Raw genomic sequence first — 50,266 nt, 5'->3', positions numbered from 1 at the left:
TGCTCGTCAGTAAAACGTTTCTTCACGTCCAATCTCCTTCGGGGTAGGGAATTGGACTCCAAACTGGCGTGCTACTCAAAATCGGGGGGACGTCGATTGGACCCCAGGCCTGGCTGCTGCTAGCGAATTGCGTGTACGTCGGAACCTTGCGCGGACGTACCGCTGCTGGCTGCTTTTTCGTCACGATTCCAGGCAGTCAGAAGCGGGTGCCGACCTGCAGTCTAGCGACATCGCCTGCCACACATGGGCGCTAGCCCACGTGCGTGGCAGGCGGCGTCTGTCACGCGCTGAGCCTGTGCGCGTGCCCGGGCTGCGTGTCGGCAGCCTGCCTGGCGGCCGCGTGCTCGGCCGGTGACGTGCGGGCACGCGGCCTTGCGTCTTCCGATGCCAAGCGGAACACCGCGATCGCACGGGTCAGGTCCGCCGCCTGATCTTCCATGCTGCGCGCCGCGGCCGTGGCTTCCTCCACCAGCGCCGCGTTTTGCTGGGTCATTTCGTCCAGCTGCATCACCGTGTTGCTGACCTGCTCGATGCCGGCACTCTGCTCGGTGCTGGCGGCGGTGATCTCGGCCATGATGTCGGTCACGCGCTTCACCGAACTGACCACTTCGGTCATCGTGCTGCCCGCCTGTTGCACCAGGCCCGAACCCTGCGCGACCTTTTCCACCGAGTCGGAAATCAGTTGCTTGATTTCCTTGGCCGCACCGGCCGAGCGCTGCGCCAGGGCGCGCACTTCGGTGGCGACCACCGCAAAGCCGCGACCTTGTTCGCCCGCGCGCGCGGCTTCCACGGCGGCGTTCAACGCCAGGATATTGGTCTGGAACGCAATGCCGTCGATCACTCCGATGATGTCGGAAATACGCGCTGACGATTGCGTGATCGCCTCCATGGTGGTGACCACCTCCTGCACCACGCGGCCGCCGCTCTCGGCCACTTCGCCGGTGCCCTTGACCAACTGGTTGGCCTGGCGCGCGTTGTCGGCGTTCTGGCGCACGGTGGAGGTCAGTTCCTCCATCGATGCGGCGGTTTCTTCCAGATTCGCCGCCTGATGTTCGGTCCGTGTGGACAGGTCGGCGTTGCCGCTGGCGATTTCGCCGGCGGCGGTGTTGATCATTTCGGCCGAATGCTGGATGCCCTGCACGATGGAGGTCAGCTGGATCGCGGTGCGGTTGGCCGCATTGGCCAGGCGTCCGAAGGCACCTTCGTAATGCGAATCCACCCGCTGCGACAGGTCGCCGTCGGCGATGGCGGCCATGATGCGGCCCACATCGTCCAGGCCCGCATCGGCCTGCTGCATCAGGCGGTTCAAGGCCTGCACCATTTCCGCAAAGGCGAACTGATAACGCGATTGCTCGCCACGTGCGGAAAAATCGCCGCGCGCGGCCGCATCGGCCAGGCGGGCGATGTCGCCGTTGATCGCCGACAGGTTGCTCTTCACCGTATCCAGGGCTTCATGCAACGCCGCGCGCTGGCCGGGCAGGCGGCGCATGTCGCGGCGCAGATCGCCGCGGCCGTACTCGCTCATCACGTCCATCGCTTCGTTGATGGCGTCCAGATGCTCGAACACCACCGTGTTCACGCCGTGCGCCAGCGTGCCGTAGTCGCCGGGGAAATCTTCCGGAATACGGTGCGCGATGTTCTCGCCCTGCTGCAGGCGGATCATGGTCTGCATCTCGCCATTGAAGCGCTGTAGCTGGTTCTGCATCTGCTGCATGCTGTGCATCAACTGGCCGGTTTCATCGCGCGATTCGACCCGGATATCGTTGTCGAAGCGGCCCGAGGCAATCGCCTCGGCGGTCCGCGATGCCGCCCGCAACGGAGCCGACATGGCCGAGGCGATCAACCAGCACAGGCCGATCACCAGCGCCACCAGCGCGCCGCCGATCAGCGTCAGGGTGCGGGTGAAGCCCCAGGCCTGGACCTGGATATCTTCGGCATACACGCCCATCACCAAGACCCAGTTCCAGGCCGGAAAGGTCTGGGCGTAACTGATCTTGGGAAGCTGTTCCTTCTTGCCCGGCTTGGGCGCGACGTAGTAGCTGAAGCCGTCGCCGCGCTCGATGGCGGTCTTGATGTCGCGGTACACGTATTGCCCGGCATCGCTCTTGTAATCGGTCATGTCGGTGCCGACCGGGCGCTTGGGGTGCATCAGGATGCGCATCTGCGGGTCGACGATGAAGAAGTAATCCACGCCATCGTTGGTGCGCATGTCGGCCAGCGTGGTACGTGCTGCTTCCTTGGCCTGTTCGACGCTCATTTCGCCGGCTTTGGCCTTGTCGGCGTAATGCTGCATCACGGTCAGGCCCATCTCGACTTCGGTCTTGACGCTGAGCTTGCGCGCTTCCACCAGATCCAGGTATTGCAGGCGCGCGGCAGCCACCGCCAGCAGGATCACGCCGGCCGTCAGCAAGGCGCACAGCAGCACGAATTTGCGCGTAAGCGGGAGATTGGCGACATGGCGCCGGAGCAGGGAAACAACAGGCATAGCAACGACATCCAAAGGCGCGCCGAAGCGCTACCTAACGGATATCGGCTGGTGTACGGGCAGATTGAACACTTTCTGCGGCCGCGCCTGCTTGAAAATACCGCTGCGTCGGTGCGCTCGGGCAACGCCCAAGCCTGCTGGCGCAAGGGGTTGATGCATGCTGCACTTGCACAGACGACGCGCATCGCCTGCGCAATCGCGTCAGGCAATCTTGCGAAATGGGATCGGCCGCACAGCGTAATTGAGGGACGGGCACGCGATGGGCCCGGTTTCAGTCGCGTCAGCTGGCCGCGCAGAAGCCGGATTCGGCGCCGACGCCGGCTGCCAGGGTGCGCTTGACGTCCACCCCGCTGGCGGTGCGCGTGTCTTGCGACCAGGTGGCGTTCCAGGCGTTGTCGACACTGCCGCTGACCAGGAGCGAGAGCGACCACGCCGGGCTCGCGCTGCCGGTATTGGTGACCTGCACGCGGTTGCAGGAACCACCACGCCAAGGGCTGTCCACGACGGCCTTGGTGCTGTAGCTGCCGGTAGGTGCGGGACTCGGGCTTGGAGCCGGAGCCGACGTGGAGCTACTCGCCGTACCCCACAATCTGCGCAGCAACGTCATCTTGTCCTCGCGCACGCTGGTCCAGTCATCGCGCAGGATGCCGCCGGTGTCGCCGCTGTTGGGATTCCACGACCAATAGAAGCCTTCGTTGATGCCCTTGCTGCGCAGGTATGTCACCAGCGCGTCCTGCCACACCTTGTCGCGCGCATCGCCTTGGCCATACTTGCCACCGAACTCGCCCAGCAACAGCGCATGCGTGGCGGCGAACTGGCCGAAGTGACGCTCCCAGATCGCCGGCATGTTGTTGGGAAAGGTGCTGTCGTTGAAGTACGGCTGCACGTGGACGTCAGGTCCATAGACATGCGGCGCCAGCAGCAACCGGCTGGCCGGAATATTCAAGGGGGTACATGCCATCGGTTGTAGATTGCCGCCCCAGAAGGTGCCCCCATTGGTCGAACACACCGGGTTGTCGGCGACGCCTTCCACCGCGATGATCCACTTGGGCGCCACCGCCAGCACAGCTGCCGAACCGCGCTCGGCAGCGCTGTTCCAGTCGGTGGACGCATTGCCGCTGCCCCAGGTGGCGGCGCCGTGCGGCTCGTTCTTCAAATCCAGGCCGATCACGCGCGGTACGTTCTTGTAGCGATTGGCGACAAACCGCAGATCGTCCAGCCACTGCGCTTCGGAGTACGCGCCGGTGTACCAGAGTTCGGAGATCGCGGCGCAATCGGGTGTGTGGTGATCCAGCAGTACATACATGCCACGCGCATTGAATGCGTCGATCACCTTGTCGAGGATCTGCAGCGAGCTCAGGCCTTGCAGATCTGGGTTGCGGCTGTAATCGATGCTGCTCGGCATGGTGCTGCTGCGCAGCGTCGCCGGGCAGAACGGCAGGCGCACGGCAGTGAAGCCCAGGCCCTGCATCTGGTCGATCATCTCCTCCCAGTTGCGCGCCCACAGACCGTGCATCACATGATTGCCGGTCTCAAAGCCGAACACGTTGAGGCCCCTGAGCTGGACCACCTTGCCGTTGTCGTCGACCACCTTGTTGTTGCTGATGGAGTAGCTGAAGGCCGGTGCGGCGGCGAGTGCCAGCGCCGAGGCCAGTGCGAGCGTGCTGGCGGTCCTGAGCATGGACATGGTGATCTCCCTGGAAAATCGCGCTCGATGCCCGAGGCGATGAGGCAGGCATGTTGGTCCGTGCCCGCCGTGTGCGGCGTGACCTCACCCACAGAACGTCGCATTGCCGCACCGGTCACATGCCGGCTGCGGGTAGGGTCGCGTTCGCGCGCGCTCTCCAATCCACGTGTGTGTGTCCGCGCGGTGCTTGGGCGGAGGTAAAACCACCGTGCGCATCGCCAGGCGAGCGCGGCCAGTGCTCGGAATCGGCATGCACCCCTCGTACACTGCGGTTCTGAGTGCGCTGCCCGCGCTCGCCTGATGCTTGTTCGCAACGTGGCGCGAGCCACGGTTCATTCTGTCCTGGAGTCTGCAATGTCTTTTCTGCGTGCCGAACTGGCGCAATGGCGCGCGTCGCCTGCGCGCGAACTGATGGCCGGTGCGGTCGCAACGTTTGCCTTGATTCCCGAGGTGATCGCCTTCGCCTTCGTGGCGGGCGTGGACCCGCAGGTCGGGCTGTTTGCGTCGTTCGTCATCGGCATCGTGATCGCGTTCTGTGGCGGCCGTCCGGCGATGATTTCCGCCGCCGCCGGCTCGGTGGCGTTGGTGGCTGCGCCGCTGGTGGCCGCGCATGGCCTGCCGTATCTGCTGGCGGCCGGCCTGTTGGCCGGCGCAGTGCAGATCCTGTTCGGCCTGTTGCGCCTGGGCGTGCTGATGCGCTTTGTCAGTAGCTCGGTGCGCACCGGCTTCGTCAACGCGCTGGCGGTGCTGATCTTCGCCGCACAGCTGCCGCACCTGCTTGGCGCCAACCCGGCCACCTGGGCGATGCTGGGCGTGGGCCTGGCGATCATCTACGGCCTGCCGCGGCTGCGCCTGCCGGGCGTGTCGGCGATTCCCTCGCCGCTGTTGTGCATCCTGTTGCTGACCGTGGCCGCCACTGCGTTTCACTTGCCGCTGAAGACCGTGGCCGACCTGGGCAAGTTGCCGACCGCGTTGCCGTTCCTGCAATGGCCCTCGGTGCCGCTGACGCTGGAGACCTTGCGCATCATCGCCTTGCCGGCGCTGGCCATCGCCATGGTGGGGCTGCTCGAATCGCTGATGACCGCGCGCGTGGTGGACGAACTCACCGACACGCCAAGCAACAAGAACCGCGAGTGCACCGGGCTGGGCCTGGCCAATACCGCCGCCAGCCTGTTCGGCGGCATCGCCGGCTGCGGCATGATCGGGCAGACCGTGGGCAACGTGAAGTACGGCGGCCGCGGCCGTCTGTCGACCTTGTTCGCCGGCGTGTTCCTGCTGATCCTGATGGTGCTGCTCAAGCCGTGGGTATCGCAGGTGCCGGTGGTGGCGCTGGTGGCGATCATGGTGATGGTCTCGGCCGAAACCTTCGACTGGCGTTCGCTACGCACCGTGGTCACCCATCCGCGCACCTCCAGCGTGGTGATGCTGGCCACCGTGGCGGTGACCCTGGTCACCCACAACCTGGCCGCCGGCGTGGCGGTGGGCGTGGTGCTGAGCGGGGTGTTCTTCACCTTCAAGGTGGCCGGGCTGCTGCAGATCGCACACCGCGATGGCGACGACGGCGTGCGCAGCTACAGCGTGCGCGGGCAGGTGTTCTTCGCCTCGGCCGATGTGTTCATCGACGCCTTCGACGCGCGCGAGGTGCCAGGTCGCGCCGTGGTGATCGATGTCGCCCGTGCGCATTTCTGGGACATCACCGCCGTGGCCGCGCTGGACAAGGTGGTGCAGCGGTTGCGTCACCACGGCCTGGAGGTGCAGGTGAAAGGCTTGAACGCCGGCAGCCGACGCCTGATGCAGGCGCATGCGTTGGGGGACGATGCCTTGGAATCGGCGTTGCCCTGAGTCCGGCGCGGCGGGCGCGGCGTCTGGGTGGCCTGTACACATTCGTGTACGCCGGCTAGCCGCCTGCGGCGCAGGCCGGCAGGCAAACTCAAGTTCGCTCAACGAACGCCGATGAACCGGCATCGAGACTGTCGGTACCCCGTGGTGATGCCAGCGCGTTCCAGCCCGAGAGATGTGCCTGCATGCGGCAGCCGGTGCTGCGGGCCTGGGTGCGTCCACGCGTTGGTGCAGCGATGACCACGGCTCCGCTGCTGGAACGGATGGTGGACCTGACCGCGATCCGCGATGCCGATCTGCTCGACCTCAGCCTGTTGCGCGCCGTGCGCGAGATTTGCGCATCCGAAGAACTGTCGTTGCTGCGCATCTCCCTGGATGGCCGCACCATGGCCGAAACGCGGCTGCGCGAAGATGGCCGGCTGTCGCTGACGGTGGTCGACATCCAGGACGCACAGATGCGCGCGCAACTGGCCGACATGCACGGGCCCGGCGAGGCGGTGCAGCTGCAGCAGGACGGCCGCGCGTTGCTGGTGTATCCGATGATGGAAGCGCGCGGCATCCGCACCTGCCTGCGCGTGGGCGGTGCGTGCGTTCCCGGCGCTGCCGAGCAGGTGATGCTGCAGGGGTTTGCACGGTTCTTCCAGAATTACCGCAGCCTGCTCGACGACGCCCAGCGCGATGCGTTGACCGGCCTGCGCAACCGCAAGACCTTCGACGATGTGATCTTGCGATTGTTCGCCGGCGGCGCGGAGGCGGCGGCGAGCGAGGGCGCGTGGCTGGGGATCGTGGATATCGATCACTTCAAGCGCGTCAATGACACCTTCGGTCATCTGTATGGCGACGAAGTGCTGCTGCTGGTCGCCCAGTTGATGCAGCGCTGCTTCCGTCACGACGATCTGCTGTTCCGCTTCGGTGGCGAAGAGTTCGTGATCGTGTTGCGCGGGGTGGATCGCGCGACGGCGGTGAGTCTGTTCGAGCGCTTCCGTCTGGCAGTGGCCGAGTATCTGTTCCCGCAGGTCGGCAAGGTCACGCTCAGCACCGGCATCGTCGAACTGACCCATGGCCGGTTGATCAGCCATCTGCTGGACGAGGCCGACAAGGCGCTGTACTGGGCCAAGCAGCACGGCCGCAATCGCGCCGAGGTCTACGCCGATCTGGTGGCCAGGGGGCAGATGCGGCAGATCACACAGCAGGTCGGCAGCGTCGATCTGTTTTAAGGCGCATCGACGTTCGTCGTCGTCGGCGCTGCAGCGTTGACCGCTCTCCATGTTGCGGTGGCACGGCATCCGGCGCCAATGAACGCGCCCACAAACCCTACGCGGTGCGTTGACGGCATTGGCTCGGTGTTGCACGCGCGGCATTGCCACATCGCCCACCGTCGCGGCATCGCCCATGCATGACGTGCCATCGCCATCGCATGCATCGGCCGCTGCCTTGCACCCGATCGAGTGCCGCACTGGCTACACTCCAGTGCTGTTTCCGACACGATCTGGGTGCTGCAGTGAAGCGAACCGTGATGACACGAGGTGCAATGGGCGTTCTGGCAATGGCGGTCTCGACCGCATCGATGGCGGCAACGCCGACCTTCGATGGCGCGCGCATCTCGCGCGACGTCAAGGAACTGGCCTCCGACGCCTATGAAGGCCGTGGCCCGGCCACCGCCGGCGAGGACAAGACCATCGCCTACCTGAGCAAGCAGTTTGCCGCTGCCGGCCTGCAGCCGGGTGGCGACCTGACCGACGGCAAGCGTGCATGGACCCAGGCGGTGCCGCTGCGCCGCGCCGACATCGTCGGCACACCGACCATCGCCCTGCAGAACGCCGGCAAGCCGCAAGCGCTGACCCAGGGCAAGCAGATCGCCATCCGCGCCGCGCTGGATGGGTCGTCCAACGTGGACATCGCCAACGCGCCGCTGGTGTTCGTCGGCTACGGCGTCAAGGCGCCGGAACGCGACTGGGACGACTTCAAGGGCGTGGACCTGAAGGGCAAGATCGCGGTGGTGCTGATCAACGACCCGGATTTCGAAACCGGCAAGGGCGCCTTCGACGGCGCCGGCATGACCTACTACGGTCGCTGGACCTACAAGTACGAAGAAGGCGCGCGCCAGGGCGCGCTCGGTGTGCTGGTGGTGCACGAAACCGCGCCGGCTTCCTATGGCTGGGACACGGTGGCCAGCTCCAACACCAACACCATGTTCGACGTGGTGCGCGACAACCCGCGCGCCGCCCATCCCACGCTCGAAGGCTGGATCCAGCGCGATCTGGCGGTCGATCTGTTCAAGCACGCCGGGCTGGATTTCGACGCCTTGAAGAAGCAGGCGCAGACACGCGGCTTCAAACCGGTCGAGCTCAAGGGCCAGCGCCTGAGCGCCAGCTACCAGGTCAAATCCGACGTGATCACCTCGCATAACGTGGTGGCGCGGCTGGACGGCAGCACGCATCCGAACGAGACGCTGATCTACAGCGCGCACTGGGATCACATCGGCGTGGGCAAGCCGGATGCACGCGGCGACAGCATCTTCAACGGCGCGCTGGACAACGCCAGCGGCACTGCCGCCCTGCTGGAACTGGCGCGTGGTTTTGCCACCGGCCCCAAGCCGGAGCGCTCGGTGGTGTTCCTGGCCGTCACCGCCGAGGAAAAGGGCTTGCTGGGCTCGGAGTTCTACGCCTCCAAGCCGCTGTATCCGCTGGACACCACCGTGGCGGTGATCAACATGGACGGCATGAACCCGTTCGTGCCCTCGCGTGACTTCGGCATCTACGGCACCGCCAAGCTCGAATTGCTCGACCAGCTCAAGGCCGTCGCCGGTCAATCGAAGCTGCGCTACACGCCCGATCCCAAGCCGCAGGCCGGGTATTTCTTCCGCTCCGATCATTTTTCCTTCGCCAAGCGCGGCGTGCCGGCGCTGTCGTATGCGTCGGGGCAGGACTGGGAAGTGGGCGGCGTGGCTGCCGGCAAGGCCGCCTCCGACGACTACACCGCCAAGCGATATCACCAGCAGGGCGACGAGTGGAAGCCGGATTGGACCTTCGCCGGCGCCGCGCGCGATCTGGGCGTGCTGTACGCGCTGGGCCAGCAGCTGGCCGATTCGCGTCAATGGCCGAACTGGAGCAGCGATTCGGAATTCCGCGCCACCCGCGATGCCAGCGCGACCGCGCGCAAGTAAGCGCTCGCACAGCGGCTGCACCAGCCGACGCCTTCTCCCCGGTGCGGGGAGAAGGGAACGCGCCATGTCCAATGAAGGCGCGTGCATCTGCGTCGAACGCCATCAATGTGTATCAGCCAATGTGTATCAGCGCGTGCGCTCGTAGCGCCGGCGCCCGTTTTGGTCGCCCGGCGCCCTGTCTGAGGTGCAGCAATCTCGCTGCAATGCGCTGCGCGCCTGCTGCCCGCGCTCGCCGCGATACCGCCGACCACACGCTGCGGCAGCGTGGATGGCACGCCACTTGCAGCGGATTTGCACGACGACACAGTTCACGGCCCGTGACAGCGCATGCGGCAGGCTGCAATCTGTTGGGGTTATGTTCGGTCGTTGCGTCGTAGTCTGCCGCGCGGTCTTCGTCGGGAGGGACGACGATCGCACCGCGGCCAGCGTTCCTTTAACGGTCGATTCTTTAGGATGAGCCGCGACGTCGTGTCGCAGCCAGGAGAGCTTGTGCATCGGAGTGGTTTCATAGCTGCCAATACCGTGACGCGGTCGCGCATCGTCGGGTTCGCCCATATGACGGTGCTGGCGGCAGCATCGCCCTGTGTCGCAGGGATGGACCTTCCGTTTCCGCCCGCACTGTCGCCCGCGTGCGGCGGGCAGCCTTGATGGACGGCACCGTGACCCTTCCCCCCGCATCCACTGCATTGCCCCCCGTTTCCGCGCTCGACGCCGGCCAGCCCACGCTGCCGCCCGAAGCGCCGCTGGCGATGCCGGAACAATCGCTGCGCGAAGGCCAGCTGCAGGTGCCGCACCAACGCACTTCGCCCCCGGGCATCGGTCTGCGCCGCTTCTATCTGATCGGCGGCACCTTCGCCACCACCGCCGTTGCGGTGTGGGTGATGCTCAGCGTGCTGTGGCCCGACGGCATCAGCGTGCTGGAAGGCTGCCTGCTGGGCCTGTTCGTGCTGCTGTTCGCCTGGATTGCGATGTCCTTTGCCAGTGCGGTTGCCGGTTTCATCACCGTGGTGGCACGTGCCGGACGCAAGCTCGGCATCGACCCGGATGCGCCGCTGCCGACCCTGCACACGCGCACCGCATTGCTGATGCCCACCTACAACGAAGACCCGCGCCGGTTGCTGGCCGGTCTGCAGGCGATCTACGAATCGGTGGCCGAAACCGGCCAGCTGGAGCATTTCGACTTCTTCGTGCTCAGCGACACCACCCGCGAGCACATCGGCCACGCCGAAGAACTGGTCTACAACCAGCTGTGCGATCGCGTCGATGGACACGGCCGCATCTTCTATCGCCGCCGCGCCGACAATGCCGCCCGCAAGGCCGGCAACGTCGCCGATTGGGTACGCCGTTTCGGCGGTAGCTACCCGCAGATGCTGATCCTGGACGCCGACAGCCTGATGACCGGCGACAGCATCGTGCGGCTGGTCGCCGGCATGGAAAACAACCCGGACGTGGGCCTGATCCAGACCCTGCCGGCAGTGGTCAACGGGCAGACCCTGTTCGCCCGCATGCAGCAGTTCGGTGGTCGCGTGTACGGGCCGATCATCGCATTCGGCGTGGCCTGGTGGCATGGCGCCGAGAGCAATTACTGGGGCCACAACGCGATCATCCGCACCCAGGCCTTCGCCGACCACGCCGGGCTGCCGTCGCTGCGCGGGCGCAAGCCGTTCGGCGGGCACGTGCTCAGCCACGATTTCGTCGAAGCGGCGCTGATGCGGCGTGGCGGCTGGGCCATGCATATGGTGCCGTATCTGCAGGGCAGCTACGAAGAAGGCCCGCCCACGCTGACCGACCTGCTGGTCCGCGACCGCCGCTGGTGCCAGGGCAACCTGCAGCACGCCAAGGTGGTGGGCGCCAAGGGCCTGCACTGGATCAGCCGCATGCACATGATGATCGGCATCGGGCATTACTTCACCGCACCGATGTGGGGCATGTTGATGCTGATCGGGATCGGCATTCCGCTGGCCGGTGCCGGCATCGATCTGGCCCAGGGCCTGCCGTTCTCGCCGGCGCGCTATTGGCACGGCAGCAGCGATGGCAATGCGATCTGGATCTTTGCCTGCACCATGTTCGTGCTGTTGGCGCCCAAGCTGCTCGGCTACATCGTGCTGCTGTTCAACCCGCGCGAATTGCGCGCCTGCGGCGGCGCGATCCGCGCGATGCTGAGCATCCTGCTGGAAACCGTACTGGCCGCCTTGATGGCGCCGGTGGTGATGTATCTGCAGTCGCGTGGCGTGTTCGAAGTGCTGGCTGGCAAGGATTCGGGCTGGGATGCGCAGGTGCGCGACGACGGCAAACTGGCGTGGTCGGCGTTGTTCCGCAGTTATGGCGGCCTGACCGTGTTCGGCCTGTTCATGGGTGCGGTGGCCTACACGGTGTCGCCATCGCTGGCGGCCTGGATGGCGCCGGTCATCGTGGGCATGGCCTTGTCGATTCCGGTGGTGGCGCTGACCTCGTTGCGTCGCACCGGCCTGGGCCTGCGCCGCGCAGGCATCTTCTGCATTCCCGAAGAGCTCGACCCGCCCAAGGTGCTGGTACGCGCGGCCGAATTGCGCCGTGCCGCCGCGCTGGAGCCGTCGCTGGTCTGAGCGCGGCGCCAGGCGCGTGGCGCGAGCCGTGCATGGCGCAAGGCCGGCCGCGACATGCGCCTAGCGGGTCGGCGCGTGCCGCCCGCCCGGCCCGTGATCGGGCCGAGCGCGCGCGCAAGGCATAATGCCCAGCCCCCAAGCGGAGCTGGATGATGCTGGAAGTGATCGAACGCGAGACCGGAGCGAACCCGCAATGGAGCGTGCTGTGGCTGCACGGCCTGGGCGCCGATGGCAGCGACTTCGCCCCGATGGTGCCGGAACTGGTGCGTCCGCACTGGCCAGCGCTGCGCTTCGTGTTTCCGCATGCGCCGATCCGACCGATCACCATCAACAACGGCGTGCGCATGCGCGGCTGGTACGACATCGTCGGCATGGATTTCGCCTCACGCGCGGACAAGGCCGGCATCGCCGACTCGGTGGCCCAGGTCGAGGCGTTGATCGCCCATGAGCAATCGCGCGGCATCGCGCCCGAGCGCATGCTGCTGGCCGGGTTCTCGCAAGGCGGCGCCGTGACCCTGGCCGTCGGATTGCAGCGCAGCGTGCCGCTGGCCGGGTTGATCGCGCTGTCGACCTATCTGCCGGACCCGGCCGCAGCGGCCAGCCAGTTGCAGCCGGCCGCCACCCGCCAACCGGTGTTCATGGCCCACGGCAGCGCCGACCCGGTGGTGCCGTTCGCCGCCGGTCAGCAGAGCATGCAGGCCCTGCGCACGCTCGGCTTCGAACTGGACTGGCACACCTACCCGATGGGTCACCAGGTCTGCCTGGAAGAGATCGAGGCGCTGCGCAACTGGATGCAGGCGCGCTTCAGCGCCTGAGTCCATGGCTGCCGGCGCGCCGCAGATTGCCTGGATGCCGGACCTGTGCCGGCTGCCACGGCTGGGCGCGATGCTGGGTCTGGCCGAGCTGGTGGTGCTGGTGGTGACACTGGTGCCCGACGCCGGCATGGCGCGTAGCATCACGCTGTCGCGCTTCGTCTCTGCCAGCGGCCTGGCGCTGTGGTTGGCGCTGGCGGTCACCGTGTTGCTGTGCGTGCTGCGGCCACGGCTGTCGCAGTTGCCGCCCCGGCTGGGTGGGGCGGTTGCCTTGCTGATCGCCGCGATGGTGGCGGTGCTCGGCGCAGGCGTGGTGCATTCCCTGTTCGCGGTACTCGCACAGGAGTCGTTGCAGCCACGCGCCGGCTTCTGGCGTTTCACCTTGGGCAGCGCCGCCACCGTGGTGCTGATCACCGCGCTGGCACTGCGCTATTTCTATGTCAGCGACCGCTGGGAAGCCCAGGTGCAGGCCAACGCGCGTGCCGAAGCCGACGCCTTGCAGGCGCGCATCCGCCCGCACTTTTTGTTCAACAGCATGAATCTGATCGCCAGCCTGTTGCGCCGCGACCCGGTAGTGGCCGAGCAGGCGGTACTGGATCTGTCGGATCTGTTCCGCGCCGCGCTCGGTGCTGGCGAAGGCCTGTCGACCCTGCGCGCCGAATGCGAACTGGCCGAGCGCTACCTGGCCATCGAATCGCTGCGCCTGGGCGAACGCCTGCAGGTGCGCTGGCACCGCCAGGAGCCGCTGCCGTGGGAGCTGCCGATGCCGCGCCTGGTGCTGCAGCCGCTGGTGGAAAACGCTGTGCTGCACGGGGTCTCGCGCATGCCCGAGGGCGGCACGCTGTACCTGTCGCTGCGCCAGCGCGGCAACCAGTTGCAGATCCGTCTCGTCAATCCGGCGCCGCAACCGGGCACGCAGCTGCCGTTGCTGGCCGGTGCCGGGCATGCGCAGGCCAGCATCTCGCACCGGCTGGCGTTTCAGTTTGGTGCCGGCGCACGGATGGCGGCCAGCTGGGCCGACGGCTACTATGCCTGTGAGATCACATTGCCGCTGCCGTGACGGGGAGTCGCTGCAGCGAGGGGGATGTCCATGACGGCCACGCAAGTACGGGTGCTGATCGCTGATGACGAGCCGCTGGCGCGCGAGCGCCTGCGCATGCTGCTGGGCGTCCATCCACAGGTGGAGGTGATCGGCGAGGCCGAAAACGGCCAGCAGGTGCTGCAGCAGTGCGAACACCTGCACCCGGATCTGGTGCTGCTGGACATCGCCATGCCCGGTGTCGACGGTCTGGAGACCGCGCGGCTACTGCGCCAGAGCCAGCCGCAGCCGGCGGTGGTGTTCTGCACCGCCTACGACCAGCACGCCTTGTCCGCCTTCGATGCGGCCGCGCTGGATTACCTGATGAAACCGGTGCGCCCGGAACGTCTGGCCGCCGCACTCGAACGCGTCGCCACCTTCCTGGCCGGGCGCCCGCCCAGCGTCGCGCCACGGCCCCTGCGCACCCATCTGTGCGCACGCTTGCGCGGCAGTCTGCGGCTGATCGCCATCGGCGACATCCGCTACCTGCAGGCCGAAGAGAAGTACGTCATCGTCCACCACGCGCGCGGCGAGGACCTGATCGAAGAGTCGCTCAAGTCGCTGGAAGACGAATTCGCCGACCGCCTGGTGCGCATCCACCGCAATTGCCTGGTCGCCCGCGACGAGCTGGTGGAGCTGCGCCGCAGCGGCGATGGCCAGGTGCACGCGGTACTGCGCAACGTGACGCACCCGCTGGAAGTGAGCCGCCGCTGCGTGGCCAGCCTGCGCGAGCAACTGCGCTAGAGCGTGTGGGGTCCTCGCACCGGCATGCGTTGGTCGCCCGCGGCGCGCAGCCGGCGACCCAGGCTGGTGGACTGCGCAAGGCACCCAACCCGGTCCCGGCGTGCCACCGGCCGCGTCGGCAGTCCCCAGCGTGCGGGCCACGCAGCAGGTAGGCGTTACGCGCCCTGTCCGTGATAATGGCCGAATGACCACGCTCCGCATCGCCACCCGCAAAAGTCCGCTTGCCCTGTGGCAGAGCGAACACGTCGCCGCCGCCCTGCGCCAGCACCACCCCGGCCTGGAGGTCGTGCTGGTGCCGATGAGCACCCGCGGCGACGAAGTGCTGGACCGCTCGCTGGCCGCGATCGGCGGCAAGGGCCTGTTCCTGAAGGAGCTGGAGCTGGCGATGCTGCGCGGCGATGCCGATTGCGCAGTGCACTCGCTCAAGGACGTGCCGATGGAGCTCGATGCGCCGTTCGTGCTGCCGGCGATCATGGAGCGCGGCGATGCGGCCGACGCGCTGGTGTCCAATCTCTACGCCAGCCTGCAGGCCTTGCCATTGGGCGCACGCGTGGGAACCTCATCGCTGCGCCGTCAGGCGCAGCTGCGTGCCACGCGCCCGGATCTGGAATTGATCGACCTGCGCGGCAACGTCAATACCCGCCTGGCCAAGCTCGACAACGGCGGCTACGACGCCATCGTGCTGGCCTGCGCCGGTTTGCAGCGGCTCGGGTTGGACGCACGCATCAGTGCGCGGCTGGATGCACCGCAGTGGCTGCCAGCGCCGGCCCAGGGCGCGGTGGCGGTGGAATGCCGTGGCGACGATGCACGTATCCACAGCCTGCTGTCGGTGCTGGACGCCGGCCGCACCCGCGCCTGCGTGGAAGCCGAGCGGGCCATGAATCGCGCGCTGCACGGCAGCTGCCATGTACCGGTGGCTGCGTTCGCGCGCTGGGAAGGCGAGGGATTGTTCCTGCAAGGCATGGTCGGCAGCGCCAGCGATGGCCGTCTGATCCACGCGCAGGGCCACGGCAGTGCCGAGGACACCGAGGCGCTCGGCTGTCGCGTCGCGCAAGGCTTGTTCGACAAGGGCGCTGCGCAATTGCTGGCAGAGCTGTAACGCCGGTAGCGCTGCGGCAAGCGGCGCGCCGGCCGTCTCTACCGGGCCGCACTGCGCTCGCAGTGTCTGTCTATCCAGGCAGCAGCGAATTGGTCGTGAGAGGCGTCCGGGAAAGCCACCCGCGGCCGAGCCGCTGCTGCAGGACGCAAACGCTTACTTGAACGTATAGACCAGGTTGACCGTGGTCAGCGTATCGGTTTTCGCGTCGCCGTCGCTGACCTCGCTGTTGTGGCGCATCTGCCATGCGGCCTTGAGCGCGAAATGCGAATTCATGCTGACCTGCACGCCGAAATCGTTCTGCGCGTACGTGTTGTATTCGCCCGATTCCACCAGTAGCGTGTTGGTCAGGTCGGTGTTGTCGGTGATGGTGTACTTGAGGTCGAACAGGCCGCGCCCGATCAGGCCGGTTTCGTTGCGGTCTTCGTCGCTGTTGTGCGCACGGCGGATACCCGGACCGATCTGCGCATCCAGAGAGAAACGATCGGCGTCGATCAGCCGCGTGCCGTAACCGATACCGAAGGTGGCCAGGCGGTCGTAGGTGGCGAAGTCGTCGTGTTCGTAACGGCCGGTGGCGGTGAGCTGGCGGTGTTCGCCCAACTGCAATGCGCTGCCGGCACTGCCGGTGTAACGCTCGGCGGTGGTCTGGCGCTCGCGCTCGGTGCTGCCGTCGTCGTTGGTGTTGGTGTATTCGGAGCTGGAGCGCAGTGCGGTGGCGTCCAGGCTGTGGATCCAGTCGCCATCGGTGTAGCGCAGGCGCACGCGGCCGTTGAGGCTGTCGGTGGTGCTGTTGCCGTGGGCGGCGGCATAGCCGAGCTCGCCGCTGCTCCCGCTCCACGGCGAGGGCATCAGCGCCGCGGCAGGATCTGCCGGCGCTGGTGCAACTGCCTGGGCCCAGACGGTGGGCGTGATCAACAACAGAGGCAGCAGGGCAGACAACGGGGCACGGCGGGGCATGGGCGGCTCGCTTTGGAGGGCAGGGCAAGGGGGTGGAAGCGATTTCATGATAACGGACTGAGCGGCGACGTCATGTTCGGGTGAACACGCGGCTTCATTGGCGGTTCGGGCGCCGACCTCCGAATCCGTGCGATCGGCGTATTCAGGCCGCTCGCAGGCCATCTCGTCCGTCGCGCACTGTCGCCATGCGACCGCCAGGATCGACCCATCCTGGGCCGCCAGGCCGCCCCGGCACTGCCGCCATCCGGTCACGCTCACCCCAGCGCGCAAAGACTCGGACATAATCGACGCATGGACCGCTACGAACGCATCAACACCCTGCATCGCTTGCTCAAGTCGGCACGCTACCCGGTCACGGTGGCGCGGCTGCAGGATGAGCTGAGCTGTTCCCGCGCAACCGTGTATCGCGATCTGGCGTTTCTGCGCGATGCGCTGATGGCGCCGGTGGAAGGCGATGGCGAATCGGGGTTCCGCTATCTCTCCGGCGAGAGCGACCGCTTCGAGCTGCCCGGCCTGTGGCTCAGCTCGGAGGAACTGCATGCGCTGCTGGCCTCGCAGCAATTGCTCTCGCGCACCGGCGGCGGGGTGTTGTCCTCGATGCTGGCGCCGCTGCAGCAACGCATCGAAGGGCTGCTGGCGGCCCAGGCCGGCGTGTCGCAATGGCCGGTGGACCGGGTGCGGGTGATTCCGCATCGCGGCCGCAAGCTGGACGAAGCCAGCTTCCGCACCGTTGCCTCGGGTGTGCTGGAGCGCAAGCAATTGAGCTTCGACTACCGCGCCCGTTCCACCGACGAATCGACCAAGCGCACCGTTTCGCCGCAGCGCATCACCCACTACCGCGACAACTGGTACCTGGACGCCTGGGACCACGGCCGCGATGGCGTGCGCAGTTTTGCGGTGGATCGCATCAACCACGCGCGCCTGCTCGAAGCGGTCCCGCGCGATGTGCCAGACAGTGAGCTGGACGAACAACTGGCGGCCAGCTACGGCATTTTTTCCGGCGCGCCCAAGGGCTGGGCCACGATCGTGTTCAGTGCCAAGGCCGCGCGCTGGGTCGCCGACGAGCATTGGCATTCCAAGCAGCAGGGACGCTTTCTGGCCGATGGCCGTTACGAACTCAAAGTGCCGTACAGCAACTCGCGCGAACTGCTGATGGACGTGCTGCATTACGGCTCGGATGCGGAAATCGTCGAGCCGGTGTCGCTACGCGAGCAGGCCAAGGCGCTGCTGTCGCTGGCGCTGAGCAATTACGACTGAGCGCGGCGTGCTGCGTGAGCCAGTGGCGGTCAGGAGATTTCCGGGTCGCGGTGGCCACGGCGGTGAATGCGTGGCGGGCATGTTGTTGGCGACTGCCTGCGGCTGACGACGCAATGCGATCAGCCGCAGCGCTGTGAGCACGCTGCGTGACCAGCACCCTGCAGGGTCGGACCCACAGGCGCGCCCTTCGGTCCACGCGGTGCAGGATGCGTCCTTACGTGCGTGCCGCTGTGACCGGCGTGACCGCACCCTGGACCCTGAGCGGCGGCGGACCTGCGATGCTGCCGACCGGTCTTAGCGCTTGTTGGGGACTTCAAACCCCAGGCGGTCCACCTGCTCGGGGAGTTGCGGCACGCGCTTGAGCTTGTCGGTGTAGATGGAATACTCATCGCGCATCTTGTCGACCAGCAGGCGGTACTGATCGCGGCTCATGTCCGGCTTGCGCGCGAAGATCCAGGCCAGGTCGCGGCCTGGGTAGGAAATCAGCATCCACGACCCGTCGGGCGCGATTTCCAGAATGCGTTGCTTGGCCGGGATCACCTTGTAGAACCATACCCGCCAATTGCGATTACCGCTTTCCGCATCCACCGATGCGCGCGCGTTGACCTCTTTTTCCGGCTCGCCGAAGCCGTCGCGGTACAGATAGCGCACGGCGATCTTGCCGTCTTCGACCAGGGTGTATTCGTCGCGGCTGGTGACATGGCCGCGTTCGACCGCATTGGGCATGCGTGCGATCACGTACCAGGTGCCCATGATCTTGGACAGATCGATCGCCGGTTCGTTGGCGGGCCTGTCCTTGGCATGTGCCACGGGCAGGCCGAGGACGAATAGAAAAGCGAGGGCGATCGTAACGGTCAGGCGCATCGCAACATCACAAAGGGGCAGTTGGAGCAGCACACTACCGCATGCAGGGGGCAAGTTCGCGTCAATGGTCGTGTCTGGCGGCGGCAACTGCGCCCTGCGCGGCAGGAAGTCGTCCGAATTCAGGCCCGCCAGGGCGCGCCGGCGACGGCCGGGCCGTCGTTGGGATCAGGATGGACCCTGCCGCGCACAGGATCGGCCGCGTTGGCGGACAGGTCGCAGTCGGTGAGATGGACACCGGCAATGCTGGCGACCTGTTCCGATCTTTCCTTCTGCCACGGAGTGCCGCCATGTCGCATCGCCTTTCCCGTCGTTCCGAAACCCCCGATCCGCGTGTACTGCGCCCGGTGCGGCAGATCGCCCTGGCCGGGCTGGCGCTGGTGCTGGTCTGGCCGGCTGCGCGCGGCCACAGCGAATGGATCGGCTGGCTGCCGCTGTGGCTGGTCGGGATGCCGATGCTGGCCTGGTGGAGCCTGCATCGTTTCGCGCTACCGACCCTGCGGCGACCGGGCATGCGTCGTGGTGCGCCGCGCCGACGCGGGCCGCAGGCGCAACGTCGGCGGACCACCGTGCGCGCAGTGACGCAGGCCCGCGCGGCCTGACCTTCGGCAGGGTCGGGCCTGCGCACCGCTGTGCTACGTTCCTGGCGTTCGTTCTCCCGGAAAATGTCATGTCCAAGTTCGCCTCGATCTGCCTGGTTGCCGGCCTGATCACCGCTGGCGCCGTCTCTGCAGAGGAAACCGCCGTGTCCAACGATCCCTACGCCTGGCTGGAAGATGTCACCGGCGCCAAGTCGCTTGACTGGGTCAAGGCCCAGAACGCCAAGACCGAAGCGCGTCTGGCCGCCACGCCGGCGTTCAAGCAGATGGAAACCAGCATCCGCGAGGTGCTGGACTCGGACGCCAAGATTCCCGGCGTGCAGAAGATCGGCGAGTACTACTACAACTTCTGGAAGGACAAGCAGCATGAGCGCGGCCTGTGGCGGCGCACCACGCTGGACGAATACCGCAAGCCGGCGCCCAAGTGGGAGACGGTGCTGGACCTGGATGCGCTCAACAAGGCCGAAGGCGAGAACTGGGTCTGGCACGGCGCCGACTGCCTGCGCCCGGACTACCAGCGCTGCCTGATCGCGCTATCGCGCGGCGGTGCCGATGCCGATGTTACCCGTGAGTTCGATCTGGCCGGCAAGCAGTGGGTCAAGGACGGCTTCTTCCGTCCGGAATCCAAGGGCGGGCTGGGCTGGATCGACAAGGACACCGTCTATGTGTTCACCGATTTCGGTGCCGGCACGATGACCAGTTCCGGTTATCCGCGCGTTGCCAAGCAGTGGACGCGCGGCACGCCGTTGAGCGCGGCCAAGGTGGTGTACGAAGGCAAGCCGACCGACATGTACATCGCCGCGATGCACGACGATACGCCCGGCTACGAGCGCGATTTCGTCAGCCGCACGCTGGCCTTCTACAACGACGAGCTGTATCTCAAGGGCGCCGACGGCAAGCTGGTCAAGCTGGATCTGCCCAACTCGGCCAGCAAGTCGGTCAAGCGGCAGTGGCTGACGCTGGAGCTGCGCGAGCCTTGGACCGTGGGCGGCAAGACCTACAAGGCCGGCTCGCTGCTGGCGACGCGATTTGACGACTTCATGGCTGGCAAGCGCAGCTTCGAGGTGCTGTTCGAACCGACCGACAACAGCTCGCTGGCGGGCGTGGCGTGGACCAAGTCGCACCTGGTGTTGAACGTGCTGGAAGACGTCAAGAACCGCCTGAGCGTGATCACGCCCTCGCAGGATGGCTGGAAGAAAAGCGCCTTCGTCGGTGCGCCGGCTTTCGGCACCGTCGATGTCAGCGCAGTGGATAGCGACGACAGCGACGCGCTGTGGCTGACCGTCACCGACTACCTGACCCCGACCACCTTGTCGTGGGTGGAGGTGGGCGCCGCGCCGCAGCCGCTCAAGACCATGCCGGCGTTCTTCGATGCCAGCAAGGACACCATCGAGCAGCACTTCGCCACCAGCAAGGACGGCACCCGCGTGCCGTATTTCCTGGTGCGCCCCAAGGCGCTGAAACTCGATGGCAGCGCGCCGACGCTGCTGTACGGCTACGGCGGTTTCGAGATCTCGATGACGCCGAACTACTCCGGTGGGTTGGGTCGCTCCTGGCTGGAAAAAGGCGGCGTCTATGTGGTGGCCAACATCCGTGGCGGCGGCGAATACGGCCCGCGCTGGCACCAGGCCGCGCTCAAGCAGAACCGCCACAAGGCCTACGAAGACATGGCCGCAGTGGCCAAGGATCTGGTCGCGCGCAAGATCACCTCGACCAAGCATCTGGGCGTACAGGGCGGCAGCAATGGTGGCCTGATGACCGGCAACATGCTCACCCAGTATCCGGAGCTGTTCGGCGCGGTGGTGGTACAGGTGCCGCTGCTGGACATGAAACGTTATAGCCATCTGCTGGCTGGCGCCTCGTGGATGGCCGAATACGGCAACCCGGATACCGACGACTGGAAGTTCATCCAGACCTTCTCGCCGTACCACCTGTTCGATCCGAAGAAGACCTACCCACCGGTGATCTTCCTCACCTCCACGCGCGACGACCGCGTGCATCCGGGCCACGCGCGCAAGATGGCGGCCAAGATGATCGAGGCCGGCAAGGACGTGACCTACTACGAGAACATCGAGGGCGGCCACGGCGGTGCGGCCAACAATGCGCAGGCAGCGCACATGGCGGCGCTGGCCTACAGCTTCCTGTGGGAGCGTCTGGCCGACTGAGGCGCCGGCTACATGCGGCATGCATGATGCGTCGCGCGACACGAGGCCGCTGGCAGTACGCAGCGGCCTCGTGTCGTTCAAGCGCATGTTGAACGTGGACGTGACGGAGCGCGATCGATGTTGGTAGTGATGATGGCGTTGGCGGTCAGCGGTTGCGCGGTGGAGAACGCGCGCTATGTGTTGCGCGACGATGCCGGCGTGCAGGCAGAGTTTCATGCGGTTGCCAGTGGCCCGCAGTGGCCGGCGCAGCTGGCAGTGCGCGTGCATGCCGCGCGGACCGGGGTGAATGCCTGGTTTCTGCCATGGAGTGGTGGCAGTGACGGCAGTCAGCACCTGGCCTCCACCACCGATGTGACCGCACCGGGATGGCAACCGCCGGATCCCGACGGCGGGCCGCGCCCGCTGGGCGATATCAGCTACATCGGCACCGATGCCGGCTATCGCGTCTTGAGCGAGGGTCCCCGCCTGGGCACGCCGGCACCGGCACATTTCCTGTTACCGGATTTGCGCGAAGCGCTGTGGTATCGGGCAGGCGCAGATCAGCGGCAACAGGTGGCCCGGCAGTTTTTCGATCTGGTTGGCTGCGTGTCACGGTGAGCCTGCTGTGCGATGTCACCATCGCTCGCAGGTTTTCTGGCAGGCAATGCCAGTGCCGCGTATACGTCGATGGCCGCAACAAGCGCTGGTGCAGACAGCAAGAGGAGCCTTGGACATGGTTGGAGCGGCGCAATGAAACTGGATGATCTCGGTCCACGGATCTGCATCCTCGGGCCTTCCAATAGCGGTACATCGACCATGGCGCAGGCGATCGGGCAGGCGCGCGGCTGCCTGCCTGTCCATCTCGACCAGTTGCAGCATTTGCCCAATACCGCCTGGACGCCGCGGCCCAGGCAGGATTTCATGGCGCTTCACCACGCTGCAATCGCCCAAGAACAGTGGGTGATGGATGGCAACTATCTAGGCTGTCTTGCGCAACGTCTGGCGCGTGCCACCGGCCTCATCGTGTTGGATGTGCCCATCATCACCAGTGTGCTCCGCTATCTGAGACGGAGCTGGTGCGAACCTCACCGTAACGGTGCGCTGGAAGGCGCCAAGGATCAGGTCACCTGGGCAATGCTCCGCCACATTGCAATCGTTGAACGTCGTAAACAAAGGGAACTGTCGATGTTGGTTGACGCGGTGGCCTTGCCGAAGATCGTATTGTGCACAACAAGCGCTATCGACCGGTTCTATTTCTCCGAACGATTGCAGCGACCAAACTAATGCAGGTAGCCTGTTTTCAGGCAGTCTTTTTCAGGCAAGCGATGCTGCGCCCAGGCAAGCGTTCCGGCAGGCGAACCTTGTTGATGCAATAACGACCTACAACCGCTTCAACCCACGCGCAATCCGTTCCACCGCCTGCTCCAGACGCGGCAGGCTTTGCGTATAGGCGATGCGCACGTGCTGATTGGCGCGGTGGTGGCCGAAGTCGATGCCGGGGGTGAAGGCGACATGTTCGGTCTCCAGAAAGTGCGCGCAAAACGCCTGCGCATCATCCGAAAACACGCTGATGTCGGCATACAGATAAAAGGCGCCTTGCGGTTCGACTGCAATATCGAAGCCCAGCGCACGCAAGGCCGGCAGCAGGTAATCGCGGCGTTGCTGAAATTCGGCGCGGCGCGCTTCGAAGATGGCGATGCTGGCGGGCGTGAAGCAGGCCAGTGCGGCGTGCTGGGCGATGGTGGACGCGCTGATGTAGAGGTTCTGGGCGAGTTTTTCCAGGTCCGGCACCGCCTCGGGCGGGGCGATCAACCAGCCCAGGCGCCAGCCGGTCATGCCGAAATATTTGGAAAAACTGTTCAGGACGAAGGCACCATCGTCCACTTCCAGCACGCTGTGCGCGTCCATGCCATAGGTCAGGCCGTGGTAGATCTCGTCCACCACCAGATGGCCGCCGCGCGCTTGCAACGCCTGCGACAACCCGGCCAGCTGCGCGCGCGACAGCACGCTGCCGGTGGGATTTGCGGGCGAGGCCACCAATGCGCCGACGCTGTCGGTGTTCCAGCAGGTCTCGACCAGGCCTGGCGTGAGTTGGTAGTCGGTGTCTGCGCCCACCGGTACCAGTTGCGCGGCGCCCTCGACCAGGCGCAGGAAGTGGCGGTTGCACGGATAGCCGGGGTCGGCGAGCAGCCAGTGTTTGCCCGGGTCGACCAGCAGGCTGCTGGCCAGCAGGAGCGCGCCGGAACCGCCGGGTGTGACCAGGATCCGTTCCGGATCGACAGCGCAGCCGTAACGCTGCGCATAAAACTCCGCAATGGCGGTGCGCAGTGCGGGAAGGCCGCGTGCGGCGGTGTAGCGGGTGTGCCCGGCGGCCAATGCAGCCTGTCCGGCCGCAACGATCGGCGCGGCGGTGGTGAAGTCCGGTTCGCCGATTTCCAGGTGAATCACATCGTGGCCGGCCTGTTCCAGCGCATTGGCGCGCGCCAGCAGCGCCATCACATGGAACGGCGCGATCTCCTGGCTGCGGCGGCTATAGCGTGGAATGTGCGAATGTATGGAGTCCATGGCGAAGAGGATAGAGCAGCATGACCTCGGGCACATGACGCTCCCCGGCATCCCTTCCACACTCCGCTGCTGGGATGGCATTGCGTTCATCCAACGGACCCCAATCTGATGAAATCTGTCCTCTCTTTTTTGATCGCCAGCCTGATGATCACCTCTGTCTCTTCCGCCTTCGCCGCTCTTCCGTCGCCGCCGGACGTGGCCAAGCATCCGCATGTGGTCAAGACCCCGTTCGGTGCCACCCGCAACGACGACTACTACTGGTTGCGCGACGACAAGCGTGAGGACAAGGCGATGCTGGCCTACCTCAAGGCTGAAAACGCCTATACCGATGCGGTGATGGCGCCGCTCAAGCCGCTGGAGGACACGCTGTACGCCGAGATCGTCGGGCGTATCAAGCAGGACGATGCCAGCGTGCCGTACCGCGAGCGTGGCTACTGGTATTACACGCGCTTCGAGGCTGGCAAGGACTACCCGATCCAGGCGCGCCGCAAGGGCAGCATGGACGCCCCAGAGCAGATCCTGCTCGACGTTAACCAGATGGCGCAGGGCAAGGGCTATTTCGGCGTCGGTGAAGCCGAGGTCAGCCAGGACAATCGCACCCTGGCCTGGGCCGAGGATGCGGTGGGCCGTCGCCAGTACACGATCCGTTTCAAGAACCTGGACACCGGCGAGATCTACCCCGATACCGTGGAAGGCGTGTCGCCCAACGTGGTGTGGGCCGACGACAACAAGACCCTGTTCTATGTCGAAAACGACCCGGAAACGCTGCTGACCGTGCGCGTGAAAAAACATGTCCTGGGTACGCCCTCCAAGGATGATGTGCTGGTGTACGAGGAAAAGGACGACAGCTTCTACATCAGCATCGGCCGTACCCGCGACGACAAGTACATCGTGATCGGCGTGGAAAGCACGGTGTCGTCCGAGTCGCGCTATGCGCCGGCCGACAATCCCGAGCGTTTCACCTTGCTGGCCAAGCGCGAACGCGATGTGGAGTACCACCCCGAGCATTTCGATGGACGTTGGGTGATCCGCACCAATGCCGATGGCGCCAAGAACTTCAAGCTGGTGACCGCGCCCACCGATGCGACCACGCGCAAGCAGTGGACCGACTGGGTGGCGCACGATGACGGCGTCTATATCGAAAATTTCGAGTTGTTCGATGGCTTCACCGCCATCGAAGAGCGTTCCGGTGGCCTGGAGCGCGTGCGTCTTCAATTCAACAGTCCGCACATGGGTGCGCGGGCTCTTGCGGGGGAACCGCAATACGTCAAGGCCGATGAGCCTGCGTACTCGATGGGCCTGTCGGTCAACTCCGAGCCGGACACCGCCTTGTTGCGTTACAGCTATACCTCGCTGACCACGCCGGCGGCGACGTACGAGCTCAATACGCAAACCGGCGAGCGCAAGCTGCTCAAGCAGCAGCCGGTGATCGGCTACGACCCCAGCAAATACGTTACCGAGCGCGTCTGGGTGACCGCGCGTGACGGCGTCAAGGTGCCGGTGTCGCTGGTGTACAAGCAGGGCTTCAAGAAGGATGGCAGCGCGGCATTGTTCCAGTACGCCTATGGCAGCTATGGCATGTCGATGGACCCGGCGTTCAATCTGCCGGCGATCAGCCTGCTGGACCGTGGCGTGGTGTATGCCATCGCGCACATCCGCGGTGGTCAGGAAATGGGCCGCCAGTGGTACGACAACGGCAAGTTGCTGCACAAGAAGAACACCTTCACCGACTTCATCGACGTCACCCGCGGCCTGGTTGCGCAGGGATACGCGGCCAAGGACCGCGTCGCTGCATCCGGCGGCAGCGCCGGCGGCTTGCTGATGGGCGCGGTGGCCAACATGGCCCCGCAGGACTACCGCGTGATGGTCGCGCAGGTGCCGTTCGTCGACGTGGTCACCACCATGCTCGATGCCAGCATTCCGCTGACCACCAACGAGTACGACGAGTGGGGCAACCCGGAAAAGAAGGCCTATTACGACTACATGCTGACCTACTCCCCGTACGACAACGTGACCAAGCAGGCCTATCCGGCGCTGTTCGTCGGCACCGGCCTGTGGGATTCGCAGGTGCAGTACTGGGAGCCTGCCAAGTGGGTGGCCAAACTGCGCGACGACAACACCGGTAACCTGCCCGTCGTCTTCCGCACCAACATGGAAGCCGGCCATGGCGGCAAGTCCGGCCGCTTCCGCCGCTACCGCGAACTCGCCGAATCGTATGCATTCGTGCTGGATCAGCTTGGTGTCAAGTAGCTGAGCGGCGGGGATTGGGGATTCGGGATTTGGGATTGGTAAGAGCGGCTGGCTCCACTCGAACCGGGGATGCTGAGCCCGTAACCGCCAACTCCCAGGCCACCTCGACGCCCACTGGCCGTATCATTTACCCATGACGCGACCGACTCGATTCCGCTGGGCCTGGTGGTTGCTGGCCTACGCCAGCCTGGCCACCGGCATCGTCGGGATCTTCGTGCCCGGTCTGCCGACGACCGTCTTCATTCTTATTTCCGCCTGGGCCGCCTCGCACGGCTCCGAGCGTCTGCATCACTGGCTGCTCTCGCACCCGCGCTTCGGCCCGTCGATCGTCGAATGGCAGACCTATCGCGCGGTCAGCCGCAAGGCCAAGTGGATGGCAACGCTCACCATGGTCATCTGCGCCGGCATCATGCTGTGGTGCGTGCCGGTGTTCTGGGTCAAATGCCTGTCGATCGGCAGCATGGCGGTGGTGGCAATCTGGCTGTGGCTGCGTCCCGAGCCGCCGCCGCGCACGCTGCCCAGCGCGCACTGAGCGCACGGCAGTCAGGGTGTTCTGGCTATACTTCGGAGCATGAGCATTCTGTCCCGACCATTCGTTCGTCTCGCACTGGTTGGTGCGACCTTTGTCCTGCTTGCCGCCTGCGGCAACAAGGGCCCGCTGGTGATGCCGCAGAAGCCGGTGCCGGTGGACGCCCAGCCCGCGCTGCCGCCGCCGGATGCGTCCTCGCCTGCGCCTGCGCCGGTGGACACCAATCCGCAGCCCGCGCCCACCACCGACCAGCCCGCTAGTAGCGGCAATGAGCGCTGACGGTCACAGCGGGCGTCTGCGCTTCACCAAAATGCATGGCGCCGGCAACGATTTCGTGGTGCTGGACCTGCGCGACGGTACGCCGCCGCCCGACGCCGGGCTGGCGGCACGTCTGGCCGATCGCCACTTCGGCGTTGGCTGCGACCAGATCCTGACCATCGCGCCTGCGCGTAGCGACGCGGCGGTGGCCGCGTACGGCATCTGGAACTCCGACGGCTCGGCCGCGCGCCAATGCGGCAACGGCGCGCGCTGTGTGGCGGCCTGGCTGGTGCGCGACGGCGCCGCGCAGGGCGATGCGTTCGTCATCGACAGCCCGTTCACCGCGCACCGCGTGCAGCGTCTGGACGGCGGCAGTTATGCGGTGGCGATGGGCGTGCCGCAGTTCGAGCCCACCCAGATCCCGCTGGCCGGCTTTGCACACGCACGCGAGGAATACGCGCTGCCGGTGCACGGCGAAACCGTGCGCTTTGGCGCGGTGTCGATGGGCAACCCGCATGCGGTAGTGGAAGTCGGCCGGGTGGATGCGGCGCCGGTGGAGCGGGTCGGCGCCTTGCTGCAGCAGAACGCCGCGTTCCCCGATTCGGTCAACGTCGGCTTCGTGCAGGTGGTCGACCCCACACACGTGCGTTTGCGCGTATTCGAGCGGGGCGTCGGCGAAACCCTGGCCTGCGGCAGCGGTGCGTGCGCGGCGGCGGTGGTGCTGATGCAGCGTGGTCGTGTTGAGCGCGACGTACGGGTGTCGCTGCCCGGCGGCGAGCTGCGCATCCGCTGGGCTGGCGATCACCAGGAAGTGGTGATGTCCGGCCCGGCCGTGTTTGTCTTCGATGGAGAGTGGAACGGATGAGCGAGAACGTGGACAAACTGGGCGCGCACGACGTGGCGACGTGGTTGCGGCGTCACCCCACCTTCCTCAAGCAGTTCCCGGATCTGGCAGTGAGCTTGCTGGTGCCGCGCGACGACGGTCCGACCGCGTCGCTGGCCACGTATCAGCTGGAAGTGCTGCGCGACAAGAACCGCGAGCTGTCGCGGCGCCTGCACGAGCTTGGCCACAATGCGCAGGACAACGAGCGGCTGACGGTGCGGACGCATCAATTGACCCTGGCGCTGATGCGCCAGACCAGCGCGGCCGACACGCTCAAGGCGATGGCTGCCTCGCTGGCGGAAGATTTCAACGGCGAACTGGTGCGGCTGGTGTTGCTCAAGCCGGTCGCAGGCCTTGAAGCAGACTGGCTGCAGAGCATCGCCGCCGCCGACGCACGGCTGGCCCCGTTCCGCGATTGCCTGAAAGACGGCGAGCCGATCTGCGGCCGCCTGCAGGCCGAAAAACATGCGTTGCTGTACGCCGAACACGCGGCGGACGTGCAATCCACCGCGTTGCTGCCGTTGCCCGGTATCGGCCTGATTGCGGTCGGTAGCAGCGATGCCAATCGCTTCTATCCCGGCATGGGGACGCTGTTCCTGCGCATGATGGGCGAGTCGTTGAGCGTGGCACTGCAACGCTTCGACGCATGATGCATCCGGCAGATCGCGCCGGCGCGTGCGATCTGCGGTGGATCGCCACGCCGATGATCGCGCCGCAGCGAGGGCTCTGACGTGTCGTCTGTCGAGGATTTCCTGGCGTATCTGCAGGTGGAGCGGCAGGTATCCGCGCACACGCTGGACGCCTATCGGCGCGATCTGGCCGCACTGCTGGGTTGGGCGGCCGAGCAGAAGAGCCAGGCGGGCGTGCAGCTGGATGTTGCGCAGCTCGATGGCACGCAATTGCGCCAGTTTGTCGCGGCCGAGCATCGACGCGGGCTGTCGCCCAAGAGCCTGCAACGTCGTCTGTCGGCGTGTCGCAGTTATTACGCCTGGTTGCTCAAGCATGGCCGCATTGCGGCCAGCCCGGCGGCGGCGCTGCGTGCGCCCAAGGCACCACGTAAATTGCCGCAGGTGCTGGATGCCGACGAAGCGGTGCGCCTGGTCGAAGTGCCGACCGATGCGCCGCTGGGCCTGCGCGATCGCGCCTTGCTGGAGTTGTTCTATTCGTCCGGGCTGCGCCTGAGCGAGCTGTGTGCGCTGCGCTGGCGCGATCTGGATCTGGACAGCGGCTTGGTGATGGTGCTCGGCAAGGGCGGCAAGCAGCGCCTGGTGCCGGTGGGGTCGCATGCGATCACGGCGCTGCGCGCGTGGCTGCGCGACAGCGGCGGACGTGCCGACACGCATGTGTTTCCCGGCCGCGCCGGCGGCGCGCTGTCGCAACGCGCCGTGCAGATCCGTATCAAGCAACTGGCGGTGCGCCAGGGCATGTTCAAGGACGTGCATCCGCATATGCTGCGGCACAGTTTTGCCAGCCATATCCTGGAATCCTCCGGCGATCTGCGCGGCGTGCAGGAATTGCTTGGTCATTCCGATATCGCCACCACGCAGATCTACACGCATCTGGATTTCCAGCATCTGGCCAAGGTCTACGACGCCGCGCATCCGCGCGCCAAGCGCAAGAAGGCTGTGGAGTGAGCGGCCGGGCGTGGCGAACAAGGGCGGGCATGTCGTTGCGAGACTGCCGCCGGCCTCGCTACAGCCGGGAGAGCGGCTCAGCCAGGTGATGTGCGTGCATCAGTGCCCTGGGCACGTTGCGGCGGTGCCAATGTGCAGGACTGGCCGAAAGCGCATCCACGTGTGTCGTGTCCGAAGACGGCGAGCATATGCCGCAGGCGCGCGTCACCCTGTGCTTCCATTCGCTGGAAGATCGCCATGGCCGCGTTTCGTCTGACCGGACTCGATCCGGCCCTGTTCACCCACTTGCACGTCCTCGACGATGCGGCGCTGGCAAGCCATCAGGCGGTGCGCGTGATCGCCGATGCCGATCGTGGCTTTCCATGCCGCGTCAGCCTGCAGGATGCGGCTGCAGGCGAACTGCTGCTGTTGTTGCCCTACCTGCATCAGCCCGCCGACGCGCCCTATCGCGCCAGCGGGCCGATCTTCGTGCGCGTTGCGGCGATGCCGGCGCAGTTGGAAAACGATGCGGTGCCGCTGGCGATCCGTTCACGGCTGATATCGTTGCGTGGCTACGATCATCGCGACCACCTGGTCACCGCCGAGGTATGCGACGGGGAAGCGGTCGCAGCATGGTTGCGGCAGTGTCTGGATGACCGGCAGATCGCCTACGTGCATCTGCATCACGCACGCCAGGGGTGTTACGCGTGCCGTGCCGATCGTGTGACGTGAATCGCGCAGGCCCGAGGTAGTGCGCAAGCATGCGGGCAGTGGCCGGACGCGTTGATTCATCGCACGCGTTGCCAGCCGCTCCAGGCACCGGCTGTGGCGCGCCTTGGCACTGCGCGCTGCGGCGCATCGTCGCAGCGCGCTTGAACCCGGCAGGGGCGTCCCCACCTCATTGGAAACCCCCGGAGGACCCATGGACCCCAGCCAGAATCCCAACGTCGTTCACGCCACCACCATCATTTCCGTGCGCCGTGGCGGGCATGTCGCCGTCGCCGGCGATGGCCAAGTGACGCTTGGCCACACCGTGATGAAGGGTAACGCACGCAAGGTGCGCCGGCTCGGCCGCGACGGTCAGGTGCTGGCCGGCTTCGCCGGTGCGGCCGCCGATGCGTTCACCCTGTTCGAGTTGTTCGAAGCCAAGCTCGACAAGCATGGGCAATTGACCCGTGCCGCCGTGGAGCTGGCCAAGGATTGGCGCACCGAGCGCCGCCTGGGCAAGCTCGAAGCATTGCTTGCCGTGGCCGATAAAGAGACCTCGCTGATCATCAGCGGTACCGGCGATGTGATCGAACCGGAAGACGGCATCATCGCCATCGGCTCCGGCGGCTCGTACGCCTTGTCGGCCGCACGCGCGCTGCTGGCGCACACCGAACTCGACGCCAAGACCATCGCCACCGAAGCGATCAACATCGCCGGCGATATCTGTATCTATACCAATCGCAATGTGGTGGTCGAAGAACTGTGAATCGGGAGTGGGGAATCGGGAATCGCAACTGCGGTTTCGTCTCCACTCCAACGACATAGGCTCTTGTGTTCCCGCTTTTGCGATTCCCCTTTCCCCATTCTCGATTCCCCAATGCCCAACATCGATACCGCCACCATGACTCCGCGCGAAATCGTGCAGGAGCTCGACCGTCATATCGTCGGCCAGCACGATGCCAAGCGTGCGGTTGCCATCGCGCTGCGTAATCGCTGGCGCCGCATGCAGTTGCCCGAAGAACTGCGCAACGAAGTGATGCCCAAGAACATCCTGATGATCGGCCCGACCGGCGTCGGCAAGACCGAGATCGCGCGGCGGCTGGCCACGCTGGCCAATGCACCGTTCGTCAAGGTCGAAGCCACGCGGTTTACCGAGGTGGGCTACGTCGGCAAGGATGTAGAGCAGATCATCCGCGATCTGGCCGACACCTCGGTCAAGCTGTACCGAGAACAGGCCAAGGTGCGGGTGCGCAACCAGGCCGAAGAGCGTGCCGAAGACCGCATCCTGGATGCCTTGCTGCCGCGGCGTGCGGCCGGCATCGGCTTCGACCCGGAAGCGGCACGCAACGAGCCCTCGTCGCAGGACAACGACACCCGCATCAAGTTCCGCCGCATGCTGCGCAGCGGCGAACTGGACGAGCGCGAGATCGAGCTGGAAGTGGCGGTCAACGCCAGCATGGACATCATGACCCCGCCGGGCATGGAAGAAATGGGCCAGCAGTTGCGCCAGATGTTTGCCAATATCGGTGGCGGCAAATCGCAAAAGCGCAAACTCGCCATCAAGGCTGCGCGCCCGCTGCTGATCGAGGAAGAAGCCGGCAAGCTGGTCAATGAAGACGATGTGCGCGCAGCGGCGATCGAAGCCTGCGAGCAGCACGGCATTGTGTTCATCGACGAGATCGACAAGGTCGCCAAGCGTGGCGAGGCCGGCTCCAACGGCGGCGACGTGAGTCGCGAAGGCGTGCAGCGCGATCTGCTGCCGCTGGTGGAAGGTTCCAACGTGTCGACCAAGTACGGCACGGTCAAGACCGACCACATCCTGTTCATCGCGTCCGGCGCGTTCCATCTGGCCAAGCCCAGCGATCTGATTCCCGAATTGCAGGGCCGTTTCCCGATCCGTGTCGAATTGACCGCGCTGACCAAGGCCGATTTCGTGCGCATCCTCACCGAGCCCAAGGCGGCGTTGATCAAGCAGTACGAAGCCTTGTTGCAGACCGAGGGCGTGAGCCTGACTTTCGGCGCCGATGCGGTGGATCGCTTGGCCGAGATTGCCGCGCAGGTCAACGAGCGGCAGGAAAACATCGGTGCGCGTCGTCTGCACACGGTGCTGGAACGTCTGCTCGATGTACTGAGCTACGAGGCGCCGGACCGCGACGGGCAAAGCGTCACCGTGGACGCGGCCTATGTCGATGCGCAGCTCGGCGAGCTGGTACAGGATCCGGATTTGAGTCGCTACATCCTCTGATCGCAGTGCGTACGCACCGGATGCATAAAGACCCGCCATCTGGCGGGTCTTTCGATTGCAGCGTCGTCTATTGCAGCATTCCCTTCCCCCGCCTGCGGGCGAAGGTGTCCGAAGGGCGGATGGGGGCAGCAGGTCAGCAATCACTTCCACCGAACATCCAGCCCGTTGCATCCTGCAAACCGCTCAGTCCTCGCCGATATCCTCGTTCCACACGTCCGGGTTGGCCGAGATATAGCCGCCCAGCAGCTCGATGCACTCCTGGCTCTGCAGGTCGATGACAGTGACGCCGTGCTCGCGCAGCCAGGACACGCCACCCTGGAAGGTGACCGATTCACCGACCACCACGGTGCCGATATTGAATTGGCGCACCAGCCCGCTGCAGTACCAGCATGGCGCCAGCGTGGTGACCATGATGGTGTCCTTGTAGCGGCGCTGACGCCCCGCCTTGCGGAAGGCATCGGTTTCGCCATGCACGGATGGATCGTTTTCCTGCACGCGGCGGTTGTGACCGCAACCGAGCAAACGCCCGTCGTTGTGATACAGCGCCGCACCGATCGGGATGCCGCCTTCGGCCAGGCCCTGGCGGGCCTCGGCGATGGCGGTGTCGAGCAGCGCGCGGTAGTCGGGCGTGGTGATCATGCAGGCTCCTGGGTGGCGGCGTCGGCGCGACGGCGCATGTCGATGTGGGGAATGCCGTCGTCCAGATACGGCTCGGACGAGGGCGCAAAACCGTGGGCGGCGTAAAACGCCTGCAGGTGCGCTTGCGCGCCAAGTTGCACGGCGCTGCGCGGCCACTGTGCCTGCACCACGCGCAAGCCTTCGCGCAGCAAGGCATGTGCAACGCCATGGCCACGCGCCGATGCGGCAATCACCACCCGACCGATGCTCGGTTCGGGATAGCTCACGCCTGCGGGCAGCACACGCAGGTAAGCGACCAGTTCGCCGGCAGCGGTGCTGCCGAGCAGGTGCACCACGTCCGGCAAGGTGTCCTTGCCGTCCAGCTCTGGATACGCGCACTGCTGCTCCACCACGAATACGTCCGAGCGCAAGCGCAGCAGCGCATACAGTTGCGTGGTGCTCAGCTGTGCGAAGTGCAGGCACTGCCACTGCAGCGAGGAGGAGGGTAACGAGGGCATGCCCGCATGATAGCGGTTGAGCCGTGTCAGTCGACCGCGCTGTCGGTGTCGATCGCCACCACCACCGACATGCCCGGACGCAAGCGTGGTGCCCGCACCTGACCGGCATCGATGGTGATCCGCAGTGGAATGCGCGGGGCGATCTTGACGAAACAGCCGGTGGCGTAATTGGCCGGCAAGGCGCGGAATTCCGAGCCGGCGGTCGGGAAATCTCCTGCACGCGCCCGGTCTGCACCTGTACCTTTTGCCTGGTCGAACTGCTGAGCATCGATCCGGTCGTCTATCCTGACCAGCGCCTGGCCGCGCGGCACATGCGCGAAGTCCTGCACCGGCACGTCGCTGACATAGCTGCCGACCTGTGGCGCGATCACCGGATCTGGCCGTGCGCCATCGCATGTTCGGTGCGCTCGATGGCGCTGACGAACGGCCGCAACCGCCATGCATACAGCGCCAATACCACGCCGATCAGGGCCAGCCCGCCGAAATTATGGTCCGGTTCGGCCATGGCGGCGTCAGCAGTGCGATAATTGGCCCATGAGCGAATCCCCCTATACCTCCGGTACCACCCATTTCGGCTTCCGTGACGTCGCTGCCAAGGACAAGCAGAAGCTGGTCGGTGACGTGTTCACCTCGGTCGCGCGCAACTACGACCTGATGAACGATCTGATGAGTCTGGGCGTGCACCGCGCATGGAAACGCTACTTCGTGGCCACCGCGCAGGTGAAGCCGGGCGACCGCGTGCTGGACCTGGCCGGCGGCACCGGCGACATCGCCGTGCTGCTCAAGGAGCGGGTGGGCAATGAAGGCGCCGTGGTGTTGGGCGACATCAATGCCGGCATGCTGTCGGTGGGCCGCGACCGGCTGACCAACCGTGGCCTGGTAGCCGGCTTCGACTACGTGCAATGCAATGCCGAAGCGCTGCCGTTCCCGGATCAGAGTTTCGATCTGGTGACCATCTCCTTCGGCCTGCGCAACGTCACCGACAAGGACGCCGCGCTGCGCGAGATGTACCGCGTGTTGAAGGTCGGCGGGCAGGCGCGCGTGCTGGAATTTTCCGAAGTCACCGCCGACTGGTTCAAGCCGATCTACGACTTCCATTCGTTCAAGATCCTGCCCAGGCTGGGCCAGCTGTTCGCACGCGATGCCGACAGCTATCAGTACCTGGCCGAAAGCATCCGCAAGCATCCGCCGCAGGAATCGCTCAAGGGCATGATGGGCGAGGCCGGCTTTGCGCGTTGCCACTACAAGAATCTGACCGGCGGCATCGTGGCGATCCATTCCGGTTACAAGATCTGACGTCACGCTTCATCCGATTGCGTTCGGCGCGAGTACCCGCGCCGAACATGATCCCGACATCTGCCCGCATGTGTTCGCTTGGCGTGTCCTGCACCTTTCACCTGCAGTGCGCGTAGACCGATGTTTTGAGACGTCTATCGCGTTGGCCCCGCAGCCCGTCGGCGACACTAGGGGCTCTTTTGCCGGAGAGTTGGATGCGCTTGTACGCCGGGCTCTCGCGGGTGTTCCCCCGCTCCTTCAGCGCCAAGCTGCTGGCGGTGACCTTTGTCGGCATTCATCTGCCGCTGCTGCTGCTGATCGTCTGGCTGGCGGCGCAAAGCGAGTTGGGCGGGCGCCCGATGTGGTCGGTGGTGATCGTCGCGTTGCTGGCCACGCTGGCGGGCACGGCGCTGACGCTGTCGGTCCTGTACCGCTTGCTGGCGCCGCTGCGCATCGCCGCCGACGCGCTGGATCACTATTACGCCGACCAACGTCTGCCGACCTTGCCCGAGCATGGCGATGATGAGCTGGGGCGTCTGTTGCGCGGGATCAACCGCAGCCTGCGCGGCATCGACGCCGGCATGCGCGATCTCAAACGGCACGCCTTGTTCGACCCGCTTACCGAAGCCTTGAATCGGCGCGGTTGCGAACAGGCGATGCGCGATTCGGTCGCCGCTTCGCAACGCGAAGGCTGGCCGTTCGTGCTGTTCGTGCTGGACATGGATAACCTCAAGACGATCAACGATCGCTTCGGGCACCTGGCCGGCGATCGCGTGCTGGTGCGATTGGTGGAATCGGCGTACGGCTGGCTGGGCGCGCAGGACTGGATCGGGCGCTGGGGCGGCGATGAATTCCTGATCGGCGTGCACGCCAGCGAGGACGAGGCCACCCTCAAACTCAACCAATGGCTGTCGGTGCTCGAATGCGACGATGCCGATGAGACGCCGCTGCATATGAGCGCCGGCAGCGCGATGTGCGAACAGGGGATTGACGCCACCGAGCTGTACCGCCGCGCCGATGCGGCGATGTACCGCGCCAAGTTCTCCGGCGGCAGGCGCCTGGTGCGCGATGGGCACGAGACCCTGCGCAGCCATCCGGTGACCCAGGCGCACTCCTGAGACCACCCGGCTGCTCGCTGCCCGGCTGGCGCACGCTGCAGGCGGACGGAAAAGCCGCTGCCACGTAGCCACTGCAGTTGCTGCGCGGTGGTTCGCCCCGCCCCGCCACGGGCCTGCCACCGGTCGTCAGCCGCCACCGGCTGCGGGCCAATACGCATTGCCCGCGCGTCGCACGGGCAGGCGAGGGCCCGGGGCGCTAAAATGCCCGATTCTCTCGCTGCGGTGCCGTCGATGCGCTTCCCGTACCTGTCGCTGTCCCTGGCCGTGTCGCTTGCGCTGGCCGGCTGTTCCAACGAATCCAATCCGCCGGCGTCCACCACGGCCGCCCCGGCCGCCACCGCCAAGGCTCCCGTGAAAGCAGATGCCCGCAACCACGACGAAAGTTCCTACGCCCAGCCGCAGCTGGTGGTCATCAAGGATCTGGCGCTGGACCTGAAGCTGGATTTCGACAACAAGCAGATCGGCGGCACCGCCACCTACACCCTGGAGTGGAAGGACAAGGCGGCCAAGCAGCTGGTGCTGGACACACGCGAGTTGAGCATCGCGCAGGTGCAGGCCGACGACGGCAAGGGTGGCCTGGCGCCACTGCAGTTCGCGCTGGCGCCGGCCGACAAGACCTTCGGCAGCAAGCTCACCATCGAGGCGCCGACTCAGCCGGCCAAGGTCGTGATCACCTACCACACCGCGCCGACCGCCTCGGGCCTGCAGTGGCTGGAGCCGTCGATGACCGAAGGCAAGCAGTTGCCTTTCATGTTCAGCCAGTCGCAGGCGATCCACGCGCGTAGCTGGGTGCCGTTGCAGGACACCCCGAGCGTGCGCTTCACCTATAGCGCGCACGTGACCTCGCGCCCGGACGTGATGGTGCTGATGAGCGCCGACAACGACCCCAAGGCCGCGCGCGATGGCGATTACAGCTTCAAGATGCCCGAGCCGATTCCCTCGTATCTGCTGGCGATTGCCGCAGGCGATGTAGTGTTCAAGCCGATTTCCGCACGCTCGGGCGTGTGGGCCGAGCCGGCGATGGCCGACAAGGCTGCCAAGGAATTCGAAGACACCGAAAAGATGATCGGCGCCGCCGAGAAACTCTACGGCCCGTATCGCTGGGGCCGCTACGACATGCTGGTGCTGCCGCCGTCGTTCCCGTTCGGCGGCATGGAGAACCCGCGCCTGACCTTCGCCACGCCCACCGTGATCGTCGGCGACAAGTCGCTGGTCTCGTTGGTCGCGCACGAGCTGGCGCATAGCTGGTCGGGCAACCTGGTGACCAATGCCAGCTGGAAGGACATCTGGCTCAACGAAGGCTTCACCACCTACGTGCAGGCCCGCATCACCGAGGCGCTATACGGCACCGAGATGGCCGAGATGGAGCGCGAGATCGACCAGGGCGATCTGCTGGCCGAAGTGAAGGACATGGCGCCGGCCGACCAGGCGCTGGCGTTGCCGCCGCTGGCCGAGCGCGACCCCGACGAGGCCTTGAGCCAGGTCGCCTACGTCAAGGGCGCATGGTTCCTGCAGTTCCTGGAGCAGCGCTTCGGCCGCGAAGTGTTCGACCCGTTCCTGCGTGGCTGGTTCGACGATCACGCCTTCCAGAGCGCCACCACCGACCAGTTCGTCGATTACCTGCAGAAGCACCTGCTGGACAAGCATCCCAACACGGTCAGCGCGGCCGAAGTGGATGCGTGGTTGAACAAGCCGGGCATCCCGGCGTTCGCTACCAAAGCGCGTTCGCGTAATTTCTCGATCGTGGACACTGCGCGCATCGCCTGGAGCGGCAGCGGCACGCTGCCCAACAAGCAGGTCACCAGCGAGTGGGGCACGCAGGAATGGGTGCATTTCCTCAGCGGCATGGGCGCCACCCTCAAGCCCGAGCAGCTCAAGCAGCTGGATGATGCCTATCACTTCACCGGGACGCCGAATGGCGAGATCGCGATGCGCTGGTACCCGCTGGCGATCCGCAGCGGCTACACCGATGCACGCGCCGCTGCAGGCGAGTTCATCGAGCGCGTCGGCCGCCGTAAGCTGGTGCTGCCGATCTACGCCGAACTGCTGAAGACCCCGGACGGCATCGCTTTTGCCGAACAGGCCTTCGAAAAAGCCAAGCCCAGTTATCACCCGATCACCACCGCATCGGTGGCCGAGATGATCGCCAAGGCCAAGGCGGCCGCACCGGCGCCAGCACAGCAGTAAGCAGCGCCCAGCGCCAGGCGTTTCAGGCCAACTGGCCAGTGCAACAACAAGGGAGCTTCGTGCTCCCTTGTTGTTTTCCACCTATCGCGGTGCAATGTGTGCGGCCACGTCGCGCTTGGCTGGGCCGTCGTGCAGGCCACGTTGCGGCCTTGCATGCGGCCTGCAATGGCAGGCTGTTATCGTTGTGGTTGTTTCCCCGTCTTTCGGAGTCGACGATGAAGTATCTGTTGAGCGCGGCCTTGTGCGTCGCAGCCCTGACGGCCTGCACCGATCGTGAGGCGCAACGCCAGGCGCAGCAAACCGCGCAGGCGCAGGCGAAAGAAACCCAGGCCGATGCGCTCGCCAAACAATACGACGAAGCGGTCAAGGCGCAGAACTGGGACATGGCGCGCGCGCACGGCGCCGCGTTGCTGGAAGGCTATGCTGGCACCGCCGCGGCCACGCGCATCGAACCCGGCTACGCCGACATCAAGGCCAAGGGCGAACAGGCGCGCGAGCTGCGCCGCATGCAGGCGCTCTGGCAGTACTCGCAGGTGCCGGCCAAGGGCGGCACGCAGCGCTCGGCAATGATCGAGGCCAAGCAGCGCGTGGACGTGGACGGCAGCGGCCCGAAACCGGTGAGCCTGGTGTTCCGCGATCACCCGCAGTGGAAACGCCACAGCTATCTCGTGCTCAAGGCTGGCGACTTCAACTGCTATAGCGGCTGCAAGGTGCAGGTCTCGGCCGATGGCGGCGCGCCACGCGCGATGGCCGCGCACCGCCCGGACACCGACGAAGCCATCGCGATGTTCATCGATGACGACAAGGCGTTGTGGAAAGTGGTGCGTGATGCCAAACGCATCAGCATCGCGTTCCCGGTCAAAGCCGGCGGTACGCGCACGGCCGAGTTCGAAGTGGGCGGGCTGGATAACACCCAGATGCCGGGTTGGAAATAGACGCAACCACCGACTGCGCGGCAAACGGACGCGTAGTCGGTGCACTGCATCGGCATGTGCTGCGCCTCTATTACTGTAATTGCGCAAGGTGCGCAGTCGCCTGACGGCTGCTTGCCGTGTTGCGTTCACCACCACCACTCTCACGTCTTCGCAAGTAAGCACGAATGGACGGCATGACCATCACATCCACATCTCCCGCGTTGTCCGACTACCGGCACTGGGTGTTCGACATGGACGGCACGCTGACTGAAGCCGTGCATGACTTTGCATTGATCCGGCGCGCGCTGGAAATCCCCACCGAGTCAGACATCCTGCATCACCTGGCATCGCTACCTGCCGATCAGGCTGCGGCTAAACACGCGTGGTTGCTCGAGCACGAGCGTGAACTCGCACAGACCGCGCGGCCCGCGCCTGGTGCAGTGGAATTGGTGCGTGCATTGCAGGCAGCCGGATGCCAGCTCGGCATGCTCACCCGCAATGCGCGAGAACTGGCGCAAGTGACGTTGCAGGCCATTGGTCTGGATGATGCGTTTGCATGGGCCGATATCGTCGGCCGTGATGAGGCCGCACCCAAACCTGCACCCGATGGCCTGCAGTATTTCGAGCGACGCTGGTCGATGGATGGCGCGGGATTGGTGATGGTCGGCGACCACCACAACGACCTGGCCTGCGGCCGCGCGGTGGGCGCCTGCACGGTGTTGGTCAACACACCGGATGACCCTTGGCCTGGTTTTGCCGATTGGCGTTTTCAGGACTGCAGGCAGTTGCTGATGCGGTGGAAAGCTTAGCGTGGCGTCTCGCAAGTAGGCGAAGAGTGCGGATGGGGTGATTGCGACTCAGAGCTCGCCGCACTGTCTTTGAATGAAGAAGACGAACGATTCCGTATCGCGGAGGTTGTCTGATTGATTCGATGACAATGCCGGGCAAGCAGAGAAAGTGACGCGCGCCCATAGGAGCCTTGTCACGCAACGTCAAACGTCCACCTGGCTAACAGTGACCCTCGGCCACGAAAATATCGATGCCGACGACGTTGAATGCGTAAGTCCAAATGCATGGCATCGACCTGCAGTGCTTGCCGACCAGCAGGCGCGAACAGTCGGAGCGTGGTGTCGTATCCGGGTGCGGGACCGTGTGGCGGCATGGATGCCGCCACCGAGCCTCCACGGACGGATTCACGGCGTGTCCCGCTCCAGGATGCGGCGCCGCGCATCGATGAACCCCACGCATGACGCCTGCCGGTTGTGCGCTAAGACTTCGATCTGCTGAGGGCGCTTGCACGCGTACCAGCGTGAGACACGCCGCAAGTACGTCCCTGTAGGCGCTTACGCGGCATCCATGCCGCGTAAGGTCCCACGCCGGTACGCGCGCAAGCACCGCCGTTTATGGTCGGCGTCTGAAGCAAAAGCGGGAGGGTGACTTACCTGCCGCGCGTTGGAACCAGGGAAAAACCAAACCATGTGCACCACCGATGTAACAGCACGCCCGGCGCAAACTGTGCCAAAACCGTGACAGTGCACCTCGCCCGAGCGATCGTCATCACAGCAAAGCCCCGCTGCCCGGACATGGTGCATCGCACCAGCATGCTGGCATGCCGTTTGCTCTAACTCCTTCGATGTTTCCGACGTCTGCGACGCAACTGGCTGCGACAGTGCCTGCGCCGCGGGATGTTTCAACCGACTGGTTGTTCAATCGAAGGGGTAGACGCATATGCACCAATCCTCCTGTCGCAGCATTCGCAACGGTGCGCTGCTGATGCTTGCGCTGAGCGCCGCGCTGTCCGGCTGTAAAAAGGACGCCGCCACCGACACCGCCGCGCCCGCACCGGCCGCTGCACCCGCTGCTGCACCGCCGGCCGCCGCCGTGGCCGACACCGATGGCGAATTCACCACCAATGCCAGTAATCCGGATAACTGGGGCGGCATCGGGCGCGACTTCGCACTCACCCGGCATAGCCCGCTGGCCGAGATCAATCGCGACAACGTCAAGAACCTGAAAATGTCGTGGGAAATGAAGACCGATGCCACGCGCGGCCATGAGGGCCAGCCGCTGGTGATCGGCAGCATCATGTACATGGTCAGCGCCTACCCAAACAACGTGTTCGCCATCGACCTGGCGGCGCAGGACGACGGCGGCAAGGTGTTGTGGAAATACACCCCGCAACAGGACGAACGCTCGGTAGCGGTGGCGTGCTGCGATACGGTCAACCGCGGCGCTTCGTATGCCGATGGCAAGCTGGTGTTCGGCAGCCTGAGCGGCGATGTGATCGCACTCGATGCCAAGACCGGCAAGGAAGTCTGGAAGCAGAAACTCGGGCATCCGGACAAGGGTGAAACCATCACCATGGCGCCGATCATTGCCGACGGCAAAGTGATCGCCGGCATCAGCGGCAACGAGTTCGGCGTGCTTGGACGCGTGGCGGCCTACAGCCTGGCCGATGGCAAGCAGGTGTGGTCCTGCGATGCGGCCGGTACCGACAAGTCGATCTGCCTGGGTGCCGATTTCAACAAGGCCAATCCGCAGCACGGCCAGCTCGGTGATCTGGGCGTCAAGACCTTTCCCAACGACGAATGGAAGCGTGGCGGTGGCGCGGCCTGGGGCTGGTACAGCTACGACCCGAAGTTGAAGTTGCTCTATTACGGCACCGGCAATCCCGGCCTGTGGAGCCCGTCGTATCGCTGCGGCAAGACCTCGCATGAGGAATGCAACAACGGCGAGCATGACAACAAGTGGTCGATGACTTTGTTCGCACGCAAGATCGATACCGGCGAAGCGGTGTGGGGCTATCAGAAGACCCCGTTCGACCAGTGGGATTACGACGGCATCAATGAGCCGATCCTGGTCGATCTGACCATCGACGGCAAGCAGGTTCCGTCGGTAGTGCAGTTCGATCGCAACGGCTTTGCGTATGTGCTCGATCGTCGCGATGGCACGCTGCTGCGCGCGCACAAGTTCGTGCCGGCCAACTGGGCCGAACGCATCGACATGAAGACCGGTCGGCCGGTGAAGGTGGCGGCGCATTCGCCGCTGGAACGCGGCAAGAAAGTGCAGGCGTTCCCGTCGGCGATGGGCGGCAAGGACCAGCAGCCGTGTTCGGTGGATCCGGCCAATTCGGCGGTGTTCTTCTGCGGCACCAATAACTGGCATATGGAGCTGGAACCGCAGGAACGCGGCAACACCATGATGGGGCTGCCGTATGTGTTCGCCAACGTGATGATGAAGCCCAACGAGCCGGGTGCACTGGGCATCGTCAAGGCGTTCGACGTGGTGGAAGGCAAGTCCAAGTGGGAGATCAAGGAGAAGTTCCCGGTGTGGAGCGGCACCCTGGTCACCGATGGCGGGCTGGTGTTCTACGGCACGCTGGATGGCTGGTTCCGTGCAGTGGACAAGGACACCGGCAAGAAGCTGTGGGAGATGAAGTTGCCCTCCGGCATCATCGGCAACCCGATCGCCTACAAGGCCAATGGGCACCAGTACGTGGCGGTGTTCTCCGGCATTGGTGGCTGGATCGGTCTGCCGGTCGCCGCAGGTCTGGACCCGTCCGATCCGTATGGCGCGCTGGGCGCCGCCGGTCTGGCATTCGGGGCCGGTTTCGACAAGATCCCGCTTGGCGGCATGGTGCATACCTTCCGGATCGATGGCGCCGGCAAGACCGTGACTGCCAGTGCCACCGCCACCGCAGCCGCGGGCGGCGGCACCGCCAACGCAGCAGCGAAGACGGCACGATGAGATCCACGCAAGGCGTTGGACGCACACGTCGGCAGCGGTCTGCCGGCGTGGGCGGCATGACCCGGCAGCTGCGCAAGGTGCTGGTGGTTTGCAGCCTCGGACTCGTCGCCGCAGGTTGCACACGCGAGCCGTCTTCACCGACGGCTCGCGCTTCTGATTCCGGTGCGGCGCCCACAGCGGCGCCTGCATCCACTGCAGCGCCAGCCTCCGCGCAAACGCCGGCCAACACGCCGCCACCTGCGCCCGATCCCACGGTGCTGCGCGTCTGCGCCGACCCGGGCAACATGCCGTTGTCCAACAAGGCCGGCGAAGGCTTCCAGAACAAGATTGCACAAGTGGTCGCCGATGCGATGGGCCGTCGCCTGGAATACGAATGGCGCACCTATTACCAGCGCGGGTTGGCGCGCAGCACCATCAATGCCGGCCGCTGCGATCTGCTGATGGATCTCAACAGCGATTTCGAGCAGGGCCTGACCACGCGCCCGGTGTACCGCTCGACCTACGTGCTGGTCACGCGCAAGGGGTTGAATCTGGTGCCCACATCGCTGGACGATCCGGCGCTGAAACCACTGCGGCTGGGCGTGTTTCAGAGCTCGCCCGCGCGTCAGGCGCTGTACGAGCACGGCATCAGTGGCGAGGTGCAATACCTGTTCTACGACTCGGCCACCGCGCCGGAAGAACATCCGGGCAAGCTGGTCGAACGGGTGGCGGCCAATGAACTGGATGCAGCCGAATCCTGGGGCCCGGTGGCCGGTTATTACGCGCAACGCAGCGGCTTGGGTGTGGTGCCGCTCAACACCATCGACGATTCAGTGCTGGAGTATTCGATGGCTTGGGCCGTGTCGCGCAAGAACCCGCAGCTGCGTGATGCGTTGAACACGGCCATGCAACAGAGTGCGGTGAAGATCGCCGAGATCCTGCGCAGCTATCACGTGCCGCTGGTGCGCTGTAGCGACTGCGTGGTGGCGGGCGATCTGGCCTCGCATGGGCCGTACGCGACCCCGACGCCAGCAGCCAAGGCGCCAAGCCCGGCAGCCTCGTCGCAGGAACTGGCGCAGCTGCAATTGCGCATTGCCGATGGCGCCGATCCGAATCAGGAACTGGCGCATGCGCTGGATGCAGGCGATGCGCTGCGTGCGTCGTGGTTGTTGCGGCATGGCGCCGATGCCAATCATCCCAATCTGCTGGGCGAGCCACCGCTGCATCAGGCCATCCGCAATCAGGAGCCGGATCTGGTGAGCCTGCTACTGGATGCCGGTGCACGCCTGGATGCACGCGATGCCAGCGGCTGGACCGCGCTGATGAAAGCCGCCTGGGCCAACGACGCCGATAGCGTGACCCGGCTAGTGGGCAAACGCGCGCCGGTCGATACGGTGTCCGGCGATGGCTGGAGCGCATTGGATCTGGCGGTCTCGTATGCCGACGCCAGCGTGGTGCAGGCATTGCTCGCCGCAGGGGCGAACGTGAAGCGTGCCAATGCCAAGGGATTCACGCCGGTGATGTTTGCAGTGGCGCGCGACGACCCGGCCATTCTCGATGCGCTGCTCGCGCGCGGCGCCGACGTGGGGCACGCCAACCAGGCCGGTGTCACTGCCTTGATGCTGGCCGCAGCGGCCGGACGCGAGGACGTCGCCAAGCGTCTGCTGGCGGCCGGTGCCGACCCGGCGGCACGCAACCGCGATGGCAAGACCGCCGCGACATTGGCGCAGGACCGCGGCGATGCCGCGTTGGCTGCGCTCCTCAACGAGGGCAGGCGCCCTGCCAGACGCTGACTGTTTCATCCGCCGCGTGCACGGGGTGCGCGGTGTTCCCTCCGATCAGAAAGGTTCGTTCATGCGCAAGTCCACCATGGGTTGTATCGACCGTTCCATCCGCGCGCCGCTGTGCGCGTTGTTACTGAGCACACTGCTGGTTGCGTGCGGGAAAGACGCTCCGCCGGCATCGGCGCCTGACGCGGCGCCACCACCGGCCGCCAGCGCGCCGGCACCGGCGGCCGATGCCGCTGCGCCACCGCCGCCGGCAGCTGCCTCTGCGGCGGTGCCCAATCCGGCCGCAGGGCCTGCGCCCGACCCGGCCACACCACCCGCACCCCCGGCCACGGTGACGCCGATTCCGAAGGGGCCAGAGGTCAAGGTCACGCCTGAGCTGATCGCCGAAGGCAAGAAGATCTATTTCTCTGCCGGCTGCAATGCCTGCCACGGCGGCACCGGCGGTGGTGGCATGTGCCCGCCGCTGACCAACGACATCTGGGTCTACGGCAGCGACGACGACACCCTGCGCACGCTGATCAGCGAAGGCACCGCAGCCATGATCACGCACGGCAAGACCCGCATCGGGCATGAAAAAGTCGTCGGGCAGATGCCGCCGTTCGCGCCGGTGCTCAAGCCGGGCGACACCGAAAAACTGCTGGCCTTCATCCACTCGATCAACAAGACCGCAGGCAAGGCGCAATGAGGCCTGCGGCAAACAGTTGGCAGCGCGTCTGTGCAACAGGCGTGCTGGGCGCACTGCTGGCACTGGCGGGTTGCCAGCGCGACGCTGCCACGCCTGCGTCGCGCGCTGCACCGGCGGCGACCACGGCTGCTGCGAATCCTGCAGATCCCGCAGCCCCTGCCGCAACACCGGCGCCGTCAACGCCCCCGGTGTTTGCGTATGTGCCCAATCAACGTAGCGGGACGGTATCGGTGATCGACACGCACACCGATACGGTGGTGCGCACGCTCAGTGCGCAAGGGCAACTGGGCAAGCGTCTGCAGCAGCTGTTGCCGGGCCCGCAGGGGCATCTGTATCTGATCGATGCCGAGCATCATCGGCTGATCGAACTCGATACCGAAAAAGACGCGGTGCTGCGCAGCGTGGAGATCGGCGAGAACGCCGAAGGCATCGCGTTGTCGCCGGACGGCAAACAGTTCGCGGTGTGTGTGGAAGGGCAGAACCAGGTGATGTTGATCGATGCCGCGCAGTTCAAGGTGCAGCAGGTGATCGCCACGCGCGGGCAGGCGCCGGAGCATTGCGCCTATACGCCGGACGGGCAGTGGTTGCTTACCAGTAACGAAGGCTCCAACGATATGGACATGATCGAGCTGGCCACCCATCAATCGCGCGGCGTGGTCGCCACCAGCGGCCATCCACGCGGCATGGCGTTCGCACCGGACGGGCATAGCGTGTACATCGCGCAGGAAACCGCCAACGTGGTGGACGTGATCGACCTGCAAACCCGGCAACGCCGCGCCAGTCTGCCGGCTGGCGTGCGCACCGCGGGGGTGGCGTTGTCGGCCGATGGCACGCGCCTGTACGCGTCCAATGGCGGTGCCGGCACGGTCAGCGTGATCGACACCAAAAGCGCGCGGAGTCTTGCCGAAATCGCGGTGGGGCTGCGGCCCTGGAATCCGGCGCTGACACCGGCCGGCGACAAGCTGTATGTGGCCAACGGGCGCTCGAACACGGTGAGCGTGATCGACACGACCACGTTGCAACAGATCAGACAGATCCCCGTCGGCGAATTGCCGTGGGGCGTGGTGATCGCGCGCTGAGCGGCGGCCATGCCGACGCGCGCCAGGGAGGCCGGATGAAGACACGCGCTGCGGTGGCATGGGGTCCGCACCAGCCGCTGACCATCGAAGAGGTGGATCTGCAGCCGCCGCGGCCCGGCGAGGTGCTGGTGCGCTTGGTCGCCACCGGTATCTGCCATGGCGATGCGCATGCGTTGGCGCACGGGCGCGCAAGCAGCTTTCCGGTGATCCTGGGGCAGGAGGGCGCCGGCATCGTCGAAGACGTGGGCATCGGCGTCACCAGCGTCCGCCCCGGCGATCACGTCATCCCGCTGTACATGCCCGAATGCGGCGTGTGCAAGTTCTGTCGCTCCGGCCGCACCAACCTGTGCCAGGCGATTCGCAGCAGCCAGGAGCGCGGTTTGATGCCCGATGGCAGCAGCCGCTTTTCGTTGAACGGGCGGCCGATCCTGCATCACATGGGTACCAGCACGTTTTCCGAATACACCGTGTTGCCTGAAATCGCGGTCGCGCGCATCCATCGCGATGCACCGCTGGATCAGGTCTGCCTGCTCGGCTGCACGGTCACCACCGGCGTGGGGGCGGTGCTCAACAGCACCCACGTGCGGCCCGGCGATTGCGTGGCGGTATTCGGGCTGGGCGGGATTGGGCTGTCGGTCGTGCAGGGCGCGGTACTGGCGCAGGCCGGACGCATCATTGCGGTGGATATCGATCCGGCCAAATTCGCGCTGGCGCGTGCCCTGGGCGCCACCGATTGCCTGGATCCGCGCGACTACGGTGCACCGATCCAGCAGGTGATCGTGGACCTCACCGATGGCGGCGCCGACCACAGTTTCGAATGCGTGGGCGATGTCGGCGCGATGCGCGCGGCATTGGAGTGCTGCCACAAGGGCTGGGGCGAGAGTGTCATTCTCGGCGTGGCCGACGACACGCAGGAAATCAGTACGCGCCCGTTTCAACTGGTGACCGGGCGGGTGTGGCGCGGCAGCGCGTTCGGCGGAGTGAAAGGGCGCAGCGAGTTGCCCGGCTACGTCGAGCGCTATCTGCAAGGCGACATCCAGCTGGCGCCGTTGATCACGCGCACCCTGGCGTTGGACAACATCAATCAAGCGCTGGCGGATCTGCGTGCGGCGCGCGGCATCAAATCGATCGTGCTCTATTGAGGGGGACTCAGATGGCATCAGCCACACGCAAGGCAGCAACGCTGCACCAACATGCACTTGCAGGCGCTTGCGCGAGCGTCTTGCTCGCAAGCACTGCGCTGGCAGTGGCGGCAGATGCGCCGCAGGTGACCTGGCTGGACCGTATCGAGGTCACCGCCACGCCGATTCCCGGCACCACCATCGATGCGGCGCAGTTGCCGTACATGGTGCAATCGGCCAGCAATGGCCAGTTGTCGCGCGGGCGCAGCAACAACCTCAGCGATCTACTGCAGCGGCGCTTCGTCGGCGTGGATGGCAACGATGTGCAAGGCAGTCCGTTCCAGAACGATCTCACCTTCCACGGATTTCGCGCGTCGGCCTTGCCGGGCGCCTCGCAAGGCGTGTCGGTGTATCTGGATGGCGTGCGCTTCAACGAACCGTTTGCCGACATCGTCAGCTGGGACATGCTGCCCGAGTCGGCAATCAACGCGGTGACCCTGATGCCTGGCTCCAATCCCTTGTTCGGGCCGAACACGCTCGGTGGCGCAGTGGTGCTGTCCACCGCATCGGGCCTCACCGCACCCGGATTGCAGGGCGAAGTGAGCATCGGCAGTGGCGCGCGCAAACGCTTGGACGCCAGTTACGGCCTCGCCAGTCAGGACGGCTGGCATGGCTTTGTCGCGGTCACCGGCTTCGACGAAAACGGCTGGCGCGATGCCTCCGAAGGCCGGCTGGGCACCTTGTTCGGCAAAATAGGCAAGCAAGGCGAGCAGACCGATTGGAGCCTGTCGGTGCTGCACGGGCGCAGCCGCTTGATCGGCAATGGCTTGTTGCCGGATACCCGCTACACCGATGATGGCCCCGAGCCCGGCTTGTACCGTGCCGACCGCCGCTCGGTGTACACCTCGCCCGATCTCACGCGGAATCGCAATACATTGGTTACCGCGCAACTGGACCACCGTTTCGATGCGGACACCGCACTGCATGCACTGGCGTACTCGCGCGTGGGCCGCCGCGACACCGTCAATGGCGATATCGGCGAAGACTACGAAGAATTCGTCGAAGAATGCGCATCGGGTTATGCCGCCGATGGCAGCGCATTGGATGCCGATTGCGAGGTGGCACGCGCCGATGCAGATGCGTTGCCCACCGGTGCGCTCAATACCACCCAGATGCGCCAGGAAGCGCAGGGGCTTGCGCTCAACCTGAGCAAGCAATGGGGTGCGCATGCGTTCAGCACCGGCGTCACTTTCGATCGCGGCCATGTGCGGTATCAGCAATTCGCCCGTGAGGGTTGGGTGCAACCGGACCGCTCGGTCGCTGCCGATCCCGATGTCGAGCGCGCGTTCTTTTCCGGCGTGCGTGGCAGCACCAAAACGTTGGGTGTGTTCGTCGCCGACACCTGGGCGCTGGACGATGCCACCCATCTCACCGCTGCAGTGCGCTGGAACCATGTGGTGGTGGACAACATTCTCTCCACCGCCGAAGATGGCGACCGCCCGCGCGAACGCTTCGTCTATGCCAAGGCCAATCCGTCCTTGGGTCTGACCCATCGGCTCGATTCCGGGTTGACGGTATACGGCTCGGTCGCCCAGAACAGCCGAGCGCCAACCGCGATCGAATTGGGCTGCGCCGATCCCACTCAGCCGTGCCGCTTGCCGACCGGCCTGCAAGCCGACCCGCGTCTGGAGCAGATCATTTCGCGCACCTATGAACTCGGCGCACGCTGGATGCCGTCGGCCAACACCAATGCCACGGTGTCGGTGTATCGCGCCGACAATCGCGACGATATTTTGTTCTTGCGCGCGCCGGACACACAGCTGGGTTACTTCGACAATGTGGGCCGCACTCGGTATCAAGGCGCCGATCTGTCGCTGCGCCTGCGCAACGGCGATTGGCAGTGGTCGGCAGGCTACAGCTTTCTGGATGCGACCTATCGCAGCGATGGCGAACTGCTTTCAGGCGAGCGCGTGATCGCCTTGCGGCCAGGCTTGCGTATCGCCGCACTGCCGCGCCACAACCTCAAGCTCGGCGTGGAATGGCAGCGCGATGCGTTGACCTTGGGTGCCGGTGTGCGTGCGGTGTCCGGGCGCGTGGCCAGCGGCAACGAAGACGGCCAGGTCGACAACGCCGAAGACGGCGAACCCGCACCCGAGCGCATCGACATCGGCACCGCTGGCTACGCGCTGCTGGACTTGCAGGCACGTTGGCAACTCGGCGAGCGGCTATCGCTGTTTGCCCGCGTCGACAACGTCTTCAACCGCCGCTATGCGACATACGCGGCCGTGGCCGAAGATGTCTTTCCCGATGGCGAACTTGCGCGCCCGCAGGAGGCGTCAGTGGAAACCGGCCCAGCGCGTTTTCTCGCACCGGGCGTGCCAAGGCAGTATCTGATCGGATTGCGCTGGGCGTTGTGAGTGGGGCTGGGGTTGGGGATTCGTGATTAGGGATTCGTAAGTCGTAAGCCCCTCTCGTCATCTCGATGATCTCAAGCCGCGCTGGTCGGGCGCGCGGTGTCCTCGCCGATTGCGGGACACGCCGTGAATCCATCCCTGGAGGCTCAGTGGCGGCATCCATGCCGCCACATGGTCCCGCAATCGGCGAGGCCACCGCACCAGAGAGTGAGTCGGTGGTCGTGTGGAAAACTGCTTGTTGCTCGGGTGCATCAGGACGATGATCGGCCGCGGCGTTATCCGAACAACGCACATCGCTTGCAACCATGCACACCGACCATCTCGATGGTCCTTGTCCGCTCACCGTCGCGGGACCTTACGCGGCCTGGATGCCGCGTAAGCGCCTTATCTGTTCGGATTCTGGCAGTTTAGGTGTCGAGAGCCGACGTGGGCCACCGTGAGAGCCTGGATCATTGCCGAT

At 65.5% G+C, this 50,266-nt stretch carries 38 protein-coding genes, 1 other RNA gene and 3 pseudogenes; 34 read left to right on the top strand and 8 right to left on the bottom strand.

What is annotated here, in order from left to right; genetic code table 11:
- Positions 1-364: 364 nt before the first annotated feature.
- Together GGR61_RS19820 and GGR61_RS19815 are read right to left on the bottom strand one after the other, a co-directional pair.
- Positions 365-2,485 (bottom strand): annotated as a pseudogene (locus tag GGR61_RS19820) (methyl-accepting chemotaxis protein); the annotation flags it as partial.
- Positions 2,486-2,765: 280 nt separating this feature from the next.
- A complete protein-coding gene (locus GGR61_RS19815) occupies positions 2,766-4,172 on the bottom strand; it encodes a glycoside hydrolase family 5 protein (protein WP_184623554.1) in 1,407 nt (468 codons plus the stop codon).
- A 250-nt stretch (positions 4,173-4,422) separates the two neighbouring features.
- Here GGR61_RS19815 and GGR61_RS19810 point away from each other — a divergent pair.
- The 9 genes from GGR61_RS19810 (at position 4,423) to hemC (ending at position 15,495) form a co-directional block, all read left to right on the top strand.
- Positions 4,423-4,499, top strand: a non-coding RNA gene (locus GGR61_RS19810) — sX9 sRNA.
- Positions 4,500-4,526: 27 nt separating this feature from the next.
- Positions 4,527-6,014 (top strand): SulP family inorganic anion transporter, encoded by a 1,488-nt coding sequence (locus GGR61_RS19805; protein ID WP_184623552.1) that lies wholly within the window; start codon positions 4,527-4,529, stop codon positions 6,012-6,014.
- 233 nt (positions 6,015-6,247) lie between these two features.
- Positions 6,248-7,228, top strand: a complete 981-nt coding sequence (locus tag GGR61_RS19800; RefSeq protein ID WP_184409123.1) for a GGDEF domain-containing protein — start codon at positions 6,248-6,250, stop codon at positions 7,226-7,228.
- 299 nt (positions 7,229-7,527) lie between these two features.
- Positions 7,528-9,177, top strand: a complete 1,650-nt coding sequence (locus tag GGR61_RS19795) for a M28 family metallopeptidase (protein ID WP_184623550.1) — start codon at positions 7,528-7,530, stop codon at positions 9,175-9,177.
- Between the two features lie 647 nt (positions 9,178-9,824).
- The gene (mdoH, locus tag GGR61_RS19790) at positions 9,825-11,762 is read left to right on the top strand and encodes a glucans biosynthesis glucosyltransferase MdoH (RefSeq protein WP_184409121.1); all 1,938 of its coding nucleotides are present in this window, start codon (positions 9,825-9,827) and stop codon (positions 11,760-11,762) included.
- Between the two features lie 149 nt (positions 11,763-11,911).
- Positions 11,912-12,577, top strand: a complete 666-nt coding sequence (locus GGR61_RS19785) for an alpha/beta hydrolase (RefSeq protein ID WP_184409120.1) — start codon at positions 11,912-11,914, stop codon at positions 12,575-12,577.
- 4 nt (positions 12,578-12,581) lie between these two features.
- Positions 12,582-13,634, top strand: a complete 1,053-nt coding sequence (locus GGR61_RS19780; RefSeq protein ID WP_184409119.1) for a sensor histidine kinase — start codon at positions 12,582-12,584, stop codon at positions 13,632-13,634.
- 30 nt (positions 13,635-13,664) lie between these two features.
- Positions 13,665-14,396 carry a LytTR family DNA-binding domain-containing protein gene (locus GGR61_RS19775; RefSeq protein ID WP_184623548.1) on the top strand — a complete coding sequence of 244 codons (732 nt, stop codon included), beginning with the start codon at positions 13,665-13,667 and terminating at the stop codon, positions 14,394-14,396.
- A 184-nt stretch (positions 14,397-14,580) separates the two neighbouring features.
- Entirely contained in the window at positions 14,581-15,495 is a 915-nt protein-coding gene (gene hemC / locus GGR61_RS19770; protein ID WP_184623546.1) for a hydroxymethylbilane synthase, read from the top strand.
- Positions 15,496-15,648: 153 nt separating this feature from the next.
- Here the strand turns inward: hemC and GGR61_RS19765 are convergent, their stop codons facing one another.
- Positions 15,649-16,449: a DUF481 domain-containing protein gene (locus GGR61_RS19765; RefSeq protein WP_184409116.1), complete on the bottom strand. Its 801-nt coding sequence runs from the start codon at positions 16,447-16,449 to the stop codon at positions 15,649-15,651.
- A 291-nt stretch (positions 16,450-16,740) separates the two neighbouring features.
- Between GGR61_RS19765 and GGR61_RS19760 the strand changes: the two genes are divergently transcribed.
- Entirely contained in the window at positions 16,741-17,706 is a 966-nt protein-coding gene (locus GGR61_RS19760; RefSeq protein ID WP_184409115.1) for a YafY family protein, read from the top strand.
- A 294-nt stretch (positions 17,707-18,000) separates the two neighbouring features.
- On the opposite strand, the gene GGR61_RS19755 is transcribed toward GGR61_RS19760, so the two are convergent.
- Positions 18,001-18,570 (bottom strand): lipocalin family protein, encoded by a 570-nt coding sequence (locus GGR61_RS19755; RefSeq protein WP_184409114.1) that lies wholly within the window; start codon positions 18,568-18,570, stop codon positions 18,001-18,003.
- Positions 18,571-18,857: 287 nt separating this feature from the next.
- Between GGR61_RS19755 and GGR61_RS19750 the strand changes: the two genes are divergently transcribed.
- The 4 genes and pseudogenes from GGR61_RS19750 to GGR61_RS21290 all read left to right on the top strand — a co-directional run.
- On the top strand, positions 18,858-19,169 hold the full coding sequence (locus tag GGR61_RS19750; protein WP_184623544.1) for a hypothetical protein: 312 nt from the start codon (positions 18,858-18,860) through the stop codon (positions 19,167-19,169).
- Positions 19,170-19,237: 68 nt separating this feature from the next.
- Complete coding sequence (locus tag GGR61_RS19745) at positions 19,238-21,331, top strand: prolyl oligopeptidase family serine peptidase (protein WP_184623542.1); 2,094 nt, start codon at positions 19,238-19,240, stop codon at positions 21,329-21,331.
- A gap of 117 nt (positions 21,332-21,448) precedes the next feature.
- Positions 21,449-21,928: a hypothetical protein gene (locus GGR61_RS19740; RefSeq protein ID WP_260289051.1), complete on the top strand. Its 480-nt coding sequence runs from the start codon at positions 21,449-21,451 to the stop codon at positions 21,926-21,928.
- 198 nt (positions 21,929-22,126) lie between these two features.
- Positions 22,127-22,402, top strand: a pseudogene (locus tag GGR61_RS21290) (AAA family ATPase); the annotation flags it as partial.
- Between the two features lie 288 nt (positions 22,403-22,690).
- Here GGR61_RS21290 and GGR61_RS19730 read toward each other — a convergent pair.
- A complete protein-coding gene (locus GGR61_RS19730) occupies positions 22,691-23,875 on the bottom strand; it encodes a pyridoxal phosphate-dependent aminotransferase (RefSeq protein WP_184623539.1) in 1,185 nt (394 codons plus the stop codon).
- A gap of 108 nt (positions 23,876-23,983) precedes the next feature.
- Between GGR61_RS19730 and GGR61_RS19725 the strand changes: the two genes are divergently transcribed.
- From GGR61_RS19725 to hslU, 9 genes are all read left to right on the top strand, one after another.
- Positions 23,984-26,125 (top strand): S9 family peptidase, encoded by a 2,142-nt coding sequence (locus GGR61_RS19725; RefSeq protein WP_184623537.1) that lies wholly within the window; start codon positions 23,984-23,986, stop codon positions 26,123-26,125.
- A gap of 133 nt (positions 26,126-26,258) precedes the next feature.
- Positions 26,259-26,657 carry a YbaN family protein gene (locus GGR61_RS19720; protein ID WP_184623535.1) on the top strand — a complete coding sequence of 133 codons (399 nt, stop codon included), beginning with the start codon at positions 26,259-26,261 and terminating at the stop codon, positions 26,655-26,657.
- Between the two features lie 39 nt (positions 26,658-26,696).
- Positions 26,697-26,933, top strand: a complete 237-nt coding sequence (locus tag GGR61_RS19715) for a lipoprotein (RefSeq protein ID WP_184409106.1) — start codon at positions 26,697-26,699, stop codon at positions 26,931-26,933.
- Entirely contained in the window at positions 26,923-27,777 is an 855-nt protein-coding gene (gene dapF, locus GGR61_RS19710; protein ID WP_184623533.1) for a diaminopimelate epimerase, read from the top strand. The genes GGR61_RS19715 and dapF overlap by 11 nt, the downstream gene beginning before the upstream one ends.
- A complete protein-coding gene (locus GGR61_RS19705) occupies positions 27,774-28,445 on the top strand; it encodes a DUF484 family protein (RefSeq protein ID WP_184623531.1) in 672 nt (223 codons plus the stop codon). Before dapF ends, GGR61_RS19705 begins: the two co-directional genes overlap by 4 nt.
- A gap of 81 nt (positions 28,446-28,526) precedes the next feature.
- On the top strand, positions 28,527-29,429 hold the full coding sequence (gene xerC / locus GGR61_RS19700) for a tyrosine recombinase XerC (protein WP_184623529.1): 903 nt from the start codon (positions 28,527-28,529) through the stop codon (positions 29,427-29,429).
- A 237-nt stretch (positions 29,430-29,666) separates the two neighbouring features.
- Entirely contained in the window at positions 29,667-30,140 is a 474-nt protein-coding gene (locus GGR61_RS19695; protein ID WP_184623527.1) for a DUF1203 domain-containing protein, read from the top strand.
- Positions 30,141-30,330: 190 nt separating this feature from the next.
- Positions 30,331-30,882 carry an ATP-dependent protease subunit HslV gene (hslV, locus tag GGR61_RS19690; protein WP_011038588.1) on the top strand — a complete coding sequence of 184 codons (552 nt, stop codon included), beginning with the start codon at positions 30,331-30,333 and terminating at the stop codon, positions 30,880-30,882.
- Between the two features lie 111 nt (positions 30,883-30,993).
- Positions 30,994-32,361 carry an ATP-dependent protease ATPase subunit HslU gene (gene hslU, locus GGR61_RS19685; RefSeq protein ID WP_184409101.1) on the top strand — a complete coding sequence of 456 codons (1,368 nt, stop codon included), beginning with the start codon at positions 30,994-30,996 and terminating at the stop codon, positions 32,359-32,361.
- A gap of 183 nt (positions 32,362-32,544) precedes the next feature.
- Here hslU and GGR61_RS19680 read toward each other — a convergent pair whose 3' ends face one another.
- From GGR61_RS19680 to GGR61_RS19670, 3 genes and pseudogenes are all read right to left on the bottom strand, one after another.
- Entirely contained in the window at positions 32,545-33,000 is a 456-nt protein-coding gene (locus GGR61_RS19680) for a nucleoside deaminase (protein WP_184409100.1), read from the bottom strand.
- Positions 32,997-33,497, bottom strand: coding sequence for a GNAT family N-acetyltransferase (locus GGR61_RS19675; protein WP_184623525.1), 501 nt, complete (start codon positions 33,495-33,497; stop codon positions 32,997-32,999). The genes GGR61_RS19680 and GGR61_RS19675 overlap by 4 nt, the downstream gene beginning before the upstream one ends.
- Before the next feature lie 26 nt (positions 33,498-33,523).
- Positions 33,524-33,981: pseudogene (locus tag GGR61_RS19670) on the bottom strand (hypothetical protein); the annotation flags it as partial.
- A gap of 50 nt (positions 33,982-34,031) precedes the next feature.
- Between GGR61_RS19670 and ubiE the strand changes: the two are divergent.
- The 11 genes from ubiE to GGR61_RS19615 all read left to right on the top strand — a co-directional run bounded on the left by ubiE (position 34,032) and on the right by GGR61_RS19615 (position 49,809).
- Positions 34,032-34,793: a bifunctional demethylmenaquinone methyltransferase/2-methoxy-6-polyprenyl-1,4-benzoquinol methylase UbiE gene (gene ubiE / locus GGR61_RS19665; protein WP_184409098.1), complete on the top strand. Its 762-nt coding sequence runs from the start codon at positions 34,032-34,034 to the stop codon at positions 34,791-34,793.
- Between the two features lie 194 nt (positions 34,794-34,987).
- Positions 34,988-35,890 (top strand): GGDEF domain-containing protein, encoded by a 903-nt coding sequence (locus GGR61_RS19660; RefSeq protein WP_184409097.1) that lies wholly within the window; start codon positions 34,988-34,990, stop codon positions 35,888-35,890.
- A gap of 231 nt (positions 35,891-36,121) precedes the next feature.
- Positions 36,122-38,077, top strand: a complete 1,956-nt coding sequence (locus tag GGR61_RS19655) for a M1 family metallopeptidase (protein WP_184623556.1) — start codon at positions 36,122-36,124, stop codon at positions 38,075-38,077.
- 215 nt (positions 38,078-38,292) lie between these two features.
- The gene (locus tag GGR61_RS19650; protein WP_184623523.1) at positions 38,293-39,012 is read left to right on the top strand and encodes a hypothetical protein; all 720 of its coding nucleotides are present in this window, start codon (positions 38,293-38,295) and stop codon (positions 39,010-39,012) included.
- Between the two features lie 164 nt (positions 39,013-39,176).
- Complete coding sequence (locus GGR61_RS19645) at positions 39,177-39,800, top strand: HAD family hydrolase (RefSeq protein WP_184623521.1); 624 nt, start codon at positions 39,177-39,179, stop codon at positions 39,798-39,800.
- 919 nt (positions 39,801-40,719) lie between these two features.
- Positions 40,720-42,738: a methanol/ethanol family PQQ-dependent dehydrogenase gene (locus GGR61_RS19640; RefSeq protein ID WP_326520270.1), complete on the top strand. Its 2,019-nt coding sequence runs from the start codon at positions 40,720-40,722 to the stop codon at positions 42,736-42,738.
- Positions 42,735-44,510 carry a quinoprotein dehydrogenase-associated putative ABC transporter substrate-binding protein gene (locus tag GGR61_RS19635; protein ID WP_184623519.1) on the top strand — a complete coding sequence of 592 codons (1,776 nt, stop codon included), beginning with the start codon at positions 42,735-42,737 and terminating at the stop codon, positions 44,508-44,510. The genes GGR61_RS19640 and GGR61_RS19635 overlap by 4 nt, the downstream gene beginning before the upstream one ends.
- Before the next feature lie 25 nt (positions 44,511-44,535).
- Positions 44,536-45,192 (top strand): cytochrome c, encoded by a 657-nt coding sequence (locus tag GGR61_RS19630; RefSeq protein WP_184623517.1) that lies wholly within the window; start codon positions 44,536-44,538, stop codon positions 45,190-45,192.
- A complete protein-coding gene (locus GGR61_RS19625; protein WP_184623515.1) occupies positions 45,189-46,271 on the top strand; it encodes a beta-propeller fold lactonase family protein in 1,083 nt (360 codons plus the stop codon). Before GGR61_RS19630 ends, GGR61_RS19625 begins: the two co-directional genes overlap by 4 nt.
- 35 nt (positions 46,272-46,306) lie before the next feature.
- Entirely contained in the window at positions 46,307-47,413 is a 1,107-nt protein-coding gene (locus GGR61_RS19620; protein ID WP_184623513.1) for an S-(hydroxymethyl)glutathione dehydrogenase/class III alcohol dehydrogenase, read from the top strand.
- An 11-nt stretch (positions 47,414-47,424) separates the two neighbouring features.
- Positions 47,425-49,809 (top strand): TonB-dependent receptor, encoded by a 2,385-nt coding sequence (locus tag GGR61_RS19615; RefSeq protein ID WP_184623511.1) that lies wholly within the window; start codon positions 47,425-47,427, stop codon positions 49,807-49,809.
- Positions 49,810-50,266: the final 457 nt, after the last annotated feature.

The organism is Xanthomonas sp. 3058 (assembly GCF_014199765.1).
GTDB lineage: Bacteria > Pseudomonadota > Gammaproteobacteria > Xanthomonadales > Xanthomonadaceae > Xanthomonas > Xanthomonas campestris_B.
This window is presented reverse-complemented; position numbering and strand designations above follow the sequence as displayed.

Bases quoted from the DNA above. Each gene is read 5' to 3' on its own strand.
- GGR61_RS19725 (WP_184623537.1), top strand. From the start codon at position 23,984: ATGAAATCTGTCCTCTCTTTTTTGATCGCCAGCCTGATGATCACCTCT.
- hslU (WP_184409101.1), top strand. From the start codon at position 30,994: ATGCCCAACATCGATACCGCCACCATGACTCCGCGCGAAATCGTGCAG.
- GGR61_RS19800 (WP_184409123.1), top strand. From the start codon at position 6,248: ATGACCACGGCTCCGCTGCTGGAACGGATGGTGGACCTGACCGCGATC.
- GGR61_RS19660 (WP_184409097.1), top strand. From the start codon at position 34,988: ATGCGCTTGTACGCCGGGCTCTCGCGGGTGTTCCCCCGCTCCTTCAGC.
- mdoH (WP_184409121.1), top strand. From the start codon at position 9,825: ATGGACGGCACCGTGACCCTTCCCCCCGCATCCACTGCATTGCCCCCC.
- GGR61_RS19760 (WP_184409115.1), top strand. From the start codon at position 16,741: ATGGACCGCTACGAACGCATCAACACCCTGCATCGCTTGCTCAAGTCG.
- GGR61_RS19780 (WP_184409119.1), top strand. From the start codon at position 12,582: ATGGCTGCCGGCGCGCCGCAGATTGCCTGGATGCCGGACCTGTGCCGG.
- hemC (WP_184623546.1), top strand. From the start codon at position 14,581: ATGACCACGCTCCGCATCGCCACCCGCAAAAGTCCGCTTGCCCTGTGG.
- GGR61_RS19705 (WP_184623531.1), top strand. From the start codon at position 27,774: ATGAGCGAGAACGTGGACAAACTGGGCGCGCACGACGTGGCGACGTGG.
- GGR61_RS19715 (WP_184409106.1), top strand. From the start codon at position 26,697: ATGAGCATTCTGTCCCGACCATTCGTTCGTCTCGCACTGGTTGGTGCG.
- dapF (WP_184623533.1), top strand. From the start codon at position 26,923: ATGAGCGCTGACGGTCACAGCGGGCGTCTGCGCTTCACCAAAATGCAT.
- GGR61_RS19755 (WP_184409114.1), bottom strand. From the start codon at position 18,570: ATGCGCCTGACCGTTACGATCGCCCTCGCTTTTCTATTCGTCCTCGGC.
- GGR61_RS19745 (WP_184623542.1), top strand. From the start codon at position 19,238: ATGTCCAAGTTCGCCTCGATCTGCCTGGTTGCCGGCCTGATCACCGCT.
- GGR61_RS19650 (WP_184623523.1), top strand. From the start codon at position 38,293: ATGAAGTATCTGTTGAGCGCGGCCTTGTGCGTCGCAGCCCTGACGGCC.
- GGR61_RS19785 (WP_184409120.1), top strand. From the start codon at position 11,912: ATGATGCTGGAAGTGATCGAACGCGAGACCGGAGCGAACCCGCAATGG.
- hslV (WP_011038588.1), top strand. From the start codon at position 30,331: ATGGACCCCAGCCAGAATCCCAACGTCGTTCACGCCACCACCATCATT.
- GGR61_RS19615 (WP_184623511.1), top strand. From the start codon at position 47,425: ATGGCATCAGCCACACGCAAGGCAGCAACGCTGCACCAACATGCACTT.
- GGR61_RS19695 (WP_184623527.1), top strand. From the start codon at position 29,667: ATGGCCGCGTTTCGTCTGACCGGACTCGATCCGGCCCTGTTCACCCAC.
- GGR61_RS19620 (WP_184623513.1), top strand. From the start codon at position 46,307: ATGAAGACACGCGCTGCGGTGGCATGGGGTCCGCACCAGCCGCTGACC.
- GGR61_RS19720 (WP_184623535.1), top strand. From the start codon at position 26,259: ATGACGCGACCGACTCGATTCCGCTGGGCCTGGTGGTTGCTGGCCTAC.
- GGR61_RS19795 (WP_184623550.1), top strand. From the start codon at position 7,528: ATGACACGAGGTGCAATGGGCGTTCTGGCAATGGCGGTCTCGACCGCA.
- GGR61_RS19640 (WP_326520270.1), top strand. From the start codon at position 40,720: ATGCACCAATCCTCCTGTCGCAGCATTCGCAACGGTGCGCTGCTGATG.
- GGR61_RS19750 (WP_184623544.1), top strand. From the start codon at position 18,858: ATGTCGCATCGCCTTTCCCGTCGTTCCGAAACCCCCGATCCGCGTGTA.
- GGR61_RS19740 (WP_260289051.1), top strand. From the start codon at position 21,449: ATGTTGGTAGTGATGATGGCGTTGGCGGTCAGCGGTTGCGCGGTGGAG.
- ubiE (WP_184409098.1), top strand. From the start codon at position 34,032: ATGAGCGAATCCCCCTATACCTCCGGTACCACCCATTTCGGCTTCCGT.
- GGR61_RS19815 (WP_184623554.1), bottom strand. From the start codon at position 4,172: ATGTCCATGCTCAGGACCGCCAGCACGCTCGCACTGGCCTCGGCGCTG.
- GGR61_RS19635 (WP_184623519.1), top strand. From the start codon at position 42,735: ATGAGATCCACGCAAGGCGTTGGACGCACACGTCGGCAGCGGTCTGCC.
- GGR61_RS19680 (WP_184409100.1), bottom strand. From the start codon at position 33,000: ATGATCACCACGCCCGACTACCGCGCGCTGCTCGACACCGCCATCGCC.
- GGR61_RS19645 (WP_184623521.1), top strand. From the start codon at position 39,177: ATGGACGGCATGACCATCACATCCACATCTCCCGCGTTGTCCGACTAC.
- GGR61_RS19775 (WP_184623548.1), top strand. From the start codon at position 13,665: ATGACGGCCACGCAAGTACGGGTGCTGATCGCTGATGACGAGCCGCTG.
- GGR61_RS19805 (WP_184623552.1), top strand. From the start codon at position 4,527: ATGTCTTTTCTGCGTGCCGAACTGGCGCAATGGCGCGCGTCGCCTGCG.
- GGR61_RS19655 (WP_184623556.1), top strand. From the start codon at position 36,122: ATGCGCTTCCCGTACCTGTCGCTGTCCCTGGCCGTGTCGCTTGCGCTG.
- GGR61_RS19625 (WP_184623515.1), top strand. From the start codon at position 45,189: ATGAGGCCTGCGGCAAACAGTTGGCAGCGCGTCTGTGCAACAGGCGTG.
- GGR61_RS19765 (WP_184409116.1), bottom strand. From the start codon at position 16,449: ATGCCCCGCCGTGCCCCGTTGTCTGCCCTGCTGCCTCTGTTGTTGATC.
- GGR61_RS19730 (WP_184623539.1), bottom strand. From the start codon at position 23,875: ATGGACTCCATACATTCGCACATTCCACGCTATAGCCGCCGCAGCCAG.
- GGR61_RS19675 (WP_184623525.1), bottom strand. From the start codon at position 33,497: ATGCCCTCGTTACCCTCCTCCTCGCTGCAGTGGCAGTGCCTGCACTTC.